The 57,671-nt window shown below is 66.0% G+C and carries 42 protein-coding genes and 1 tRNA gene (2 of these 43 cut by a window edge); 24 read left to right on the top strand and 19 right to left on the bottom strand.

The window, feature by feature from the left end; translation table 11 throughout:
* The 3 genes from KA261_09740 to KA261_09730 all read left to right on the top strand — a co-directional run.
* On the top strand, positions 1 to 1,001 hold the 3' portion of the coding sequence (locus tag KA261_09740) for an SGNH/GDSL hydrolase family protein (protein MBP7698079.1). Its footprint begins 544 nt before the window's first position; the window shows 1,001 of its 1,545 coding nt (coding positions 545–1,545); the start codon falls outside the window, past its left edge; its stop codon occupies positions 999 to 1,001.
* Between the two features lie 289 nt (positions 1,002 to 1,290).
* On the top strand, positions 1,291 to 2,217 hold the full coding sequence (locus tag KA261_09735; protein ID MBP7698078.1) for an SDR family oxidoreductase: 927 nt from the start codon (positions 1,291 to 1,293) through the stop codon (positions 2,215 to 2,217).
* A gap of 185 nt (positions 2,218 to 2,402) precedes the next feature.
* Positions 2,403 to 4,124 (top strand): carboxypeptidase regulatory-like domain-containing protein, encoded by a 1,722-nt coding sequence (locus KA261_09730; protein MBP7698077.1) that lies wholly within the window; start codon positions 2,403 to 2,405, stop codon positions 4,122 to 4,124.
* A 98-nt stretch (positions 4,125 to 4,222) separates the two neighbouring features.
* Here the strand turns inward: KA261_09730 and KA261_09725 are convergent, their stop codons facing one another.
* Positions 4,223 to 4,747, bottom strand: coding sequence for a hypothetical protein (locus KA261_09725; protein ID MBP7698076.1), 525 nt, complete (start codon positions 4,745 to 4,747; stop codon positions 4,223 to 4,225).
* Positions 4,748 to 5,064: 317 nt separating this feature from the next.
* Between KA261_09725 and KA261_09720 the strand changes: the two genes are divergently transcribed.
* Complete coding sequence (locus KA261_09720) at positions 5,065 to 7,932, top strand: S8 family serine peptidase (protein MBP7698075.1); 2,868 nt, start codon at positions 5,065 to 5,067, stop codon at positions 7,930 to 7,932.
* Between the two features lie 8 nt (positions 7,933 to 7,940).
* On the opposite strand, the gene KA261_09715 is transcribed toward KA261_09720, so the two are convergent.
* On the bottom strand, positions 7,941 to 9,047 hold the full coding sequence (locus KA261_09715; GenBank protein ID MBP7698074.1) for a hypothetical protein: 1,107 nt from the start codon (positions 9,045 to 9,047) through the stop codon (positions 7,941 to 7,943).
* 121 nt (positions 9,048 to 9,168) lie between these two features.
* Here KA261_09715 and KA261_09710 point away from each other — a divergent pair, with 121 nt between their 5' ends.
* The 3 genes from KA261_09710 to KA261_09700 all read left to right on the top strand — a co-directional run bounded on the left by KA261_09710 (position 9,169) and on the right by KA261_09700 (position 10,956).
* Positions 9,169 to 10,377 carry a right-handed parallel beta-helix repeat-containing protein gene (locus KA261_09710; protein MBP7698073.1) on the top strand — a complete coding sequence of 403 codons (1,209 nt, stop codon included), beginning with the start codon at positions 9,169 to 9,171 and terminating at the stop codon, positions 10,375 to 10,377.
* A 165-nt stretch (positions 10,378 to 10,542) separates the two neighbouring features.
* A tRNA-Ser gene (locus KA261_09705) sits at positions 10,543 to 10,632 on the top strand.
* Positions 10,588 to 10,956: a tyrosine-type recombinase/integrase gene (locus KA261_09700; protein MBP7698072.1), complete on the top strand. Its 369-nt coding sequence runs from the start codon at positions 10,588 to 10,590 to the stop codon at positions 10,954 to 10,956. The genes KA261_09705 and KA261_09700 overlap by 45 nt, the downstream gene beginning before the upstream one ends.
* 431 nt (positions 10,957 to 11,387) lie before the next feature.
* On the opposite strand, the gene KA261_09695 is transcribed toward KA261_09700, so the two are convergent.
* The 8 genes from KA261_09695 to KA261_09660 all read right to left on the bottom strand — a co-directional run bounded on the left by KA261_09695 (position 11,388) and on the right by KA261_09660 (position 20,896).
* On the bottom strand, positions 11,388 to 12,269 hold the full coding sequence (locus KA261_09695) for a caspase family protein (GenBank protein MBP7698071.1): 882 nt from the start codon (positions 12,267 to 12,269) through the stop codon (positions 11,388 to 11,390).
* A gap of 777 nt (positions 12,270 to 13,046) precedes the next feature.
* A complete protein-coding gene (locus tag KA261_09690; GenBank protein ID MBP7698070.1) occupies positions 13,047 to 14,249 on the bottom strand; it encodes a hypothetical protein in 1,203 nt (400 codons plus the stop codon).
* A gap of 197 nt (positions 14,250 to 14,446) precedes the next feature.
* On the bottom strand, positions 14,447 to 15,853 hold the full coding sequence (locus KA261_09685) for a S8 family serine peptidase (protein MBP7698069.1): 1,407 nt from the start codon (positions 15,851 to 15,853) through the stop codon (positions 14,447 to 14,449).
* The gene (locus KA261_09680; protein ID MBP7698068.1) at positions 15,837 to 18,599 is read right to left on the bottom strand and encodes a CHAT domain-containing protein; all 2,763 of its coding nucleotides are present in this window, start codon (positions 18,597 to 18,599) and stop codon (positions 15,837 to 15,839) included. Before KA261_09680 ends, KA261_09685 begins: the two co-directional genes overlap by 17 nt.
* Positions 18,575 to 19,150 (bottom strand): hypothetical protein, encoded by a 576-nt coding sequence (locus tag KA261_09675; protein MBP7698067.1) that lies wholly within the window; start codon positions 19,148 to 19,150, stop codon positions 18,575 to 18,577. The genes KA261_09680 and KA261_09675 overlap by 25 nt, the downstream gene beginning before the upstream one ends.
* Before the next feature lie 37 nt (positions 19,151 to 19,187).
* Entirely contained in the window at positions 19,188 to 19,757 is a 570-nt protein-coding gene (locus KA261_09670) for a sigma-70 family RNA polymerase sigma factor (protein ID MBP7698066.1), read from the bottom strand.
* Positions 19,758 to 20,122: 365 nt separating this feature from the next.
* Positions 20,123 to 20,404: a hypothetical protein gene (locus KA261_09665; GenBank protein ID MBP7698065.1), complete on the bottom strand. Its 282-nt coding sequence runs from the start codon at positions 20,402 to 20,404 to the stop codon at positions 20,123 to 20,125.
* A 93-nt stretch (positions 20,405 to 20,497) separates the two neighbouring features.
* Positions 20,498 to 20,896 (bottom strand): hypothetical protein, encoded by a 399-nt coding sequence (locus tag KA261_09660; protein ID MBP7698064.1) that lies wholly within the window; start codon positions 20,894 to 20,896, stop codon positions 20,498 to 20,500.
* Positions 20,897 to 21,679: 783 nt separating this feature from the next.
* Here KA261_09660 and KA261_09655 point away from each other — a divergent pair.
* The 9 genes from KA261_09655 (at position 21,680) to KA261_09615 (ending at position 28,237) form a co-directional block, all read left to right on the top strand.
* On the top strand, positions 21,680 to 21,886 hold the full coding sequence (locus KA261_09655) for a DUF378 domain-containing protein (protein ID MBP7698063.1): 207 nt from the start codon (positions 21,680 to 21,682) through the stop codon (positions 21,884 to 21,886).
* A 134-nt stretch (positions 21,887 to 22,020) separates the two neighbouring features.
* Entirely contained in the window at positions 22,021 to 22,575 is a 555-nt protein-coding gene (locus KA261_09650) for a fasciclin domain-containing protein (GenBank protein MBP7698062.1), read from the top strand.
* A gap of 32 nt (positions 22,576 to 22,607) precedes the next feature.
* Positions 22,608 to 22,952 carry a fasciclin domain-containing protein gene (locus KA261_09645; GenBank protein MBP7698061.1) on the top strand — a complete coding sequence of 115 codons (345 nt, stop codon included), beginning with the start codon at positions 22,608 to 22,610 and terminating at the stop codon, positions 22,950 to 22,952.
* A 363-nt stretch (positions 22,953 to 23,315) separates the two neighbouring features.
* Positions 23,316 to 23,570: a DUF4342 domain-containing protein gene (locus tag KA261_09640; GenBank protein ID MBP7698060.1), complete on the top strand. Its 255-nt coding sequence runs from the start codon at positions 23,316 to 23,318 to the stop codon at positions 23,568 to 23,570.
* Positions 23,571 to 23,972: 402 nt separating this feature from the next.
* Positions 23,973 to 24,455, top strand: a complete 483-nt coding sequence (locus tag KA261_09635) for an SET domain-containing protein-lysine N-methyltransferase (GenBank protein MBP7698059.1) — start codon at positions 23,973 to 23,975, stop codon at positions 24,453 to 24,455.
* Between the two features lie 18 nt (positions 24,456 to 24,473).
* Positions 24,474 to 24,983: a GNAT family N-acetyltransferase gene (locus KA261_09630; GenBank protein MBP7698058.1), complete on the top strand. Its 510-nt coding sequence runs from the start codon at positions 24,474 to 24,476 to the stop codon at positions 24,981 to 24,983.
* A gap of 214 nt (positions 24,984 to 25,197) precedes the next feature.
* Positions 25,198 to 25,671, top strand: coding sequence for a peptide-methionine (S)-S-oxide reductase MsrA (gene msrA / locus KA261_09625; GenBank protein ID MBP7698057.1), 474 nt, complete (start codon positions 25,198 to 25,200; stop codon positions 25,669 to 25,671).
* 358 nt (positions 25,672 to 26,029) lie between these two features.
* Positions 26,030 to 26,617 carry a hypothetical protein gene (locus KA261_09620; protein ID MBP7698056.1) on the top strand — a complete coding sequence of 196 codons (588 nt, stop codon included), beginning with the start codon at positions 26,030 to 26,032 and terminating at the stop codon, positions 26,615 to 26,617.
* Between the two features lie 234 nt (positions 26,618 to 26,851).
* Entirely contained in the window at positions 26,852 to 28,237 is a 1,386-nt protein-coding gene (locus KA261_09615; protein ID MBP7698055.1) for an acetyl-CoA hydrolase/transferase family protein, read from the top strand.
* Between the two features lie 106 nt (positions 28,238 to 28,343).
* Here the strand turns inward: KA261_09615 and KA261_09610 are convergent, their stop codons facing one another.
* Both KA261_09610 and aqpZ read right to left on the bottom strand, forming a co-directional pair.
* Complete coding sequence (locus KA261_09610) at positions 28,344 to 29,864, bottom strand: OmpA family protein (protein MBP7698054.1); 1,521 nt, start codon at positions 29,862 to 29,864, stop codon at positions 28,344 to 28,346.
* Between the two features lie 64 nt (positions 29,865 to 29,928).
* A complete protein-coding gene (gene aqpZ / locus KA261_09605; protein MBP7698053.1) occupies positions 29,929 to 30,618 on the bottom strand; it encodes an aquaporin Z in 690 nt (229 codons plus the stop codon).
* Between the two features lie 555 nt (positions 30,619 to 31,173).
* Between aqpZ and KA261_09600 the strand changes: the two genes are divergently transcribed.
* Positions 31,174 to 34,809 carry a hypothetical protein gene (locus tag KA261_09600; GenBank protein MBP7698052.1) on the top strand — a complete coding sequence of 1,212 codons (3,636 nt, stop codon included), beginning with the start codon at positions 31,174 to 31,176 and terminating at the stop codon, positions 34,807 to 34,809.
* Positions 34,810 to 34,981: 172 nt separating this feature from the next.
* On the opposite strand, the gene KA261_09595 is transcribed toward KA261_09600, so the two are convergent.
* From KA261_09595 to KA261_09565, 7 genes are all read right to left on the bottom strand, one after another.
* Positions 34,982 to 36,157: a hypothetical protein gene (locus KA261_09595; GenBank protein MBP7698051.1), complete on the bottom strand. Its 1,176-nt coding sequence runs from the start codon at positions 36,155 to 36,157 to the stop codon at positions 34,982 to 34,984.
* Positions 36,157 to 37,419 (bottom strand): Ni/Fe-hydrogenase cytochrome b subunit, encoded by a 1,263-nt coding sequence (gene hybB / locus KA261_09590; protein ID MBP7698050.1) that lies wholly within the window; start codon positions 37,417 to 37,419, stop codon positions 36,157 to 36,159. Before hybB ends, KA261_09595 begins: the two co-directional genes overlap by 1 nt.
* Complete coding sequence (locus KA261_09585; GenBank protein MBP7698049.1) at positions 37,416 to 38,324, bottom strand: 4Fe-4S dicluster domain-containing protein; 909 nt, start codon at positions 38,322 to 38,324, stop codon at positions 37,416 to 37,418. The genes hybB and KA261_09585 overlap by 4 nt, the downstream gene beginning before the upstream one ends.
* Before the next feature lie 524 nt (positions 38,325 to 38,848).
* Positions 38,849 to 40,303, bottom strand: coding sequence for a T9SS type A sorting domain-containing protein (locus KA261_09580; GenBank protein MBP7698048.1), 1,455 nt, complete (start codon positions 40,301 to 40,303; stop codon positions 38,849 to 38,851).
* Between the two features lie 134 nt (positions 40,304 to 40,437).
* A complete protein-coding gene (gene pbpC / locus KA261_09575) occupies positions 40,438 to 42,756 on the bottom strand; it encodes a penicillin-binding protein 1C (GenBank protein ID MBP7698047.1) in 2,319 nt (772 codons plus the stop codon).
* An 11-nt stretch (positions 42,757 to 42,767) separates the two neighbouring features.
* On the bottom strand, positions 42,768 to 48,251 hold the full coding sequence (locus KA261_09570) for a hypothetical protein (protein MBP7698046.1): 5,484 nt from the start codon (positions 48,249 to 48,251) through the stop codon (positions 42,768 to 42,770).
* 135 nt (positions 48,252 to 48,386) lie between these two features.
* A complete protein-coding gene (locus KA261_09565) occupies positions 48,387 to 49,214 on the bottom strand; it encodes an SRPBCC domain-containing protein (GenBank protein MBP7698045.1) in 828 nt (275 codons plus the stop codon).
* 555 nt (positions 49,215 to 49,769) lie between these two features.
* Between KA261_09565 and KA261_09560 the strand changes: the two genes are divergently transcribed.
* The 7 genes from KA261_09560 to KA261_09530 all read left to right on the top strand — a co-directional run.
* A complete protein-coding gene (locus KA261_09560) occupies positions 49,770 to 52,325 on the top strand; it encodes a thrombospondin type 3 repeat-containing protein (GenBank protein ID MBP7698044.1) in 2,556 nt (851 codons plus the stop codon).
* A gap of 188 nt (positions 52,326 to 52,513) precedes the next feature.
* Positions 52,514 to 53,149, top strand: coding sequence for a hypothetical protein (locus KA261_09555; GenBank protein MBP7698043.1), 636 nt, complete (start codon positions 52,514 to 52,516; stop codon positions 53,147 to 53,149).
* A gap of 391 nt (positions 53,150 to 53,540) precedes the next feature.
* Entirely contained in the window at positions 53,541 to 54,104 is a 564-nt protein-coding gene (locus KA261_09550; protein ID MBP7698042.1) for a sigma-70 family RNA polymerase sigma factor, read from the top strand.
* 26 nt (positions 54,105 to 54,130) lie between these two features.
* Positions 54,131 to 55,042: a DUF4097 family beta strand repeat protein gene (locus KA261_09545; protein MBP7698041.1), complete on the top strand. Its 912-nt coding sequence runs from the start codon at positions 54,131 to 54,133 to the stop codon at positions 55,040 to 55,042.
* A gap of 32 nt (positions 55,043 to 55,074) precedes the next feature.
* On the top strand, positions 55,075 to 56,373 hold the full coding sequence (locus KA261_09540; protein ID MBP7698040.1) for a polymer-forming cytoskeletal protein: 1,299 nt from the start codon (positions 55,075 to 55,077) through the stop codon (positions 56,371 to 56,373).
* A gap of 82 nt (positions 56,374 to 56,455) precedes the next feature.
* Positions 56,456 to 57,307, top strand: a complete 852-nt coding sequence (locus KA261_09535; GenBank protein MBP7698039.1) for a hypothetical protein — start codon at positions 56,456 to 56,458, stop codon at positions 57,305 to 57,307.
* A gap of 260 nt (positions 57,308 to 57,567) precedes the next feature.
* Positions 57,568 to 57,671: the 5' portion of a trypsin-like peptidase domain-containing protein gene (locus tag KA261_09530; GenBank protein ID MBP7698038.1), read on the top strand. Its footprint extends 1,279 nt past the window's final position; only the first 104 of its 1,383 coding nucleotides appear in the window; the start codon lies at positions 57,568 to 57,570; the stop codon falls past the right edge of the window.

Here is a 57,671-nt window from a genome sequence, read left to right as displayed (position 1 = left end):
ACGACGCCTCGGTGTCGGGTTCCTGGTCCGATCTGGATTTGCTCCGGTCACAGCGGGCGGCCGGCCTGCGGCGCCTGCTGGCCCGTTCGGCGGCGTACCGGCTGCTGCGCGATCTCCTGGTGCGGCCCGTGCGCGACCGGGGCGCTCTCGGCGCGCCGCTCGTGCCCCGGGTCTCGCCGGAGCGCTACGCGGCGAATCTCGAGCGTATCATCCGGGCATGCCGGGACGATCGGACACGGGTGGTGCTGGTGGCGCCGCCGCAGCGCTATCTCTGGCCGGCCGGTCTTCAGTTCAAAATCTTCAGCCACGTCACCGGGGAGGACGGGGAATTCGTTTTTCCACCGCAACTGGCGCGTCTGCTCGACCGGCCGATCCTCTATTGTCTCGACGGCAGGCGCTTCAGCGTGACCGACACCGCGGTGGACCACATGACCCGGGCCGTGTACCGGTCGGCGGCTTCGGATCCGCTTGATCCCGCAGCCGCGGCGGCGCATTGGCAGGAGGCCGCGGGGCTGGCGCCGGGGGATCCGGTCGCCGCCAACAACCTGGGTGTGGCCCTGTGGCGAAACCGCGCGTGGAGCGAGGCCGACCGGGCATTCGCCGCGGCCCGCCGGCGCTGGGCCGGCCAGGACGCAGCTTCCGCGGTGGAACGGGACGCCGCCGGGTCGCCCATCCTCTTCAATCGGGCGATCAACCTGCTCGACTCGCTCGCGGATACCTCCATGGTCCTGGCGCTCGGCTCAGTTCCTTTCGTTCTGCTGGACTCGGCGCTTCAGGCAGACTGGATGTCCCTGCGCATCAAGCAGCCGTACCTCGAGGCGCTTTGGGCGCTCCGGGAAAAGCCCGGCGTCACGGTGGTGACAGTCGCGGAGGAGTTTCGGGCCAACGGCGGCGACGGGCTGTTCGTGGACCATTGCCACCCCACCCGCCGGGGGCATGAGATTATCGCCCGGGCCCTTGCGGACGTGATTCTCAGGCAGGAGCGGGGCGGCGGAGAGTAGGATCTTCCAAGCGGCCTCCGCAGTCGGGCCCCGGTGGGAGGGCTGACAGAATGTGGCGGGCGGACGGTCGTTGAGATAATTCCCGCCGGGGCCGGGAAGGAGGCGCCGGAGTCGACCCGGCGCGGGCCGCCGGAGAACCGTGATTTCGCTTTACAGCGGGAAACCGATCCCGTAGCTTGGACTGCTTCTCAGGCAGGCTCTGCCGACTACTGCCTGGTGCGCTAACATCGGGAGCCGAACAGCCGATAGTCATGGGAGAAGGACGGCAACGTCAAGAAGGGACGATGGTATGCGTTTTCTAGTGACCGGGGGAGCGGGTTTTATCGGATCGAATCTCGCCGCGGCGCTGGCGGCGGACGGGAACCAGGTCCGGATCCTGGACAATTTCTCGTCCGGCCGGCAGGAGAATCTCGCCGATCTGCCCGCGAGCGTGGAGGTGGTCGACGGGGACATTCGCGACTACTGGACGGTGGTGCAGGCGGTGGCCGGGGTCGACTACGTGCTCCACCAGGCGGCGCTGCCGTCGGTGCCCCGGTCGGTGAAGAACCCGCTCACGTCCAACGAGGTCAATGTCGGCGGCACGCTGAACGTGCTCGAGGCGGCGAAGAACGCCCGGGTGAAGAAGTTCGTCATGGCGTCATCGTCCTCGGTATACGGCGAGTCGGAGGAACTCCCCAAGCACGAGGGGATGCGGCCGAGCCCGCTGTCTCCCTATGCGATCACGAAACTGACCTGCGAGTACTACTGCAAAGTCTACTGGGAGCTGTATGGGTTTCCGACGGTGGCGCTGCGGTATTTCAACATTTTCGGACCGAAGCAGGATCCGGCGAGCCAGTACGCGGCGGTGGTTCCGCGCTTCATCACGGCGCTGATGCGGAACGAGTCGCCGACCGTGTTCGGCGACGGGGAGCAGTCGCGCGATTTCACCTATATCGACAACTGCGTGCAGGCCAACATCCTCGCCGCGACCAACGACCGGATCAAAGGGGATTATTTCAACGTCGCCTGCGGCGGGCAGTTCACGCTCAACGAGCTGCTGGACCGCCTGCGCCGCATTATCGGGACGAGCACCCAGGCCGCCTACGTCGATCCCCGGCCGGGAGATATCAGACACTCCTTCGCCGCGATCGACAAACTGGGAGCGTTCGGGTACAAGCCGAGCGTGTCGTTCGACGAAGGGTTGCGGCGCACGGTGGCGTTCTTCAAAGCGAAATAAGCGCCGCCTTCTCCGACTTCAAATCAGAGAGCACGAGTCCACGGCCCCGGCGCCCGCCGGGGCCGTCTTCTTTTCTATTGGAGCCTTTGATCCATGAACTATATTGGAGATAGTCCCGGCGCGGCGGGCGGAAGGTCCGAGGACCCGGGCGGGGCGCCGGCGATTCGGTCAAGCGGAGGTGTGCGATGGTTGTTTCGGGTATCGGAAAGCGCGCGCTTTTGTTTTGCGGCGCGGTGCTGGCCGCCGGGGTGCCGGCGGCCGCCGCCGAGGTCGCGGGGCGGGTGTACGACCAGGCGAGCGGCGAGGCCATCCCCGGCGCCGTGGTGCGGGTGGGCAATTCGCTGGTCCAGTTGACGGTCGCGGACACCACCGACGCGGAGGGGGAATACCTCGTGAGCGGGCTGGCGAGCGGCACGGATTACACGGTGATGGCCTCGGCGGCGGGCTACCAATCGGCCGCGCTGACTATGGCCGCAGTGCCCCTCACCCACGACTTCGCCCTGCGATCCTTCGCCGACGGCTACCTGGTCGGGACCATCAATCAGGGGACGGTGCACTACGCGTACGCCGGCGGGGCCTGCTATCGGAGCGGCGGGGAGGTGGAGGCGGAGGAAGGATTCTTCCCGCACATCCGGGTGCCCTCGGCAAGCGTGGATTCGCTCGTGGGGCTGATCGGCGTAGATCCGGCGGCGACGCCGACGAGCGACTCGCTGGTCTGGGAGGCCTGCCGCAGAGTCTGGCACTGGCTGGCGGTCAACGCCCGCGCCGCCGGCAGCCACCCCCAGTGGACCGAGGCCAACAATTTCCTCATGGGTTACGACGACGGGTGGCCCTCGGTGGAGGCGATGGCCGAGACCTATTTCCAGTTCGGATTCCTGCCCTGGGGAACGTGCATGAGCCGGGCGCACATACTCGCCTCGCTGCTCTTCACCGCCGGCCTCCCGGACCGCGACCTGGGGATCGCCGAGACGCGCTGGATGTTCCGGTACAGCCAGCACATGTTCGCGGCGGTGAGGGTGAATCTCCGCTGGCTGTATCTCGACGCGACCCGCATGGTCGGAGAACTCCCCGACTACGCCGCTCTCGCCTCCTGCCCGGTGGATGGATCGGAAGACATCGACTACTGCTACCCCTACTCGCTCAAGGTCATTCCGGGGACGGCGGCGGCCGGGGTGCCGCTGCTGACGCACCGGACGAGCAACTCGCGCCACCTGTGTGTCGCGGCGCCGCCCGACGGGGCGGTGACGCTGTGCCCCGCGATCGCGGTGTGGGTGCTTCAGTCCGATCAGACAGCGCCGGGAGTGAAGGTCAACGGGCAGATGTGTGAGGCGCTCCCGGATGGGCTGTACTGCGAGCTGGCGGCGGCGGAGGGAGCGCTGCCGATCGTGGCCGAGGGCATGGCGGCCGGCGTACCGGTGAGAGATTCCATCCGGGTCGAGCGGGCCGCCTGTCCGCTCGATGCCGACGGCGACGGCTGGTGTTACGGGTGCGACAACTGCGCCGCGGTCGCCAATCCGGACCAGAAGGATGCGGATGGCGACGGAATCGGGGACGCCTGCGACAACTGCCAGGATCACGCCAACGCCGATCAGGTCGATGCGGACAAGGATGGGCGGGGGGATGCCTGCGACAACTGCCCGATGGCGGAGAATCCGGACCAGGCCGATGCGGACGGCGACGGGATCGGCGACGCCTGCTGCTGTACGGCCCGGGGGAATGTCGACATGGCGGGTGGCATCACCGTGGCCGACGTGACTCATCTGGTCGGCTATCTGTTCCGGGGCGGACCGGGGGCGGGGTGTCCGGCCCACGCCGATGTGAACGGGAACGGGGGGACGGAAGTGGCGGACCTGACGCACCTGGTGGCGTATCTTTTCCGGGCGGGACCGCCCCCGGCGGGGTGCTGAAGAACGCCGGGGCGAACTCTTCCGCCATTTGAAGCCCCCCGGTCACACTTGAGGAACGCGCGGAGAGACCGCAGTTCGGCGCCGATCAGGGGCTCGGGCTAAAGCGAGAACCGCCAGGCGCAGTACTGGTCGGCGCCGGCGGCCGCGTCCGGCGGACAGCAGAGGCATTGTGTCCGGATGCGGGGATCGATCGTGCGGGCAAAACCCTCGTACTCGACCAGACCGACCGATTTGCAGGGGAAAAGGGGAAGGCCTTTCCGGCGCCGAGCGGACTGTACGCGGCAGTCGACCATCTGGAACTCGAACGAGACCAGGGAGCCATCGGCCGCCCGCTCCTCTTGGAGAATTTCCTGCTCGTTGATGAAGGCGTAGAGGCGGAACCCAAGGGCGGTCTTGAGAGCCTCCAGGCCGCCGTTTTCGGGAAGGCGATGGAGGGCCATGATCCGGCGGGCCTCGATGGCGGTGAACTGCTCCCAGGCCTCGGCATCGAGGGCGATTGCTGTTTCCAATCCATAGCGGCGCTCGACGGCCTGGAACCAAAGGCCGTCATGAGCCAGCCAGTTTTTCGCAAAATCTGCGAGCATGGCGCGCAGCGTGTCGGGCGAGAGGTGGCCGAGATTCATGGTCTTTCGTGTCCTCGTGAGGCAGTGGTCGCTCTCTTGTTTATCGGAAATATCAGCAAACCGCTTGGCAAAGGCAAGCTTAGGAAGTATCTTGCTCTCAAGCGGTGAGAGACCGGCCGCCGACGCCGCGCCGCCCAGGCTGTTCGGGCCTCGGCCGACGACGGGCGGTCGGCGAGTCCTCATCCGGGCTGTTCAGGCACCCGCCCCACACCGGCGCCGCAAGGGCGCCGCAGCGGTCGGGGGCGCTCGATTCGGTTGCGTCAATCGGGCGCCGGACGCGTCACTAGGGAGTTGATTCTGAAATGAGGACGGGTCGTATGAGTGTCGCCGGTATGCGGATGCTGTCCATAGCACTGAGCCTCTGGATTCTGACGCCGCCGATGCTGTCGGCCGGCCGGCTGGCGCCGGAGCTGGAAGAGCGGCTGCAGGGGAAAGCGGCGGGAGAGAAAATCAGGGTCTGGATCGGGGTGACGGGGGCGGTCGATCCCCGCGCTCTCAAAGCCGCTCTGACTTCATCCTACCCCGATGGGGCGACCCGGCACCGCGAGGGGATGCGGCGGCTCAAAGAGGCCCACGGCGCGCGCCAGGCGAATGTGCTCGGATTTCTCCGGGGGCTTGAAGCCCGCGGCGAGGCCGCCCGGGTCCGCCCGCACTGGCTGGGCAACATCATCGAAGCTGAACTGACGCCGGGACAGATCCGGGCGGCGGCGCGGCGCGGCGACGTGGACTTGGTGGCGGCGCCGCCCGAGCTCACTCTCATCGCACCGGAACCGGCGCCGTCATCGGCGACGGCGGTCGGGGCCAATCTCTCGGTGATCAAGGCAAATCTGGCCTGGCAGGCCGGGTACACCGGCGCCGGGCGGCTCATCTGCTCGTTCGACACGGGGGTCGACGGCGCGCACCCGGCGATCGCCTCCGGATGGAAAGGTCTGGACGGCAACGCCGCGGCCGCCTGGTTTTATCCGCTCGACGAGGAACCGTTTCCGCACACCGTCGGCAACGACGGGCACGGCACGCACGTGATGGGCCTTCTGGTCGGGCACGACGATGCCACGGGCGATACGGTGGGGGTGGCGCTGGACGCCCGGTGGATCTCGGCGGCGGTGATCGATATCCACGGGGCCCCGATCTTTGATGCTTTCGAGTGGGCGGTCGACCCGGACGGCGACCCGACGACCTTCGGCGACGTCCCGGACGTGGTGAACCACAGCTGGGGGATCAGATTCGCCGAGTGCCGCGAGTTGTTCTACACGGTGGTGGAGAACATGGAGGCGCTCGGCATCGTCAACATTTTCGCGGCGGGTAACGAGGGATCGTTGCCGGAGTCGGTCCGCAACCCGGCTGACCGGGCGCTCGACTCGCTCGACTGCTTTGCAGTAGGCAACATCATCCACACGATGAGCCCGCCGGTCATTTACAGCTCCTCGTCCCGCGGACCCTCCCCCTGCACCGGCGGGATCAAGCCGAACGTGTGCGCGCCGGGTTACGCCGTGCGCTCGAGCCTGCCGGGCAACACCTACGGATTTTTGACGGGGACGTCGATGGCTGCGCCCCACGTGAGCGGGTTGGTCGCACTGCTGCGGCAGAAGAATCCGAACGCGACGCCGGACCAGATCAAGGCGGCCATTCTGACGACCGCCCAGGATTACACGTACTCTCTTCCGGACAACACCTACGGCTGGGGGGTGATCGACTGCCAGGCGGCGCTCAACGCGCTGCCCGGGCCCACGGCCGCGCCCAATCTCCGCATCTGGTCGTTCCCGCATCCGCTCGTGCATGCCGGGGACGTCGTCACCGGGCCGGTGATCCTCCAGAACCGCGGAACGGTGGTCGCCAATGTGGCGGGAACGATCACCGGATCCCACCCCGCGCTCAGCGTTCTCGACGGCTCGGTGTCGTTCGGGACCGCCCCGGCGTGGGACACGGTGCGGTCGAGCGATGTCCTCGCCGTGGAAGTGAGCGACACGGTGACGGAGGGCAGCATTCTGTCGATCGACTTCCAGATCGCCGGGAGCGGGTACTCCGTCCCGGCCAAGCTGTACTTCGTGGTCGAGCCGCGCTCGCAGCGGCTGCAGGCGGATCACGATGTCAACAACCTGCACTGCACGATCACGAACTACGGAACCTACGGGCTGGACACCGGCTCGTTCTTCCCGGCCAACGGTATCGGATTCCGGACCGCCCCGCTCTTCGACAATGAGGTCTATGAGTCGGCGTTCCTCCTCGGGCGGAGCATCACTCAGGTCTCGGATGGAGCGCGCAACTCCGCCGGCGAGCCGGACGGGGATTTTCGGGTGGCCCACGGCGGGAACATCGTCCGCTCCACGCCCGGAAAGAAAGCCGATCAGGAAACGTCCGCCCGCTTCGATGACAGCCGGGCGGAGAACCCCATCGGCCTCGCGGTCGTCCAGGAGACGTACGCCTTCACGGAGGCCTCCTTCGACGACTTTATCATCTTCCGCTATATCCTCACCAACTCCGGCGGGGTCGAGATCACCGGGCTGCGCGCCGGCCTCTACCTGGACTGGGACGTCGAGCAGTTCAGCCTCAACGCGGGGGGGTGGGATGCCGCCGACAGCGTGCTGTGGATGGCGTACAACGACGCCGGGACGCTGTCGCTGTTCCGGGGGATCAAACTGCTGGACGGCCCGCTGGCGTCGGCGTTCACCGCCGATGCGTCCCTGACCACGTATTACGGCGGCGGTCTGTCGGATGGGTGGACGGAGGCGGAGAAATACGCGGCTCTCGCCGCGGGTTTCGGGTCGGCGGAGACGTTCAAGACGGCCACGAAAGATCTTATGCAGGTGCTGGCGGCCGGCCCGATCACCATGGCCGCCGGGCAAACCGACACCGTGGCGTTCGCCGTGGTGACCGGTAACACGCTCGGGGAGATCAGGGCCAACGCCGATGCCGCGAGCACGGTCTACGAGGACGTGATCGCCGACTGCTGTCTCGGCCTGCGCGGCAACGTGAACGGCGATCCGGACGAGAATATCACCGTGGTCGACGTGACCTACCTGATCGCCTATGTGTTCCGGGGGGGGCCGCCGCCGCTGTGTCCCGAGGAGGCCAACGCCAACAGCGACGCGGGCGGCGCGATCACGGTCGCCGACGTGACCTATTTGGTCGCTTACGTTTTCCGGGGCGGGCCCGCCCCGGCGGCGTGCGGAACAACGGCGCCCTAAGTCCGGCCTCAACCCGGGGGGCGCGGGTCGCGGGCGAGCAGGGGCAGGCAGCGAACGCCGGAGGTCCGCGCTATATCGCCGGCTTCGGCGGGAAACCGGCAGAAAGCCAGGAGGGCCTCCTCCGGAACCGTCCCCAGGTCGAAATCACCCTCGCAGCGGTACTCCTCCTCCCGCACCCAGTCGCCGACGACGCCGCTTGATTGCAGGCGCCAGTGATCATCGGGCGGCAGCGCGGGCCGGGTTGCGGGATCGCAGTACTCAACCGGGAGAATGCCGTGCTCGCGGGCGACCGAGGCGTCGATAGCGACGCCGTAAGGTTCGAATGACATCTCGCGATACCGGGCGCGCCAGCGTATCAGCGGCAGCACTCGGTGCGGGGACAGGCCGGAGAAAGCGACGGCGCGCACACCCCGGGGCAAATGGCGGTCCGACGCAACGAGACGCCGCGATGTCAGAATCCTCCTCAGCGTGTCCAATGCGGTACGGGGGTAGGCGGGGGAGGCCAGGATGCTCCGATAGTAGTCGATCGGGAGTTCATCCGGCCATGGTCCGCGGGCCGCACGCGTCCAATGGGTGACATAATGACGAGAGAGCTTCTCGAGATCAGGGTTCAGCTCGCGTTCGGAGATCGCATACCGCAACGGCTCTTCCCGAGGGCGGTAGGCGACGGCGAAGCGGTCGACGACCGCGCGGCCCGCCGACCGGTACTCCGCCAGCCGGGTCGCCATGAAACCGCCGGGGCGGATGGAAATGGGGACCAGAAGGTCGGCCAGGCTGAAAACGACCTGGTCCCGGGCGGATGGGAAGGCCTTGCGCGAGTCGACCGGGAGCGGGTGAAAGGAGGCGGTCTCGCCGAGTCCGAAGGCGGCGCAGAGACTGTCAGGCGCCGTGCCGCGAGCCCCACCCGGTCCCGGAACGATCACGACCTGGGGCACACCGCGCAGACCGGCGGCGGCACAAATCAACTCCCAGGTAGGCATCCCCACAGAGCTGATCACAGTCAGTCCCTCGGCGCGGAGCCAGTCGAGGGCGGCCATGGTTTGCCGCACCCACGGAGCGGCGGCGCACGGCCGAAGCGCCTGGCGGGACAGCAGGAGAGCGGCATAGTGGGCCATCAGCGGGAATCTGGGCGGCGCGCGGGGCGCGGGGAATCACATTCTGCGGCCGCGGCGGTGGCCCGGCCTCCCGGCGGCTTTTTGCTTGCCCGCCGCCGCCGCGCAGCGCTTAATACGGCGTATGCGAAAGAGACTGGTGTTCAGTGTGCTCGTGCTTTTCGCGGCTCTGCCGGCGGCGGCGGAGCGCCTCACCGTGGAACGCGGCTCCGACCTGCAGTCGGTGATCAACTACGCCGCGAGCGGCGACACTATTGTAATCGCGGCGAAGACTTTCAGCGCCCGCCCGCGCCTGTTTACCGACTCGCTCTGCGGAAACTGCCTCGATCCGCACACGCCGGTGGAGGCGTCCCACGGGTTCATTATCCGCGGCAAGTCGCTCGAGCTGATCGGAGAAAGCCGCACCGAGAGCCGGCTGGAGACCAACGCCGGCTACGGGCTGTTCATCGTCGACTGCCCGGAGGTGCGCATCGCCAACCTCACGATCACCGGGGGACGGCGGGACAAGGACGGGAACGCGACCGACGCCGGGATCGTGGTGCGCAACTCGCGCGTCGACATCTCCGGCGTCACCATCGCGGGCAACACGCACCGGTTGGATTCAGTCGTGGTCGGCATCGGAGGCGTGTTCGGACGGGAGGGCTCCGAGATCGAGATCCGGGACTGCCGGATTGTCGACAACGGCTGGGACGGCGTGGCGCTCTACCGGGGCGCGGCGGCGACCGTGACCGATTGCGTGATACGGGACGGCCGGGGCGCCGGGATCGGCGTGACCTGGGATGCGACCTGTGCGGCCTACCGGAACGACATCAGCGGCTACTGGAAAGGAATCGGGGCGTTCGGAACCTCCTGGGTGATCGCGCGCAACAACCTCGTGCACGACAATCTCGGGTGGGGAATCATCGCGACCGGCGCCTCGTACATGGATATTGCCAACAATGTCGTGCACCACAACGGCAACTGCGGAGTGGCGCCCTGGTCGAGCGAGGCCCGCGGCCGGATCGCCAACAATATCATCACCGCCAACGGCTGGCGCGAGCAATGGGTGTGTCCGTGCGTGGGAGTCTGGAACTACGGCGACTGGGCCAAGTGGGAGTTCCGGTTCAACATCGTCTACGGCAACCAGGACGGCAACTACGAGGCAATCTGGGATCAGTCCGGCATCAACGGGAATCTCAACGGCGACCCGCTGTTTGCGGGAGAGGCGGATTTCCGTCTCACCAAGGGATCCCCGGGTATAAATGGCGGCGATACGCTGATCTATAACGCCGACGGCAGCCGTTCGCACATTGGCCTTGAGGGCGGCCCGCAGGCAAAACGAGTGCGGCGCTGACTGCGTAAGAGCGCCGGGACACGGCCGCGCCGGGTGCAGCGCAGGAAAGGTGCGGAACCGGGGCGGGCAATCCGCTGAACCGGACGCTTGGACGACGAGGGGGTTCGGAAGACGGACGCAGGGCGGGAAGGGCGGCCGAAGTGGACGAGACAGACATAACGGAACGGAGGAGTGGCTGAGTGGTCGAAAGCGGCGGTCTTGAAAACCGTTGTGCCCGCGAGGGCACCGTGGGTTCGAATCCTACCTCCTCCGCCATATTTCAGTTTTGGGCTCTTCGGCAAGGTAGCTGAAGGGCTTCTCGTAAGTGGGGGAGAGGCCTCAGTCGGTGAGCGTGAAGTTCGAAGGCTCCATACCCTCCGCCACCCCTTCGCCGGCCACCTGGTCATGTCCGGGGTCGACCTGCCCACGGTCAAGAAGCTCATGGGCCACTCGGACATCCCGACGACCGTGATCTACGCCCACCTCGCCGAGGCGGTGGATAAGATCAAGTTCCAACGCGCCACCATCTCGCCCATGCGGTGGCAGGCCGCACCCGAGGCGACGCAACGTACACTCGCTGGTCAAGCAGACAATTCATGAGTGGCGTTTCTGGCTGTTAGTCGTGTCGGGAAGACCGCCGGCGGCTGATCCCCCCCAGGCTGTCATGGCAACGCCGCTCGTGGCAGACCGTCGGGCGGTCGCTCGGGGGGATGAAGCTGAAAGGAAGGCCGGGCGCGGTCCCCGGCCTCTGCTGTGTAGCACCCACAGCCCGGAACCCGCCATACTCGTGCCAGCCGTTGACACAGCCGCTCAGGTTCCTGGTTCCGAGTTCACCTCTTGGCTATCAGAGGGAGCTTGCCTGGAAATCCGTTCGTCCGGATAACAGAAAAAAACAGTCCGCGGTGGTTCTTTTGGGCGGAGCGGTCCGACGAGAGACTTGCACTCACGCGCGCTCCCCCCTGCCCACCCCAAATGACAAGCCCGCCTCCGAGGAAGCGGGCTGTCATTACTCAGGAACAGGCGAAGAGGGGTCAGATATCCAGATCGCCGGTGTACATGTCGGTGTGTTTGGGATCGACTTTGAGTCTGTTCGCGGTCGCCCAGGCTTTCATGTTCACTTCGGCATACGTAGAGATCGCTTCGTTGTACGCCAACCCCTGATTGATGGCGCCGTCCAGGAAGAAATAGGTCCAGGCGCCATTCTGCAGATCGGGGGCGTCGTAGGAGTATTTGGATACGGAGGCGGTGGAGAGCACGGTGCCGGTTTTGCAGTCGGCATGGAAGTCGCCGATGACACAGGCATCGAGATTGATCGTCTTCTTCGTGCAGTTGGCCGCGTTGAGGTAGCCCATGACGTATGCGTGGGTCAGGTAGTACAGGTCCCGCGAGATAATGCTCGAACCACCCGACGGGCGCACTTTGGTGCCGTGGCCGGAATAGAAGAAGGCCACCTCGTCGCCGGGAACCGCCGCGTCGCGCAACCAGATCAGGCCCGCCTGGATGTTGGCCGCCGAGGCGCTGTAGTCAATGTCGCTGCGCACGGTGAAACCCTGGCTGTTCAGGAACGCTATGACATCGCGCGCATCGTCATCGCAGAAATTCAGATCATTGGCCGTGCCGTCGTAATCGGAGATCCCGATGACATACGCATACTTGTGAGCCGGGGTCGGGTTGGGATCGGCGGCGGAAAAGCCGTCGGCGACCACCCGGTCAGACGACTCAATGGGTGTGCCCAGCTTGGTGAATGCAGCTTTCACCGCATCCGGGCGGTTATCGATGAACTCGGGGCGCTGAACCAGGGTACCGGGGGTGTCCTGGCCGACAGCGGGACCGGTCGTCTGCGGGTCGTTCGAGCAACCAAAGAACGCCGTCATCATGCCCAACAGACTCAGAACCAGTAATAGCCTTTTCATGTGAGACCTCTCCTTAGGGTTGATTTGAAAACACTGATGAGGAGGGAGTTCACCCCAGAGCCAAACGCGACGACCTCCTCTCCCGAAGGACACGACGGCTTGGTTGCTTCGACAGCCCGTCCCCCCGTATCGTAGCCGGAGGACGGACGCCGCAGCTGTGGGTGCTGCCCCAATATATGCTCTGTCCAACAAATCTGTCCACGCTTTTTTCGTCGGCCCGGCCGAAATTCGCCTGCCCGGTTCGGCGTCACCAGGCGCAAGAGCACAACGGGGCAAGGAGGTTTCCGGCGACCCCGGCCGCAGGCCCGGCGAGTTCTTGTGAAAGTCAAATTCCAGGCGGGCATCCGGCGTTCGGTTCCCCTTGGCTCCGACCCTGCGCCCGGCCGCGAGGGGAGCGTGATGGATACGCCATGCTGCGTGATGGAGGGCTCCGGATTAGGCTGTGCGCCGGGCAATCCGGTCGTGGGGAAGCAGTGGCCGTGAGCGAGTCCCTCCCCCGAACCGAGAAGATACCTGCGCACCAGCCGGGCGACTTCGTGCGTGAGCTTGCTCCCCCCTCAGCCACGGGATAGCCGGGTCCGGAGGGCGGGCGGGGGAACGCGCCAAAAAGACAAAGAGGAAGGCCGGACCCTGATCCGGCCCTCCATCCTGAGACCGTCCAGCTCAAGACCGGTCTACTCTCTCCATGCCTGCCCGGATAGCGACGAAAGCATCGGCGTCCGGCGGGGAGGGAGTCCGGACGCCGAGGGCGTCTCACCGACTTTGTGGTGGAGACGTCTACGGTTCTGCCGTCAGCGCCATCTGGGAGATCTTCAACGTATCGCCCGCCAGGGGATAGCCCTTGACGGCAACGAAATCGCCGACCGCGAAATCGGCGAGGGTGATCTCCGCTCCGTCACGATCCCGCAATTTCGCCCCCGGGCAGACCCAGCAGATCCGCGTCTCGTTTTCGAAGGTGACGAGCCGAGCGGCGACATCGATCGTCGCGAGGCGGTCGCTGAAGGCGAGGCAGCGGCTCAGACACTCGGGCGTCAGTTTGATCACCGCCGCACGGAGGGTGGTTTCGTTGACGATGTCGGCCCGCAATTCTATCACGTCGCCGACCGCGACGTCGGTGAAGGCCAGAATTGAGTCGTGGTCGGAGCGATAGAAATTGCCGCCGTCCGACAGCGCCATACCCATGCGGTCGCGCCCGTTTTCATCCGGCTGTTCGTGGAGGATCCGGAGGTTGGTCCATATGACGGTCTCGGAGTCCACGGTGATGAGTTCGGTGCGGCCGGCGATCGTGAAGGTGCCGGCGGCGTAGTCGATTGAGGTGATCGTGTCCCGCACGGCGACATCATAGCCGCCTCCGCCGGGGCTGCACACGCCCAGGTGGCGGGCGTAGACATAGCGGTTCTGGTTGCGCTCGCCATAGAGCTGCACGGAATCGCCCGGATTGATCTCGTCGAACGGGACGGGCGCCTCGCTGTTACCGTTGAGGCGGACTACCGCGCAGTTCAGGTTGGCGATGACAGAATCCGGTTTCCCGGCGAAAGTCAGCATGCGGCGGTCCCGGTTGACCGTCTCGACGCGCGCCGCATACCGCACCGCTCCCGGTTCCTCACAGATCCCGATCCGGTAGGCGTTCACGCAGGCGTTCTGGTAGCGGTGACCGGCCACTTCGACCGAGTCGTTCACCCGGATTTCCGTGAAGGGGACGGGAGCTTCCGAGAAGCCGCTGTACCGGACAATCTGGCAGTTCTGCAGGGTCGCCACCGTGTCGGTTTCCCCTTCCAGGGTGAGTCTGAGGCGGTTCTGGTCGACGGTTTGTACGCGGGCGCGGAGCTGCAGCGAGTCGGCGGCGGGCGCCTTCGATTCGACTGCCGTGCCGTCGCTCCCTCCGGTCTGCGGTGCCGTGGGCGATTCGCTGCAGCCGATCATCGCCGTCAACAGCAGGCCCGCTCCCATCAGCGAGAGCCACTTCGTCCGTCCGTTCATGAAACCTCCTTGACAGAGTATTAAACGTTTGTTGTCCTCGCTTGCCTCGTGTCCTGTTAAGCAGAGGGCGGCGGGGAATGTTTCGTGCAGGGAGTTCGGATCGACGCGGCGGAATTGCGGTGCGGCAAATCAAGCAGAAACGCCGGGGGCCGCGGGGGCGTCCCGGCGTCGGAACGAGGACAAGGCGAAGCCGGTCCTCACGCGCCGCAGGGCATGGCGGCGCCGAGGAAGAGGTATTTGACGAGCAGAGTCAGATCGGCGATGTTGACGGCGCTGTCGCAGGAGACGTCGGCGTCGGCGAGCACGTCCAGTGTGGCCCCGCGGAACAGGTAATTCACGAGCGCGGTGAGGTCGTTGATGTCGACCCTGCCGTCGAGCGTGACATCGCCGCGGGTGATCTGCCCGGCCAGCGCCAGCGCCGCCGGCGGGTCAATCAGCCCGGCTCCCAACTGCGCTTCCAGACCCGGGTTGAGCGAATCGACGTTGTGGGATGACCGCGCCAGGATCGTGTCGATCCGCTCGGGTGTCAGACCGGGGTGCCGGCTGCGCAGGCAGGCGATCACGCCCGCCGCCATGGGCGCGGCAAAGCTCGTCCCGTCCCACCAGGCGAACAAGGTGTCGGCGTAGGCCGAATAGACCCGCGTACCGGGGCAGCACACGTCGATGCGCACCCCGTAGTTGGAGAAATCCGCCTTCACGTTGACCGAGTCCAGCGCGGCAACGGCAATGACGTTGGAGCGCGAGGCCGGAAAGGGGAAGAGGCTGGCGAGATTGGTGGAATCGTTGCCGGCGGACGCCACGACGCTCACGCCGGACTGCCGGGCCGTGCGCAGTGCGTCATCGAGACTCTCATCGACCCGGGTCATGCCCAGGCTCAGGTTGATCACGTCGCAGCCGTCGTCGATCGCCTGGAGGATGGCGGCTGCGATGGCGTAGGCGTTGCCCTGGCCGGCCGTATCGAGAACTTTGTAGACGTACACATCGGCGCCGGGTGCGACCAATTGGAGAACGGCGGCCACAAACGTGCCGTGAGCGGCGCAGGAACCGGCCGTGTCGGCCTGCGCCACGGAATCCTCCTCCAGGTAATCCCAGCGACTGACCAGGTCGCCGGGGAACGAGGCGAATACCGGGTGGTTCGCGGCGACGCCGCCGTCGATCAGCGCAATGCGTGCGCCGGCCCCCGTCGACACCAGGGCGGCGGTGGCCAGATCGAGCGTCACAGCCGCCGGCTGGTCTTCAAAAGTACCGATCAGCTCGGCATCGACGAACGGTGAACTCCGCTGAAACCCCTCCGGCGCCGCGAGATAGTAGTTGGGGCGGCAGAAGTCCACCCGCGCATCAGCGTCGATCCGGGCCGCAATCGTGTCGGGGTTCTGGCCCTGAGGGATCATCAGGAGGTACACGTCGGTGACCGGGAGGTGTCCCTTGACGGCGGTACCGTAGGTCTGGTTGATCTCCTCGATTGTCGAACCGGGGAGGACACGGCAGACAACATCGCCGGGCGTGTGGTTCGGCCGCTCCGCGTCGGCCCGGATCATGGCCGGCCTCGGGCCGGTCAACAGCACGATCCCGATCAGGGACAGGATCTTAAGGAGTCTTCGCATGGTCCTCTCCGAGAAAGCCGGCGCCGTGCAGGCCGAAGGCGGCCCAGTGATAGGCGGACGGGTATTTAAGCCGCGTCCGGCGCTCGGCATTGTGCATCGCCTGAACCAGCGATTTGCTGCTCAGTAGTTCGGCATAAAAGTGCTCCATGTACAGGGCGGTCGACTGATCCAGAACGGGCCACCGCCCGGCAAGGACGTTGCGCGCACCCATCTCCAGGAGTGCCCGCACGAAGCCCGTGGATTCTTCGCCGGGCAGCGTGACCTCCTCGCCCGAGCGGCAGGCCGCGAGCGTCGCCAACTCCACGCGGCACGAGCGGATCTGAAAATCGGCGGCAAAGAGCGGACCGTCCTCCAGCCGCAGGTAGGAATAGAAGGGATTTTCGACCACCAGTTGCGCGTGCCCGGCGTAATGCCAGATGAAGAATTCGCCTTCCTGCGGCCACGACGCCCGGGTCGCGGGCGCATGCATGATCGTGCGCCCGGGGGCAAGAGCCGCGAGGCGGGCAAGTTCGCCCTGGGCGGACGCCAGGTCGGATCCGGCGCCGCGGAAGAGGTGTATCGGCAATCCGGCGCCCGGACGGGTGCGGGCGAACCAATGGTGTCGGAGGCTGGGGGCCAGCACAAGCGCGTGGCGTTCGCCCAACAGCCCGCCGTCGCACTCGATCGCCTGCCACGGGAGGTTGGCCAGCGGACCGTCGGGAACGATAATGACCTGTGCCGCCTCGTCCGGGATCTCCAGCGCTGCCCACAGCCAGGCGCCGAACTCGCGCCAAAGCGCCTGCTCCAGCGGCGTTCGGCTCTCCTGCGCGGGCGCGTGGCGAACGACGTTTCGTTCGATGCAGAATCGCCACCGCTCGGCCAGGCGCTCGAGGCGCTCCCGCCCGCCGACAAAGCGGCGGGTGGCGACCTCTCCCCCGACGTGGACAAAGGCGAGGATGTCGCCGCCGGCTACCTGAAACTGCACGATGGGCGCCTGCCGCGACGCGGCCGCAATGCGGGCGCCCAATCGGGAGGTGTCGAGAGCCTCCGCCGTTGGAGCCTGGTCGATCGTCAGCAGGCACTCGCGAATCTCGCGGCGGAGGAAGTTCAGCCGGGCGGCCGAGGGGAGAGCGGCGCCGGCACCTATGGACCGATGCGCGGGGATCATGAGTTCCTGCGCCAGCGTCTGCACCCGTGCCGACAGCGCCCCGAGGCTCTGCTGTACCCGCCGGCGGGCGGCCGCCAGGGCGGGGTGTCGGGCGCCGGCGTTCCAGATTCCGGCCGTCCTGGCCCTTTCCGACCAGGCCGCCGCCTCGCGCGGGGTGTCGCTGAAATACGATTCTACCAGGCGCTCGTGCGGCGACTTCGCCGCGCGCGCATATTGGTTGCGCAATTCCATCGGCGGCAGCGCCGATCGGACCAGATCGAGGCGGTCGGCCGCTTTCCGCCAGGCCGTGAGCGCCGCCGCCCGCCGCCCGGAGACGAGGTGAAGGTCCCCCTCCGCCACCTGCCAGGCGGCGTAGAGATGGGGCACGCACCACGCGGCCGGATTGCGGCGAAGGCGCGCCAGGTAGACCGGCGTGCGTCCGCTCAGTTCGATCGCCTTCAGATCGCACACCGCCTGCCAGAAGAACAGCGCCGCCCGGTCGAAGCATCGGCGCGCCGCGCGCAGCGCGGTCTGCCGCGTCCCCGGCGATCCCTGGTCGAGATCCGTCCGCAGCAGGTGCAGGGTTCCCAGGTACCCGGCATGCCGAAGGGCGGCAAACCCCTGCTCGGCTCTGGCCCACGCCGCCCGGGCCCGGTCCTTTCGGCCGAGGCCGGTCAGCGCATAGGCCGCGAACAGGTGCGCCTTCCCCGACTCATATTCGAGCTTCAGCGTCCGAAACCGTTTCCCCGCCCGGCCGGCCAGGTCGAGGGCGTCTCGATAGAGCCCCAACTGGAGAAACACTTCCGCCCGGTCAAGCAGGCAGAGCGCCACGCCGCGGGGATCGCCCGCGGTCCGATACGTTGCCTCGCATGCAGCGAGGTCGGACAGGGCCTGGTGGAAACGGCCGGTCAGAAGATTCAGCCAGGCCAGAGCGTAGCGGGTATCGCAGGCATCGAGTTCGTACCCCGACTCGGTGTACGCGGCGAGGGCGTCCCGGTAGAGCTTCTCGGCCTCGTCCATTTGGAAGAGCTGCACGAGTACGTTGGCCCGGTTGTAGTTGGTGCGGGCCAGGGCCAGTTTGTTGCCGCTTCGCGCGAAAAACAAGGCGGCCTGCCGGTAGAGCCGGTCGGCCTCGACCGGTTTGTCCCGGCGGTGGTAGAGATTGCCCAGGTTGACGCGCGTCTGCGCCAGATCGGACTCGGCCTCGAGGGCGCTGAAGGCGCGGAGGGCAGCGCGGCCGGCGGCGGCGGCCGCCCGGTCATTGCCCAGGTACATGTTGATGTCGATGAGCGTGCGGTCGATGCGGCCGCGGATCAACAAGTCGTCGCCGCAGAGCGTGCGCGCGGCCCGGTAGCAGTGCCGCGCCTCGGCGTGCCGGCCGGAGAAGTGGTGCATCCGTCCGAGCGAGCGCCAGGCCGTCTGCCCCAGTACCCGTCCGCCGTGCGCCTGCGCCCGGGCGTGAAACCGCTCGGCCAGTCCAAGCGCGCGGCGAATCGACGTGCGAAACGCCTTCTGGATCAGCTTCTCACAGGCGGCGGCCACGGCGCTCTCGCCGTGAACCCCGGTCGATCCCGTGCGCAGGAACCGCCGCGCCGCTATGTCCGTCTCGTTCGCTTCCATTGGAGTCTGGAGACAATGACGCGGGTTGCGGCGGTGTGCACGACAAGGCGGGCGGGCGGGCGCGGCGCCCGCCACTGGCATACCCCGAGGTCATCCGGATAGACCACTTCTGCGTCGGTCTCTATGACAAATCGGTCGGAGGTGCCGACGCACTGCGCGATGCACGACCACCCGGTCTCTTTCTGTTCAACCCGCAGCTCTACCGCGACCCCAGCCGCTTCGAAGTGCAGGCGGCGGTCGTTTTCGACCGCCGGTCCGCGCACGCCGACCGCCGCCGGCGCCGCCCAGGAATCGAATACCAGACGCGCGGCCACCTCGACCAGTCGGGCACCCGACGGCGCACCTTCCCGGGCGATTGACCTGGCCCGCCTCAGGAAGTCGGCCGGTGGTGCGGGAAGGGGAGGGCGGCCGATCAGGGAGTAGTACCGGGACAGCATCTCGTACGCCTCCCGGCACACGTCGCAGGCGGCCAAGTGAGAATCCGACGGGGGAGTGCCCGCGCGCGCAATTTCGATTAGCCGCTTCCGAGTCAGGTGCTTCTCTGGGCTCATGATCACTCCTTCTCCGCTAGAACAGAGGCGGTCTGGGTCATTTCCGTTCCTCCAGATATCCCAGACGGATGAGCACGGCGCGCACCTTATCCAGACAACGGCGCCGCTTGGCGCCCAGCGAGTTCGGGGCAATGTGGAAGGCGGCGGCGATTTGCTCGTACGACTGATCCTCCCCGGCGAAGAAGAACGCCCGCAAGAGATCGCGGCACAGCCGGTCGATCGACCGCAGGGCGAGCTCCAGCCGGGCCTGGAGCTCGAGGCGCCGGAGCTCTTCGTCCGGCAGCGGTCGCTCGTCGGCCCGTTCGGCCAGGCAGTCATCGGACTGCAGCCGCGCCTGTCTCTGCCGGTACCGCAGGGCCTCCCGTTTGGCGGTTGTCAGCAGCCACGAGGCGATGCGGGTCGGGTCCTCGAGACGGAAGCGGTTTTCGTAGAGAGCAATCCAGGAGTGTTGGAATACATCGGCGGCATCGGACTCGCTGATGCCCACCTGGCGGCACACGGCGTAGACGAGCGGCCCGTACCGGCTGACAAGCTCGTCCCAGGCCCGGGCTTTGCCCACGAGCACGCTTTCCCACAGCTGCTGATCGGACAGGTGCGACCGCTTCATGGTTCTCCCTGGGGGCGCAGTTCTGCCGTCAAAGTAACTCAAATGCCGGATAAGGCAAACGAAATCCGCCGGCTGTCGCCCGGCGGAACTTCTGCACGCCGCACTCAGCTCCGCTGTTCCTTGTGATGGCGGGTAACCTCACCCGGTCGATGAGCAGACGTTGCCGACATAACCGGCGTCACCGGTCATGAACCGGTCCGGATGGTCGAGACGCTGATCACACCGTGTGTCAGGAACAGGCTCACCTGCCTCCCGTGGCACTCTGGCAACCGACCCTCTCCGAGCACGCTTCCGCCAACCGAGGAGTGGCGCAATCGGATCTGGAACCTCACGCCGGAATATCCACAATAATAGATGCTCTCCTCCTAATCACAGGCGCCGTTGTAGCAGTACAACCGGCCGCCGAATTTGTAGCAGCCGCTCTCACCGGTCGTCTCGTAGCGTACCGTCTCTTGTTTTCCGTTGGCGTAAGTGATGGTGATCGTCCCGGTTTCGATCGTGCCGGTGATTGACCAGGTGCCGCTCGCGCGGCTTTGGCCCGCCTGCCCCCATTGCCCGGAACCATAGTAGCCCGACTCATAACTTTCGAAATAGCTGCCGTCGGGACAGAAAGCGATCTGACTTTCCGAACCGCCCCCGCCGCCCAATGTCGAGCCTCCGGTGTAGCTGTAGTACTTGCCGGAGAATTGTTTGGCGAGATCGGTGTCCCCCTCCGGCCGGCCGGGGGGAGTCCCCTCGCCTTACTTTTCGGCCGGCTTCGCGGCCTGCGCCGCGGCCCCTGCGGCATAGTTCATGGTCCCGTCATTGGCGCTCAAGTCGACATCGAGACGAATGTCTTTGTCGATCAGATAGACCTCCATGACTTTCTCGGCTACTTTGACGAGATAGTGCCCTGGCGGCAGTTTCTTGAAGGCGTACTTTCCGAAGAAGTTGCTGTTGGTATTAGCCAGCGCCGTGTTGCTGTCGGCATCGAGCAGCGTGACAGTCTTGTTGGGCGCCGCCACCGTCGATGACTCCCCCAGAAACCCGTGAATCTTATAAGTCTTTTCCGCCTTCTGGGAGGTCGAGTCGGCCAGGCCGGGAACAGCCATGGCGAAGACGGCGATAAGAATCGTTGATACAATTATTCGATTGTCCAATGATACTCCTCCTTTACAGTGGTGGTACTGCGGTGAGGTTCATGCATACCGGAAGATACTCATATCCCGGACCTCGTTTCAAACGATACTTTGAAGTCGGTCGAACCTCCCGCGGAGCTCGATGCTCACTCCCTGATGATAGCTCGCACGATAGTCTCGCCAAGAATTGCGGTGTCCCTCACATCGACAAGACTCCGGGCCACGCGGCAGGGCCTGCAACCGGGGCGCGACAAGCCCCCGACTCCCTAATCGGGCATAGACATTCCGTCGCCGACGCCGGGCGTCGGCGGGGACCGGGTGACTCTCCGATCGCCGGCCCTGACATTCTGAGTAAGACAACTCATGATGAGCTGTCGCAGTACTCTCGGATCGACTCCGCGCCCCGCTCTTGTCTTATCTGACACGAGGACACTACTCAGATACCTGGTGATGGCTGTAACGGACGGCGTGCCTAACGGCGGGGCAATCGAATCGCGCACGCGGCGGTGGCCCTCCGCGCAGGCGTTTTTCGGCCCTGCTGCCTTTGGCGATCTCCCCGCAGGCCACCGGCAGTGCTGTCGAGTGATTCACCCGTCTCGTATCTGTTCAATAATATGGACACTTTGGCGATCATCGTGAACCTGACATAGCCCATGAGAATATAACATAACTAGTGTGATTACAATTGGTTATGATATTTTTCGCCATTTTCTCCTTTTTCGTGAACCGATCCGCCAGCTTCGGAGTTACATAAGTCAGAACTTAGACAAATAATGAACAGAATACGCAAAAAGGAGTACTGGAATGAAATCATTCGACGTGATCGCTGTCGCCCTGATGGTAGTCGGGGGACTCAACTGGGGTCTGGTGGGCCTCCTGCATTTCGACCTGGTCGCCACACTGCTCGGCGACGCCACCCTCTTGAGCCGGCTGGTGTATATGGTGGTCGGTTTGGGGGCTCTCTATCAAGTGGTTCAGTGGAAGGCCATTCAGCGCCGGTGGGTGGCCTAGCCGGCCGCAACACCGACAGATGCGGACGAATACCGAAAACAAAAGAAAACGTTCATAGTATAGTAAGGAGCAAAAAGATGTTCACCCGGAAGTTTACACTGATGACGGCCCTTGTGGCTGCCCTGGCGATCGGCATGACTGGCTGCAGCAACGACGACGAGAATCCGATGAACAGCGGTTCTCCGAATCCCACCATGGACATCGTCGAGACGGCCGCGGCGGCCGGCAATTTCACGACTCTTCTGGCCGCGGCTGAAGCCGCTGATCTCGTCGATGCGCTCAAGGGTGCGGGACCGATCACGCTGTTTGCCCCCACAGACGATGCTTTTGCCAAGCTCCCGGCCGGTACGGTCGAAGCATTGCTGGCCGACAAGGATGCTTTGACGGCTATCCTGACCTACCACGTGGTGCCGGGTGCGGTCACCGCGGATCAGGTCGTGAGGCTGTCCAGCGCCGAGACTCTCAACGGCGCCAGCGTCACTATTACTCTCGGCGGCGACGGCACGGTCAGGATCGACAACGCGGTGGTCACGGCGACCGACATCAAGGCCACCAACGGCGTGATCCATGTGATCGATGCCGTCCTCATTCCCGGCGCCTCCTCCTCGGCGCGGATGAACCCGCTTGGGGCCAAGGCGTCGCTCTCGGTTCCGGCTGGATCGCCCAGGCGGTCCGGAGCGGCAAGCTGAACCGGTTCACCAAGTATCTGTCGCTCTACACGGTGTCCCGGCTGGCCGGTCTCAAGAACACCCTGATGTACAACGGTCCGTTCACCCTGTTTGGACCGGCGGAACAGACTTTTGCGGCTCTTCCGGCGGGAACGGTTGAGGCTCTGCTTCAGGATCCGGCGACGTTGAGCAACATCCTCCTGTACCACGTGACTTCCGGAGTGTTCAAGGCCGCCGACGTCGTCACGCTGACAGAGGCCGCGATGGCCAATGGCGGGACGGTCGAGATCGCGGTCGTGGACGGCAACGTGAAGGTCAACAGCGCCACCGTGCTGTTTGTGGATGTCGCCGCGAGGAACGGCGTCCTCCACATCATCGACGGGGTTCTGATTCCGTAGCGGACTGCGAACCGACAACCGGGCACAGGTACGGCGCGCCGGAGATCGGAAACGATCTTCGGCGCTCCATTTTCCCGGATCGCCGGGTGCTCCCCGGACGCCAGGGAGCTTTGTCGAACGGCAGGCCCGATGCGGCCGGCCGCGCGGCATACGGGTGAAGGTCGGCGGGCGGGGCGTTCGGCGCCGGGCCGGGGAGCAGGGAACCTCCGCGGCGCGGTGAGACGGCGTCCGCATCGAGAAAACCCGTTGCCACCGGACGGAGCGCGCTCTACCTTGCCGCCTGGAAGTATCCGGGCCATCCCGCAGCGCACGCCGCGGGGACCGCCGCCCGCCACGGATCACGTCAATCCTGAGAGGTGCCCCATGGTCGAAGAGAAGACGTTCACGGAAGAATTCAAGGTGACCGGTCAACAACTGGTGGAGACGGTCAAGAAGCTGATTCACGAGGGGAACGTCCGCCACGTGATTATCAAGAACGAGGAAGGCAAGTCGCTGATTGAGATTCCGGTCACGGTCGCGACCGTGGGGGCGCTCCTGCTCCCGGTGCTGGCCGCCCTGGGGGCGATCGCCGCACTGGTTGCCGACTGCACAATTGTGGTGGTCAAGACCGAAAAGTGAACCTCGCGTAGGTCTCCCTCGTCTGCCAAGGCGCGATGATTCAAACCCCGCCGGAGAGGGGCGTCCCTGCACTCCGGCGCCGACCGGGCCGTCCCAGGACGGGGAGAAATCAGAGGTTGGGCGGGCGGCAGGGGAGCCGCCGCGGCCGGAGTTTCCAGCCGCAGTCCGGGGGAAACTCAGCCGGGCCGGCGGCGCCTCGATCGACCTCGTAACCACGCCCCTGCGCGCGACAGCGCAGGCGGCTGACGGAGTATCCAGCCCGAGATGGACGTTCGCCGGCCGGGGCCCGGGCGACCGCTGCTCGACAGATTCCGGTGGACGGGAACGGTGGAACCACATTTATTGGGGCGGCGTTAAAGGGTGAGAAGTTCGGGCGGAAAACCATCAAACGTGCATACCGTTATGACCGGTCGCAAACGACGGCGCCACGACCTGATCGAAGTCCGTGAGTCCCGCATCCAGGGGCGCGGAGTGTTCGCCCTGCGCCGGATCCGGAAGGGTCAGCGCATTATCGAGTACGCCGGGGAACGAATAACCCCCGAGGAGGTCGACCGCCGCTACGACGACCTGGCGATGGACCGCCACCATACCTTCCTGTTCGAAGTCGACGAAAATACGATAATCGACGGCGCCGTCGGGGGAAGCGCGGCGAGTTATATCAACCACTCGTGCGATCCCAATTGCGAGGCGGTCGACGTGGACGGAAGGATATTCATTTATGCGGCCCGCAATATCCAGCCCGGGGTGGAGCTGACCTATGACTACCAGTACGATCTGGATGAGGCGCTTACTGAAGAACTCAAACGGCGGTATCCCTGCCATTGCCGGGCCCGACGGTGTCGCGGGACTATCCTCGTGGACAAGCGACGGCGGCGGGCGGGATAACCGAACCGGGGCGGGACGATGACGGAGGAACACAAGAAACCTTCGGCCGAGGAGATCCTGATTGAAGACTACCGGCCGAAATACCGCGAGCATTTTCGCGCATTGAACTACGAATGGCTCGAGCGCTATTTCTCGGTCGAGCCGTACGACCGTATCGTGCTCGCCGATCCCCAGCGGGAGGTAATCGGGCGGGGGGGGTGCGTGCTGTTCGCCCTGATCGGCGAGGACGTCGCGGGAACCTGCGCCCTCATCAAGCACACGGAGCGCAAGTTCGAGCTGGCCAAGATGGGGGTGTCGCCGAAATTCCAGGGCCGGGGGGTGGGCCGGCGGCTGTGCCGGGCGGCGATCGCCCGCGCCGCTCAACTGGGGGCCGAGACGCTGATCCTGGCGACCAGCCCGCGCCTGGAGGCGGCCAACCACCTCTATCGATCGCTCGGTTTCATGCCCGTGGATACGTCGGAGTTTGGACCGCTTCCCTACAGCCGGCATTCGATCGTGATGGCGCTCGACCTGACCGAGCCGGAGTGATTGTGGGGGGGGAAGAAAGCGGGGCCGCGGAAATGGCGCCCCGAAAGCAGAGGCAACCGTCGTGAAGACTCATAGGACCGTATTCATTGGTGTACTCCTGACCGCCGCACTGTCGGCCGGGTCCGTCTCGTGGGCGGCACAAGAGCCACCGACAGGGGATGCGAGCGGCTCGACGGCTGCAGCGAAATCGACGGATTCCACGGAGAAAGGCGATATGGCGAAAGCAACATTCGGTGCGGGTTGTTTCTGGGGCGTGGAGGCAGCCTTTCGGCAGCTCAAGGGGGTCAGAGCGACGGCCGTCGGATACGCCGGCGGGCATACCGTCTACCCGACCTACAAGCAGGTCTGCTCGGACACGACCGGGCACGCCGAGGTGGTTCAGGTCGAGTATGATCCGACCGAAGTAACATATGAGGACTTGCTGAGGGTGTTCTGGGACTGCCACGATCCGACTCAGGTGAACCGACAGGGTCCGGATATCGGCAGTCAGTACCGCTCAGTGATTTTCTACGAGACGCCGGAGCAGGAGACGGCGGCCCGCAAGTCCAGGGAGGAATTGGAGAAAAGCGGCCGGTTTGAGCGGCCTATTGCGACTTCCATTGAACCGATTTCATCGTTTTGGAAGGCTGAGGATTACCACCAGCAGTATCTGGAGAAGCGCGGGCTGTCGACATGCCGCATGAAGTGAAGCCGGGTGGGCGCGGTCGGCCCAAAGGATCGCCCGGCGGCTGCACCCAAGACATACGAGGGATTTGAGACAAGAAGACTCGGGATTCATCCGAGGACGCCGGCGGAATGCGCGCGACGGGTTGCCGCGCGACTGAGGTTATCGACGGCGGCAAGATTTCGGTTGCCCTTTTCCGGAAAGTGCGCATATTGTCAAGGAGTTCCCGATTCGGAAGACCCTCGGTACGGCAGCCCGTTCGGGAAAGACGCAGGACGATCGGCTGACATGACATACCGACACGGAATCGAGCTTCCGGTCCTGCTCAATGATCACTTGGATTACTTGCGAACGTGACAGATCGCTGATAGAGGAGTGCGCAATGAGAATGGTCGCTCGTCAAACGGTGGTGAGGGTTGCGGTTGCGGCGCTGGTCGGCATTCTGGCCTACGCCGGCATCGCGGGGGCCGCGGTGCGGAAACCGGCGAAGACCAGTGTGCCGGTGCCTCAGGTTGTCACGACGCCGAGTCAGAGCGCTCCGGTGCCGAGTGCGGCGGCGGAGCCGACCTTGCGGCAGGAGCCCGCGGAGGCTCAGGTCAACTGGCAGGTGATGGCAGGCGGGGGCGGCAGCGGCACGGCCGGAGCGCTGCAGTTCTCGGCCACGATCGGCCAGCCGATCGTAGGCTGGACCAGCGCCACCGGGGTTAATGTCCACGCCGGGTTCTGGCAGGATTTCAGTTCCGGTCAGTGCTGTGAGAACCGGGGGAATGTCGACCACAAATTCAGCGGTATGAATCCGGTCTCGGTGGCGGACATCACTTACCTGATCGCCTACGTCTTCCGCGGCGGACCGGTGCCGCCGTGCCCGGAGGAAGCGGATTTGACGGCCGACGGCGACATCACGGTGGTTGACATCACGTATCTGATTGCGTACGTCTTCCGCGGCGGACCGGCGCCGCCGGCCTGCTGAGCGGCGCAGGGCGGGCGGGTTCGACTGCGACAGGGTGGCCACGGTCGGGACAAAGCAGCCCGGCGGCGACCCATCGAGCGAGAGCGCGCTCTCGTTCCGACCTTATTTTCGCCGACAGATAGAAAAGGGTGGCGGCCCGGGCAGGCTTGTGTTATTTTTCACAAGCCCGCCGCCGGTATGCCCCGGGGCCGGGATTAAGTATGAACGTGCAGAAGAAGGTGTTGGCAGGTCTGTATGCGAATCGTGAAAGTTGAAGAAGTCATCAACTCCAGTTTTCTCAAACCCGGAAGCGTGATCTACTCAGCCGGCAACGCGGCCACGCCGCAGGTTATCCTCGGGCAGTTGGCCCGCGATCCGGCGATCCGGGATATCGATCTCTACTGCGTGCTTCCCCTGGGCGACCGGATCGCGGCGCTCTACACGGAGGAACGATGCCAGGGGTTGACGCACCGGGTGATTTTCAACAGCCGGCTGACCAAGGAGGCGGTCAATAACGGCTGGGCGAAGTATCATCCGATGCACCTGCGGGAGATTCCGCGCACCATGATGAACGTCGTGAAGCCGAACATCGTGCTCTGCTCGGTGGCGGGGCCGGACAACGGCGGCTACTACAGTCTGGGGACAACCGTGGAGGGGACGCTGGGGGCGATTCGGTCGGCTCAGCGCCAGGGCGGGCTGATCATCGCCGAGCGCAACCGCAAGTTGCCGTTTGTGGTGGGGACAACGCTGCCGGAAGCGGATATCGATTTCCTCGTCGATTCGGATTACGAGCTGCCGCGCAGCCCGTTCCGCGAGCCCGATGACCGGGCGCGGCGGATCGGCGAGATCATCGCCGCGCTCTATATTCACGACGGCTCCGGGACGGAACCGGGGTCGACGCTCCAGTACGGCATCGGCGAAGTGCCGGAGGCCGTGACCGACGCCGTGCTGCGCAAAGGCGTCCGGAACCTGGGGATCCACACGGAGCTGCTCGCGGGAGCGATGATCCGGCTGATCCAGTCGGGAGCGGTGAGCAACCGCTGGAAGCCGCGGATCAATTTCGCGGTGTCGTCGATCTTCCTCGCCGAGAGCCAGGCGCAGTATGACTGGCTCCACTACAACAGTTCGGTGCAGATCCGGCCGAGCGATTACACCAACAGCGTCTTCCAGATCGCCGAGCAGCCGCGGATGGTGTCGGTCAACAGCGCGATCGGCGTCGACCTCCACGGGAACATCTGGGCGGACTCGCTGGACGCGCGCAAGATTTACAGCGGGGTCGGCGGGCAGGCCGACTTTATCCGCGGGGCTCAGTACTCAGACGGAGGGGTGGCGATCATAGCGCTGAAGTCGACGACGCGGGCGGGCATCTCCAAGATCGTCGACCGCTCCCCTTCGGGGATCACCACGACGGCGATCCCGGCGGACCAGGTGGTGCTGGTCACCGAGTACGGGGCGTTCGATCCGCGCGGGCTGTCGCTCGGGGAGCGGGCGGTCGGGATCGCCCACCTGGCGGCGCCGGAGGAGCGGGACAAGCTGCTCAAGGTGATTCACGACAACCCGGCCTTTCACAAGCCCGATCTCACGCTGCACAAGGGCATTCCCGGGTTCACGCCGTACGAGCGGGCGGTGCGGTCGCTCTAGGCCGCCTGGGTAAGCGGCGGGCGGCGTCGTCCCCCGCGATGGGGCCAAGAAATACGGAGGCGGCCGTTCGGCCGCCTCCGCGCATTCCAAAACCGACCGGTCGTGCTCACTCGACTGATTCGAGTTCCACCCGCCGGTTGAGGGCTTTCCCTTCCTCGGTGGCGTTGTCGCCGACGAAGTACTTGGGATCCTCGCCGAAACCCTTCGCTGACATCCGATCCGCCGGTACCCCCTTGCTCTCGAGGTAGGCGGTGACCGCCTTGGCGCGGTTCTCCGACAGCCGCTGGTTGTGCCCGGTGCTGCCGGTGTTGTCGGTGAAGCCGCCCGCGCGGATCTTGATATCCGGGAACGAGAGCATCGTCTGCGCCACCCCGTCGAGAGTCCTCTTCGACGCCTCGTCGATCTCGAACGAGTTGGTGGGGAAGTTGATGTGGAGAGTGATCTTCTCTCCCTTCTTGATCAGCTTCGGACACCCCGTTTCATCGACCGGAATCGCCTCGGGCGTGCCCGGGCACTTGTCGAGGTAGTCGAACACGCCGTCCTTGTCGGAATCGAGCGGACAGCCCGCGGCGTCCACGGGAGCGCCCTCAGGGGTGTCGGGGCACTTGTCGTTCTCGTCGACCACCCCGTCGCCGTCGGCATCCAGCGGACAGCCGTCAGCGTCGACCTTGAAGCCGGCGGGAGTGTCGGCGCACTTGTCGAGGTAGTCCGCCACGCCGTCGCCGTCGGTGTCGCGCGGGCACCCCTTGTCGTCGACCGCCACGCCGGCGGGCGTGTCGGGGCACTGGTCGAGGTAGTCGGGCACGCCGTCCGCGTCGCCGTCGAGCGGACAGCCCGCCTTGTCGATCACCACGCCGAGCGGAGTGCCGGGGCAGAGATCCTTCGAGTCCTTCACCCCGTCGCCGTCGGTGTCGGGTTCGCCGCCGAACAGGCAGGCGAGTCCGACCGTGAGCTCCAGGTAGCTGCGGAACGGCCGGTCATCGTAGCTTCCCCAGGTGTCCTGACCGTAGAACCCGATCGGGAAGTCCTCGGAGACGACGACGACGTTGTGGGAGTACCTGGCCTGGAGGTCGACGGCGAACTGGTCGTTGAGCGGGACCATGAGGCCGGCGCCGATCTTGAGGTTGAGATCCGTCGAATTGTGCGACGAGTCCTCGTTGACGGTGGATGTGAGGGTCCAGTGGTCGATGCCGGCGCCGCCGAGGAGGTACGGCTGGAGCCGGGCCTCGGGGAGGAAGTACCAGTAGGCGTTGAGCCCGAAGGCCAGCGCGCTCAGCTTGGCCCGGGCGCGCTCGCTGGTGTGGAACTGGTTGCCCGCGTCGCTCTCGGTCGTCGAATCGTCGTGGGTATAGAAGTAGTTGCCGGTGAGTCCGAGCATGACGCGGTTGGAGACACCGTACTTCAGTTCGAGCCCGAAATTCCAGCCCAACAGGAACGGCTGGATGTTTCTCGGCCGCTGGCCGGGGTACTCATAGTACTGGAAGTTCTTCCCCTCGAACAGCGGGATGACGAACGGGAGCCTGACTCCTAGGCTGGTTTTGCCCGCGAGGTCGGCGGCTCGCCCGGGGGCGGCCGCGGCGAGCGCCAGCAGGAGGAAGATCCCCATTCGTGAGACTTTCTTCATCATGTGTTCCATCCTTTGTTTGGTGAGTGCTGCCTCGTGTGTGTGTGCGGCCCGGCCGGGCCGGCCGCTAGGTATGACTCCTGTCGATGAGACGGTAGCAGACGGCTCCGACCAGGGCGCCGGCGATCGGGGCTACCCAGAAGAGCCAGAGCTGTTGCACGGCCCAGCCGCCGACATAGAGGGCCACGCCCGTGCTGCGGGCGGGGTTGACCGAGGTGTTGGTGACAGGAATGCTGATCAGGTGAATCAGGGTGAGGGCCAGGCCGATCGCGATCGGAGCGAACCCCTGGGGGGCGCGTTTGTCGGTGGCGCCGAGGATGACGACGAGGAACATGGCGGTCATGACAACTTCGCTCACCAGCGCCGCCGGCAACGCATAGCCGCCCGGCGAGTGCTCCCCGTAGCCGTTGGCGGCGAACCCGGCCGCCACGTCGAAACCGGCTTTGCCGCTGGCGATGAGATAGAGGATGCCGCCGGCGAGGAGCCCGCCCAGGAGCTGGGCCACGATATACGGCAAGAGCTTGCCGGCGGGGAATCGTCCGCCGGCCCAAAGGCCGATCGAGACAGCCGGGTTGAGGTGGCAGCCCGAAATGTGGCCGATTGCGAACGCCATCGTCAGCACTGTCAGTCCGAAGGCCAGGGCGACGCCGAGAAGGCCGATACCCAGGCCGGGAAAGGCGGCCGCCAGCACGGCGCTACCGCATCCCCCGAGAACCAGCCAGAACGTTCCGATGAACTCCGCACCATACTGCTTCATGAGCCATCTCCTTTCAGAAGACACGGGGTTACGAGGGTCGCGCCGCTCGCGCCGGTTCGCCGCGCCGCAGCATCCCGACGAAGCTCAGAGGATCATTTGCATACACCGCCATACGCTGCTCCCGCTCGTCGTGGATCGGCCCATCATTCTTTCCCGGTTTCACGATAGGGGTTGGGGTAGGCCGACGCAAACATAAAATCAGCGCCCGGAATGCGGGGGCCGGCGGCGCCGGGGGCGGAAGATGATAGTCAACATGGACTCGCACGGCGGGTTACGCGCACCGCGGACAGTGCGCCCGGTCCCCGGAGGCGACCTCCGGCCGGGTGAAGGATCCATCTCCTGTCCCGGCGAGCGAATTAGACCTTGACAGGTGCTGTCAGAACCCGTTAATTAAAGCGGATACGCATGGCTGTTGCTTAAAGTGACATCGTCGAACGACGCCGTCGAGCAGAACTTCCACGCGCGGCTTGGCATCGTATCCGCTGAGGTCGGTCAGCAGGAATCGCTATATCGGCAAAACTGAATCGTACAGTCACGAATGTCAGTGGAGGAAGCATGAAGCATTCGCACTTGCTCCGTCTGGCGGGTTTCACTCTTTTGGTGGCGGTCTTGATCGGGCCGGCCGCCGCCGATTGGGTGCCGGCCGACGGGCACAAGATGCACTATCCCCAGCTTCCGGATGAGGCGGGATGGGATGTGAACGCCACACAGCCGCTCGTTCTGGCCGATGACTGGCAGTGCAGCGAGACGGGCTGGGTGAAGGACATCCACTTCTGGGGCTCATGGAAGCACGGGATCGAGGGGCAAATTGTATCGTTCGTCCTGAGCATCCACGCGGATATTCCGGCGAGCCAGAGTCCGACCGGGTACAGCATGCCGGGAGAGACCCTGTGGGAACGGGAGGTGACGCAGTGGGATGCCCAGCCGTTAGACCCGCCGTCGATGGAGGGATGGTACGATCCCTTGACCGGCGAGGTGCTCTACAACGACCACCAGGCCTACTTCCAGTACAACGTGTTTCTGCCCGAGGCGGACTGGTTCTGGCAGGAGGCGGGGACGATTTACTGGCTGAACGTGTCGGCCATCGTCGCCGATCCGACCGGCACGACCTGGGGGTGGAAGTCGACGCAGGATCACTGGAATGACGACGCCGTGTGGGCGACCTGGGGGAACCTGAACTGGATTGACATGTGGGAGCCGGCCATGCCGAAGATGAACCAGTTCTGGATCACGGTGGATCCGGCGGGGCAACTGGTGACCGGCGGCGGCGTCGGGGCCTACGGCCAGGGGTGGTACTACTACCCGCAGACCAACTGGTACAACATCTGGTTCTACGATGATCCGTTCGACTCGACGCGGAAGAAAGACATTCACATCGAGTTCACGGTCGGGAAGTATATGCCGGCGATGCCGAGCCTGGTGACGGTGGCGGTGAACTGGTCGACGCCGGCCTGGTCGGCGACGGGCGAGACCACCCCGCCGTTGCCGGGGGTGGACGAAGGGCAGTTCATTCAGCGGCAGATCGTCATCAGCCAGCCGGATCTGCAGGGCCACTACATCTTCGACCTGGTAGTACCGGACTACAACCCCGAGTGGGTCTCGGTGGATGTGCAGGGGTTCAATTTCCAGATGCTCGAGATGGAGCCGAACTTCATCATCCACACCTGCAAGGGATCGCTCGACCTGTCGTTTGTTATCACCGGCGGGGCGGCGTCGGCGGACACCTGCGACTACTACAAGCCGCGGCAGCTCGACTACGCGCCGGAGGGGATGCCGGACTTCGACATGAAGCAGGCGGGCTGGACCGATCAGCTCGGGAGGTGGTCGCATGACGGCCCGGCGGCGCTGGCCAACTGCCTGTGGTGGTTCGATTCGAAGTTCGAGCCCAACCCGGTGGATCCCCGGCCGTTCGGCATGGTGCCGCCCAACGACGGGTATCCCCTGGTGACGGCCTACCTTCCGACCGACGACCACGATCCGACCAACGTCCAGCCGTTCATCACCGACCTGGCGGCCAACTACGTGCAGACGAATGTCGGCGGGACCGGGACACAGCCCGGATACCTGCAGACCGGATTCAAGAACTATCTGGCCGTGCGCGGCCTCGCGGGTCAGTACCGGGACACCGCGGTGCTGGCGCCGACTTTCGAATATATCCAGCGGCAGGTTCTCGACTGCCAGGATGTCATTCTGCTGCTGAGTTTCTGGGAGGACCGCGGCGCCGCCGCCGCCAGCTATATAGGCAGCCACTATGTGACGGTGGCCGGGGTGTGCACCGATTTGGCCCAGCGGCAGATGTGTATTTCGGATCCGTGGCTGGATGCGCTCGAAGGCGAGCCGCCGGCGGGCAGCGCGCACATCGGGACCGTGCACAACGACGCCGACAATATCAGCGGGCCGCACAGCCAGATTCAGCACGACCCGTACCAATGTATGAGCGCGACCCCGCCCGGGTTCACGGGGCCGGTCGAGGTGGTGAACTACCCGGCCGATGCCATGACGCTGAACAATTTCTACGGCATGAACCTGAATATCGACCCGACGCCCTACGGCGGGGGCCAGGTGTATACGGTCATCACCGAGGCGCTCGTAATCTGTCCGCATACGGTGCAGCCGATCGACACCTGCGAGTACTACAAGCTCCCCTACGAGGACTATGCGCCCTATGGAATGCCGGACTTCGATCAGAAGCAGGACAACTGGCGGTATCCGCCGTCGGGAGCCTGGAGCCACTGCGGACCGGTCGCGCTGGCCAATTGCTTCTGGTGGTTCGACTCGAAATTCGAGCCGAGCCCGGTCGATCCGCGGCCGTTTGCGCCAAGCCCGATCTCGCCGCCGTGGAACGACAACTACCCGCTGGTGGGCATTTACCCGGTGGCGGGTGCATGGGACGACCACGACACGAACAACGTGAAGCCGTTCGTTGATTCGCTGGCGCTGTATGCGCAGACGAACGTCGGCAGCAGCGGGACCAGCGTGCTCAACCTGGCGACCGGGGCGCAGAACTGGTTGGCGAGTGTCGGGTTGGGTACGCGCTATACCATGGTGGTGATGCCGCTCGATCCCGCGGTGCCCTATGAATTCATCCGCGACCAGGTGCTCGAGAGCCAGGACGTGATCCTGCTCATCGGGTTCTGGCAGGAGATGCAGACGGGGTACTGCGAGCGCATCGGCGGGCACTATGTGACGGTGGCGGGGACGTGCCCGGATCCGCTTGACTCGGCGTTCTGCATTTCGGATCCGTACTTCGACAACAACGAGGGCGAACCGCCGGCCGGGTCGGCGCACAGCGCCGGCGCGCACAACGACGCGGCCAACGTCTCCGGTCCGCACGGGACGATCCACCACGACCGCTACGACGTCATGCCGGCGGCCTGTCAGCAGTTTGTCGGGGCGCCTCTGTTCACGATGGAGTTGGCGGGTTATCCGACGGCGACGGCCGACATCGCCCCGTTCTACGGGCAGAATCCGTTCGATCCCTCGCTGCCGCCGGTGCCGCCGCAGCCGGGGCTGCCCGTCCACGCGATCCTCGAGTGGGCGATCATTATTTGCCCGCAGCCGCCCTCCGGGGCCGACACCGTGAAGTGCGAGCCGCAGGGCGGGACCAACCCGAACCATCCCAACTCGTACTGGTACGACGTGAAGCCGGGGAATCCGACCGGGCTGTTCGACTTCCACGTGAAGGTCCTGGACACGATCCCGCGCTACTACCTGAACTGGCTCGAGCCGGCCGGGTGGCTGCACCAGCTCCACAAGGTCGGCGCCGACTGGTGGGTCTCGTGGTGGGATCCGACGGGCGGCAACCCGATCACGGCCACATTCCGGTTCGGCTTCGACAACTGGAATCCCTCCGCCTGGAACGACTGGGTGACAACGACGAGCGCTTCGAACAACCCGGCCGCGGGCGTGAGCGACAACTCCGGCAACCACGTGGGCGATCCGGACGGCTACGGGTACCGGGTCCATGTCCCGTACCAGTGCTGTGCGCTGCGGGGCGACGTGACGCACGACGGATCGTTGGCGGTCAGCGATCTGACTTACCTCACCGCCTACCTGTTCCGGGGCGGCCCGGCGCCGCTCTGTCCGCCGGAGGCCGATCTGGTGGTTGACGGCGCGATCAAGGTGAGCGATTTGACCTTCCTGGTCAGCTACCTCTTCCGGGGCGGTCCGGCGCCGACGCCGTGCCCGTAACGCCTTCGACCGACGAGCCACTACGGTCTGTTATTAAGAAGCGCCTGCTCCCTGACGGGAGCGGGCGCTTCGCTCAGGCGGGACGCGGACGGACATCCGCGCAGGGGCAAAAGAACACGGCCCTCCCGATCGGGAGGGCCGTCGTCTATCCGTCGCGCTCTGCTCAACGGCCTTACGGCTTCTGCACCCGGGCCGGCTTGACATAGACGCCCGGCGGCGCCTCCCGGTGCGTCCGGTTGTCGTCGTGGCAGGTGGAGCAGTCCGGCTTTTCGTCGTAGGCGAAATCAAGGTGGCACGCCTCGCAGTCGAAGTCGGCGTGGGTTGCATCGAGCTGCAGCCCGGTGATCGTGTGGCTGAAGGTCCCCGCTTTCCAGCCGGCGTGGCAGGCGATGCACTCGCGGCTGATGCGGCTGATGCGTTTCCCGGTCGGGTGGCAGGCGCGGCAGTTCAGGTCGCGGTGGTGGCCGCTGAGCGTGAAACCGGTAGCCTGGTGGCTGAAACCGGGGCGTTCGGAGGTGTCGTGGCAGCGCCGGCAGGGGTCGTCCCGGTGGCAGTCGTTGCAGATCCCGTGAACCTCCTCCTGCGATTTCGCGAAGCGCGCGGGCTGCTCCAGATCGTGGCAGTACGAGCAGTTTTCCTTTTTGTGGCAGTTGGCGCAGGCGAGGTCGAACAGATCAATATGCTCGTCGTGGTAGAACGTGACCACGGGGCCCTCGCTGTAAGGCGTCTGGTAGACGCGCTTCTCGGGCACGGTGATGATAGGGTGGGGGACGCCCATGATGTCGGTGGAGTCGACGCGGTCGGCGGGTACCCCCGCCAGGTCCGCGGGCAGGTGGCAAACGACGCACTTGGTGTCGTGGCTCCATTCGCGGTGACAGGAGAGGCACTGGCGGTGGTAAGCTCCCTTGAGGCTGGGCTGGCGGAGGTTGGCGGCGGTACTCTCCTCGCCGTGGCATTCCGCGCAGGGGGGGATGCGCCCGGGCGGGCTGAAGTGGTGGCAGGTGGCGCAGTCGTTCCCCATCTCCGCCATGGACGCATGGCGCTTGTGGTTGAACGTGACCGGGCGATACTGCGCGGCCAGCCGGTCCAGCAGCAGCGTCTCAGGGGCTTCGGACAACTGGTGCTTGGCCGTCATGTGAGTCATGGTGTGCGAGGGGCAGGGCTTCAGGCAGGAGCTGCCCGGGCGCGGCTCGGCGCAATCATGGCACTGGGTGCAGTCGAGGTTGGTGGCATCGGCAATGTTGTCGTGGATGTTCTGCGGCTTTCGCGCCTGACCGGCAGCCGGGTCGGCCGCAAGCCCGATCGCGAGCACGACCGCCGCACCGACGAAGCGCACGAGAGGTCTCATCACTTCGCTCCCTTCAGGTTGGGTCGGGCGCCCTCGGCGGCGCGCGCGTGCTCCGGCACGGCGTGGAGCGGAACGGAGATGACGGGGAAGGTGATGACGATCCAGCGGTAGACGAGCACGAGCGCGGAGATGAGGCCGACGGTGACCATGATTTCGAAAATCGACGGGAAGTACGTCCCCTGCGGGTAGAGCGGCTCGTAGCCGACGAGGAAGACGTTCAGGCGGTTGAGGACGACGCCGCCGACGACCAGCGAGGCCCCGAGGAAGAGCCAGCGGACCGAGGCCCGGCGCTTCTCGCCGGCGAGAATGGCGATCGGGGCGACCACGCCGAAGAGGATCTCGGCGAGCCAGAAGAACGATTCGTTGGAAAACGCCCAGACGTACGGCCAGGCGTCGCGCAGCGTGATGTCGCCGATCTTCAGGGCGAGGTACACGCCGAGGATGATCGGGGTATAGCGGGCGATCGACGACAGGACTTGCGTCTCGGGCGGGAGCTTGAACGAGCGGCTGGCGAGGATCGACTCGAAAATGACCATGGGGAACCCGACCGAGATGGCCGAGAGCAAAAACAGCAGCGGCGAAATCGGGGTGTACCACAGCGGGTGAAGCTTGGTCGGCGCGATTACCATGAGGGTGCCGAGCGACGACTGGTGGAGGCAGGAGAGGACGACCCCGGCGATGATGAAGAAGAAGATGAAGCGGGGGAGGTATTTCTCGGCCAGTTCAAGCCAGGATTCGGTGACCCGGTTGAGCACGCGGAACGGGCCCGGCAGGCGCACGCGCCCCTTGAAGCGTTCGACGACGATGGGGAGGAATTCGATGTAGAGGACGCTCAGGTAGATCATCACGCACATGCCGACCTCGAACAGAACCGAATTCCCCTGCCACATCTCGGGGAGCATGGGGTGCCAGACGTTGTAGTAGCGGCCGAGGTCGGCGAGCAGCCCGATGACGACGAAGGTGTAGCCGAGCATGGCGGTCAGCAGGGCCGGGCGGGTGATGACGTGGTACTCCTCGCGGTGGAAGATGTCGGCCAGGGCGGCGGTGGTGAAGCCGCCGGCGGCCAGCGCCACCCCGGAGGCGACGTCGATGGCGATCCAGATGCCCCAGGGATACTGGTCGTTGAGGTTGGTGGCCGCGCCGATGCCGGCGATCAGACGGTAGGCGTAGGCGGCCAGACCCGCGACCATCAGCCCGAAGAGGACTTTGGTGCCGGGGGTGAAGAACCGGGTCCGGATCGGGACGGGAAAGGCGGCGGTCATGACTTCACCTCCCGGTCGGCCTGGCTGCTCCGGCCATTGCGTAGCGAGTGCATGATGAGCCCGAGCAGGCCGTAGAGCGCGAGCGGCGGGACGAACGACTTGAAGATGCCGTGCTGGATCTTCTCGGTGCGCTCCGGGATCGGGTCATGGGACAGCCGGGGAAGCTCGGTGGAGGCGAAGTCGGTCGGCGACAGGTAGAGCCAGGAGGTGCCGCCGGCCTCGAACTCGCCGTAGACGTGGTTGACATAGCGGTCGGGATAGGCCTTGATCCGGGTACGGGCGAGGGCGATCAGCTCGTCGCGCCGGCCGTAGGTGAGGGCCTCGTTCGGGCAGATCTCCACGCAAGCCGGCAGCTTCCCCTCGGCCGTGATGCGCTCGTAGCAGAACGTGCACTTGCGAACCTGAGGATCGAGAGCCTTCTCATACTCGTAGGCAGGGATCTGGAAGGGGCAGGCCACCATGCAGTAGCGGCAGCCGATGCATTTCCAGGCGTCGTAAATGACCGGGCCTTCCGGCGTCTTCCGGAGAGCGCCGACTATGCAGGCCGAGACGCAGGCGGGACGATTGCAGTGCATGCACTGCACTTTCATCGTGTACGGTTCGGCCGGCCGGGCAGGATCGGAGAAGCGGTTGATGACGGTGAAGGCGCGGGCGTCGGGACGGCGGTGCTGTTCGAGCACCGTTTTATCTTCAAATGTCTCCGCGCTCCGCGAGGTCAGCCGGTTCGCCTCATTGCACGCGGCCTCGCACTTGCGGCAGCCGATGCAGGCGACCGTATCGACGAGCACGCCGCGGCTGTTGGAGAAATCGGCGGATTCGATCGTGTCGGCGGAGGCAGGTTGTCGGCCGAGGAGCAGGGCGGCCGAGCCGGTGGCGGCGACGCCGAGAAAGGCGCGTCTGTTCATGGACATGATGTCATCCTTCGGTTGTCGGCAGCCTCCAGGCCGCGGGACCGGTTATGTGAAATATTTCACATCGTCTTGGGCACGTTAACATTGTGGAGAAATACTACCATCATATCTCTCTTTTGTCAAGAAGTATCGGTAGGAATGCTGAAGAAAATAACAGGGAGAAAGATTCAATCAGCAGAGAGATTTATTAAGTATCTCACACATAATGAAATACGGCTACACGCCGGTGAAGATGCATCAGCTGCGCCTTCGGACTTAATCTACCTCGTCAACCTTTAATATCCTGTTGGAGGCTCCTCCCCCGCCGACGGACCCCACTTGTCGGGAATTCCGGGGTACTCAAGGAAAATCGGCCAAAACTCCAATTGCCCCGGTCGACGTCGTTGTCAAAGCGGGTCAGGCCCGGAGGCTGCGGCACAATGCGGCAGGCACGGTCCAGGGTCGGGAGCGAAGCGGCCGGCGGCCAGACCGCAGGGGGAAGGGCCGGGTCAACGGCAGGGAGAGGGCAGACCGTCAGGCTATCTCAGGAGGAGCATCTTCTTCGATGCCGACAGTGGCCCGGCGGTGAACCGGTAGACGTAGACACCGCTGGCGGCCGGTGCGCCGGAGGACGTCAGACCGTCCCACTCCGCCGTGTGGGCGCCGGCCGGCCGGTGGGCATCGACGAGCACCCGAACCACCCGCCCGAGGACGTCATAAACGACGAGCCGCACGTGCGAGGACTGGGGAAGGGTGTAGCCGATGGCGGTCGACGGATTGAACGGATTCGGCCAGTTCTGATCGAGGCGGAATGCGGCGGCGAGAGGGGGATCGGGATCGCTGCCCACGTCGGTGGCGGAGCAGCCGGTCGGGGCCGCGCCCATGTTGCCGCCGTCGGAGGCGGCCCCGACGCACGGGGATCCCGCCTCGAGCCGGTAGTCATCGGGAGTGAGGTAGCAGAACATCGGGTCGGCGATGAGGTTGTTCGGCATGGTGAAGAAGGACACCGCGCACCCGGGGAGATCCAGGCCCGAATCCGAAACGCAGCAGTAACTGAGGAAGGGGTCGCTCGTGCGGCCGGGCATCGGGTCGAAACAAACAACCGGTTTCCCGGCGTTGTCGGCCAGGATGCAGTCGGTCAGGATCGGAGCGGCGGCGGTGAGCGCCAGGCCCCCGTCGTTCTCGGCGAAAGTGCAGTGGGAGAGGTCGGCCGCGCCGTAGGCGATGAAAACAGCGGCGTCGCCGCGGTTGCGGCTGAAGGTGGTTCCCGAGGCCGCGAACGAGACGCTGTCGGCCGGCAGGGGCCGCAGGGCGGCGCCGTAGCGGGCCTCATTCTGCTGGAACACACAGTCGAGGAAAGTAAGGTCGCGGAAATCGGCGAGCGCGCCGCCGGTCTCGGCGCGGTTGAGATCAAACCGACAGCCGCTGATGACGCCCCCGCCCACGCCGTACAGCGCGCCCCCGCCGCGCTCGGCGAGGTTGTAGCGGAAGCGCGAGGTGCGGATATCGACCCGGCAGGAGTCGCAAGAGACGGCGCCGCCGTCGACGGCGCGGTTGCTTTCGAAAATGCAGTATTCGATGTCGAGGCGCCAGCGGTCGCCGACGAGCGCGCCGCCGCCGCCGGCCGCGACCCCGTTGCGGATCGTGAACCCGCGCAGCGCGAACGTGTTGTCGCGCCCCGCGCCGAGCCCGCCGCTCCCGAGATCGAACGCGCGGTGGTCGAGAAAGTCGGCTCCCGCGCAATCGATGATCGTGACCGCCGGGCCGTGGACCGATGCGATGACAATCGTGGTGCCGGGGACGACCAGATCGTAATTGCCGGGACCGGTCCAGACGCCGTCGGATACCAGCACCGTATCCTCGCCGTCGGCGGCGTCGATAGCGCCCTGGATGGTGTGGTAGTCGGCGGGGACGCGGAAAGTGGCGGCCTCGGATGCCGGGCCACCGCCCAGCACCATTCCGAAAATCAGCGCCGTTATAAGCCGGGCTCTCATAGCGAACCTTACTGCCTCACCTCTCGTCGGCGGATAACTCATCCTGCTGTCCGTAATATATGTCGGAATCGGAACATGCCAAGTTCTTCGTTTGTTCGCCGGCCCCGGCGCAGGATCTGTCAGGGGCCGGCAACTTACTGGACAACAAAGGAGACGGTGCTGGAGCGGCCGAAGTCGTCGACCACCATCAGGGTGTGCGGGCCCGGCTCAGGGTCATAAAAGACGTCGTCGCCCGGCGCGCTGGTGGCGAACAACTCGTGATCGAGGAACCAGTGGATACGGCGGCCGGTGTGGGCGATGGAGGCGCGGAACGGGATTTTCTGGTACTGCCTTGGGACGTGCGGCCGAAGTTCATACACCCGGTCGGACTCCGGAGAAGCGATGACCGGGTGGTCGGTCTGGATGAGGCCGGTGCACTGCGGGTTGTGATCGGGGATGGGCCGGGCGGCGCTGGTGGTCAAAAGCCAGCCGGTCACCCGCGCGGGCCATTCCTCGAAAGTCACGGTGTCGACCGCGCGGCCGACCGCGCAGGCGCGGCAGAGGGCGTGCCCCGTGGCGTGGTCCACGAGCACCCGGCGGTGCAGCGTGCACGTCCGCACCGGCGAGCGGTCACGGATGGCGAAATCGGTTACGGTCGCCGGACAGTCGGCCGATGCCGGCATCCCGGAGACGGCGCAGACCTCGCGCAGTTCGATCCCGGCCGGCCGGGCGAACCAGGTCGGTTCCCGGCCGCGCATGAGGGCGTCGAAAATCTCGAACATGAGCGGCGCGGCGGTCTCGGCCCCGACCAGGTAGGGCGACCCCGCGCCGGAGAAATTGCCGGTCCAGACGCCCACCGTGTAGCACGGGTTATAACCGATCGCCCAGGCGTCCTTCCGCCCGTACGACGTGCCGGTTTTCCAGGCGACAGCGGGGCGGTCGCGGGTGAATTCCCACGAGGCGGGGAAGTCGGGCCGCTGGAGGTCGGCGAGGACGGTCGTCGTGAGCCACGCCGCCTCGGGAGAGACCAGCGGTTTCCCGGCTGCGGCTGAATCGGCCGCAAGCAGGGAAGGCGGAAGCAGCCGCCCGCCCCGCGCGAACGACGAGTAGAGGGCGGCCAGGTCCAGCAGCGACACCTCGCAGGCGCCGAGAACGAGCGGCAGGCCGTACTCATAGTACTTCCGGTTCAAACCGAGGCCGCCGTCGTTGAGAAGGGCGTGGACGCGCCGGAGGCCCACCTGGTAGGCGAGGTTGACCGCCGGCACATTGAACGAATTGACGAGCGCGTTGCTCGCCGAGACCACGCCGTGATACTGCTCGTCATAGCTCTCGGGGGAGTAGCCGGCGTAGGCGACCGGGATGTCGTCGAGCAGAGACCGGGGCGTGATCAGGCCGTCGTCGAAGCCGAGCGCGTAGACGAACGGTTTGAGGGCGGAGCCGGGGGAGCGGCGGGCGACGGCGCCGTTGACCTGGCCGTGGTGGGCCCGGTCGGTGAAATCGGGCGAACCGACCAGGGCCAGGACGCTGCCGTCGGTGTTGTCGAGCACCACAATCGCGAGATTGTGGATGCCGCGGGGAGCGAGGAAACCGTGGAAGCGGGCGGCGAGCCGCTCGCACAGCAGCTGGGTGTCGAAATCGAGCGTGCTGCGCAGCACGGCCGAGTCCGGGCAGGCGGTGGCGAGCATCTGACAGAAGTGCGGGGCGACGAAAGGCCGCTCCTGCCGCCCGGGGGGGATTTCTTCGGTCAGCACCCGGGCAAGTTCGGCCGCGTCGATCACCCCCCGCGCGTGCAGCCGGCGGAGAATCAAATCCCGCCGCGCCCGGCACTGCTCGGGGTGGAGGTCGGGACGGTAGGTGTTGGGCGAGGCCGGAATGGCCGTCAGGATCGCCGCCTCCGACCAGGTGAGGCGGTCGGCCGGTTTGTCGAAGTAGAAGTGGGCCGCGGCGCCGACTCCCTCGATGTTGCCCCCGTACGGTACGAGATTGAAGTAGATCTCGAGGAGTTCGTCTTTGCAGTAGTGCTCCTCGAGCTGGACGGCGCGGAGCATCTCGATGACCTTCCCGCCAACCGTCCGCTCTTTCGGCTCCATCATGCGGGCGATCTGCATGGTGATGGTGGAGCCGCCGCGGACAACCCGCCCGGCGCGCAGGTTGTCCCACGCCGCCCCCAGCAGGGCGACCGGGTTGACCCCCGGGTGCCGGCGAAACCAGCGGTCCTCGACCGCCAAAACGCTCTCGATCAGGCGCGGCGAGAGGCCGTTGTACGGGACCGGCGCGCGCCAGAACGAATCGCGCGAGGTGAAGCTCGCCAGGAGAACACGGTCGCGGCTGTAAACGAACCGGGCGTGCGGCCGGGACAGGCGCTCGACCGGGAGGGGAAAGACGAACCGGTCGAGCGCGGCCAGCAGGGCGAGGGCGAGCGCGAGACTCGCCGCCGCCAGCTTCACCTTTCGGCGCGGCGCACGGAAGGGCATCGGGTCCTCCGCTACCTCCCGTCTCCGCCCGGGCGGCGCACGGTGAGCACGCCGCTGCCGGAGGCGCCTGCGATCACCGGGTTGTACATGCACTCGGCGGCGATGGGGGGAACCTGGAATTCGCCGGCGGCGACAGCGCGGAGCGAGTAATGATAGACAACCGCGGTCTTCGGGTTGAGGTCGACAAACAGCAGGACGCGGTCATCGCGAATGTCGGAGTTGCCGATGGCGGCGCTCTCGCGGGGGATCCAGGCGAGGCGCGGGGTCGTCTTCAGACGCGGGTTCTCGACGGCGAATCCGGCGGGGAGGAGATCGTTGATCGCGACGTGGGAGAGATTGTCCCGCTCGGCGATCGCTTCGATGCGGCAGATGACCTGGTCGCCGAGGCGGACGCTGTCGAGTTCGAGCGGGTTGCCGTCGGCATCGAGATACTCGCGGGCCACCCGGATCCCGCGGGCGAATTCTTCGACCGCGGGAGAAGTCGACACGCCGGAAAGCTGCCAGTAGTAGTAGCACGGACCGGCGCCGTCGATGCTGATCGTGACCTCGCGGCCGAGGAAATTCTCGCGCGTGAGGCTCAGGCCGGTTTCATCGAAGGTGTAGGCGGAGTCGCCGGCCAGGGCGACGCGGCCGGTGAAATCAGCGGCCGGGCGCGACCCGAGGTAGCGGCCGAGCGCCATGAGCGCAAAGGCGCTCTCTTGGGTCGTGTACCACCGTCCGACTCGGGCGCTCTCGGTCAGATCGCGGGCGAGCACAGCCGCCGAGGGGTTGTCCGGGTCGAGGCGCGCGAGGACATCGAGCATGACCGCGCTCGTCCGCGTGCCGGAGGCAAGGGTGCCCCCGGTTTCGGGGGGAAAAACGGCCGGCTGGATCTCGATCGGGTCGATGATGGCGAAGGCGGCGGTGCGGTCGCCGGCGAGGGCGAGCGCGCCGGCCAGGTGGAACTTCGCCTGCAGCGACAGCGGCGCGATCGGAATCTGGCGCAGTTCGTTGAGAATCTTGCGGTCGAGCTGGTCGGTGGAGGCGAGCGCGTAGGCCGCGTAGACGCGGATCTCGGCATCGGCGTCGGTCAGGTCGCGGCCGCGCGCCCACGCCAGGAGGCGCTTGCGCACCGCCTCGTAGAGATCGTCCTCGACCACGAACCCCGCCTGTCGGGCCTCCAGCAGGAAGTGTCCGGCGTACACGCTCGTCCAGGGCGAAGGCGGGCCGCCGCCGGGCCAGAAGCTGAACGTGCCGTCCGCCCGCATCATCGCCCCCAGCCGCCGAATCCCCTCCTGCACGAAGTAGTCGGGGGCGTTCCCGCCGAGCAGTTCGGGACTGACGAAACGCGCCAGAGACTCGAAATACAGGAGCGGGAACACCCGCGAGGTAGTCTGTTCAACGCACCCATACGGGTAGGAGAGGAGGTACTCGATCTGGCGGCGGAACTGAAGGGCGTTCAGCGACGACGTCTGGAGGGTGAACCGGGCGGTGCGCGGGATCACATCGGCCGGCGGTACGATGCGGGCGGCGGCGGTGTCGGTGACGACGCCCGCGCCATAGCGGGTGGAGAGCGGGCGGGCGGGACGGTTGGGCAACTGGAAGGCTGCCTCCGTCTGGTCGGCGCCGGCGGTTGCGCGGATGCGGACAGCGATGGGACCAGGCACGACGCCGGCCTTGAACGTGAAGGCCACCGAACCCTCGGCGCCGTCGGCCAGCGCGATCGTCCGGGCTTTGTCGCCGACCGCTTCGGCCGGACCGTCCAGTTCAAGCTCCACGGTCACCTCGCCCGAGTCGCCGGTGTGATTGAACACGGTGACGAGACCGGTGACCACGTCGTTCGGGCTGACGAAGCGCGGGAAGCTCTCCTGCACGATGAGGTTTTCGCGGACAGTGACTTCGCGCACGGCGGAGCCGAAACGGTTGCCCTGTGCGGCCACGGCCATGAGCACGAGCCGGCCGTTGAAGGCGGGGAGGCGGAAATCGATCGAGGCGCGGCCGGAAGCGTCGGTCGTCACCAGCCCCGACCAGAGTGCGACCGGTTGGACGCGGCCGGCGGCGAACGGGTTGAGGTGGCGGCGGCGGGCGGCCTCGAAGAAACGGTCGCCCCCGGGCGCCAGGTGGCTCTCCGCGGCCTGTATGTTGGGGTAGAGGAAGGAGTAGATGTCGTAAGGCCGCAGCGACGGGGCGCGCTGGCCGTAGAAGAATTCCAGCGGGTCGGGGGCGGCGAAACCGGTCAACTGGAGAATGCCGGCATCGACGACCGCGAGCGTGAGCTGAGTCGGGCCGGGGACGCCGACACGGACGCCGACGGTCATGGTGCGGTGGGGCTGCATGACCTCGGGGGCCTCGAGAGCGATGTTAAGATCGCGCTCGGATTTCTGCAGGAAGAGCGGGGCGATGCCGAAAGCGCGGGCCGGTGCCGAGCGGTCAACCTCGGCGGCCTTCTTCAACACCGTGGCCGTGACGTAGGCGTTCGGAAAATACCCGTCCTTGACCCGGAGGCGGACCTCGGCCGTGTTGTCCGGCATGGCCATGACAAACGACTCGTGCACCGTCTCCTTCTCCACCGTGACCAGGAGCGTGCCGCCGAAGGGGGCGCGGATCTGTACGACCGCGTCCTCGCCGGGCCGGTAGACCGTCTTGTCCAGACCGATCTCGATGCGCTCCGGTTCCTCCATCGACCACGGGGCGTACCCCCAGCCTGACGCGTAGAGGGAGACGTCAGCCGAATGGCCGCCCGACGGGTCGGCGATCACGAGGCGGAATTCGCCGTGGGTGTCGGGGGTGAAGGAGACGACAGCCCCGGAATCCGCCAGGGCGACCGTCTGCGTCTGAAGGAGCGTCTCATCGCGCTCAGACTTGTAGCGGTAGCGTCCCTGCGAATCGCGGGTGAGCACGGTGTTCCAGGTGACGCGGTACAGGCGGGCCTCGGCGGCCGCGAGCGGCACGGGCCGGCCCTCGGGGTTGAGGGCGATGACGCGCGCGGCGAACGGCTCGCCCGGCGTTGCGTACCCTTCAAGATCCAGCCGCACCCCCACGTAGCGCGGGTACGGGTTGATGATCACCTCGCGGTACCCACTGACGGCGCGGCCGCCCTGCTCGGAGACGAAGGCGCCGATGAGCGCCCGGAGAGCGGACGGGGGCGTGAGGTCGCGCGGCACGGTGTAGCTGTACGTGTGCCGGCCGTCGCCGTCCAGCGCCGCGTCGGGAAGATTGTCCGTGCGCGGCATGAATTTCCGCTGCGAGTCGGCGAAACTGTACTTGCTGTAACCCGAGGGGACGAAAGTGTGCGGCTCGATCTGCACGCGGCCGGCCACGGCGTGGTTGGCGGCGGGGGAGCCGAAGAGGAACTCGGCGGCGACGTTGATCGGGATGTTCTCGCCGACCGTGTAGGCCGCCCGGGCCGTTTCGACCGACACCTTGATCCGGTCGGGCACGAATTCCTCGACCTGGAAATCGGTGCGGCCGATCTCGAGGTCGTCGCCGATGCGTGCGATGGCGGTGTACTTGCCGGTGCGGGCGTATTCGGGGAGAGCCAGATCGGTGGCGGCGAACGCGCTGCGGCCGGTGGTGAGGCGGACAGTCTGAAAATCGCGGCCGGTCGGGTCTTTGATGTTCAGGAAATAGGGAAAGTCGGCGGGGACCGCGCCCCCGGGGGCGCGCACGAGGACCGCCACGTGCGTTGTCTCCCCCGGACGGTAAACGCCCCGGTCGGTGTAGACGAACGCCTCGTAACCCCGGGTGAGCAGGGGCCGGCCCTTGACCTCGAAGTCGGTCAGGTCAAGGCCGGTTTCGGCGAAGCGAAGATAGGAGAGGTCACCCTCGTATTCGACGGTGATGACGTACGGTTCAAACCCGGCCGTCTGCTCGACGATCTTCTCGAAAACCGCCGCGCCCCGGGAATCCGTCCGGCCCTGGAGCAGGAGCTGGTTGTTCCGGCTGTACAGGCGGACTTCGGCCCCCCGAACCGGCTCGACCGTCGAGAGGCGGTTGACCCAGACCACGAGGTAATCCTCCGAGAGGCGGGCGATGAGGCCGAGGTCGGTGAGCAGGGCGAGGCGGGAGTCGCGGACCCACCGCGAGGTCGGGCTGTACGCGCTGATCTTGTAGATGCCGCGCGCGGTGTCGCCGACGATGCCGGCGACGTCGACAGTCGTGGGGACCTTCTCGTTCTTCCGCTCCGGCACGGCGTGCCGAGCGGTGAAGAAGGTGCGGCCGACAGCGCGGATGTCGGCCGCGCCCCGCTCAAACGGATCGGCCTGACCCCCGGCCAGGGCATAGACGAGATTGTTCGCAAAGATGTGCTCGATCTCGACCGCGAGGGAATCAACGTTGATCGTCTCGATTTCCAGAAGTCCGGAATTCTCTCTCGGAAGGTAGATGCCCTCCGAGCGGAACAGCACGGTGGGGGGGATGTCCTGGATGGTGACGCGGCCGGAGAAGTCGTCGGCCAGAACGGCGCCCGCCTGCGACCGGAGGCCGGAGGCGACGCTGACGGTGTAGGTTTCGCCGGGCGTGAAAGCGCCGGTCAGGAGGATCTGGTTGAAGCGGGTCTCGGCGCGGAAGTCGACCGCGGGCTCGACCGCGACAAAATCCTCGACCCGGTCGGTCGCAATCATGGTTGAGAAGGAAAGGTAGACCAGCGGCCGGATCCCTTCCGTGTACGTCCCCACCTCGTGCACGACCAGGCGCTCCCGGGGCGGCACGACGAGGTCGCCCGTGTGGTCGCGCTCCAGGGGACGGCCGCAGTTCGGGCAGTCGACGCCGGCTCTGATCGTGACCAGGTAGACCTGCTCGGAGTCGGAGGCGGGCACGGGATCGGTGGCGAGCGAGATGATGTCGGCGGTGGCCGGACCGCCGGATTCGTCGCCCGCACCGCTCCGCCCGGCGGTCTGGGTATTGATGACATCAAGCAGGCTGAACGAGAGCCGGCCCGCCTCGGCGTTCTTCTTCCCTTCGATCGTCAGCCGTTCGGTGAGATCCTCAATGAAGATTGGGTAGTTGAAACGCAGGTCGACGTGAACGCGGACATGGCCGGGCCGATCCTCGGCCGGCATGGTGTAGGAGGAGACCCCCATGATGCTGAGGGGGTCGGTGCGGAACGAGAACGTGCGCTTCTCGGCGATCCGGCGGCCGTCGCGCCAGGCGAGGTCGGAGGCGACGGTCGCGGTGTACGCGGTGGCCGGGGCCAGGGGAGACTCCGGAAAGAATCGCAGCACCGCCGGTTCAATCCACCGGGCGGCGCCGGCCAGGGGCGGCTCGAAACTCACCGGCGGCGCGGCGACCGGCCGGTTCAGGCTGTCCGGGGAAACGAGGTCGGCGGAAAACGTGATTGTGACATTCGTGCGCCGATCGGTCGTCTCCTGGGGGCGGAAATCTTTGACCCGAACGTTCCGGTCATCGGTCTGCAACTGGGCCCACAGGGTCAGGGTGGTGGCAAGGGCGATGACGGCGACGAGCGACAACAGCACCAGCGGCACCCGGCCGCTCAGACGGTTCCACAGAGCGCGCATACAATCCTCCTCAATCAACTCCGGACCGGCCGGCGTCGGCCCGGGTCGAATTAATGTATTGCGCTCCTCTGTCGGGGACAAGTCTCGTTATTCGTTATACACGCGCCGGGGCGCCGCGCGCCGGCGCCGCCACCCTCACTCGGCCGTACCCGCCAGGTACTCCCGCAGAGCATCGAGAACCAGCCCCCAGGCGCGGTCAAAGTACGCATAGAGACTGTCCCAGTCTTCCCCCTCCCCCCAACCGAGGTGGGTGAGGGTGATGCGGGTTTGCGCCGCAGCCGGCGCGGCCGGGGTCACACCCGAGTCGGCGGCCGGCCGGTCGGGAGCCAGCGGTTCAAATTCGACGACCACCCAGGTGCGCTCGCCGTCGCGGCGGGACGGGAACGAGGGGGGAGCGTTCCACTCGAACGAGAGCATCCGTCCGGGAAGGAAGCTCAGGATCGCGCAGTCCTCGCTCCCGCGCTGGCCGACCGGGGAGGCCATCGAGAAATACAGCTCGAACGAGCCGCCGAGGCGCAGGTCGACGTTGGCTTTCTCGACCAGGAAGGCCTCCAGGCCGGCATTGGTCGTCCAGAGGGTCCAGGCCGAGTCGGCGGAGACGGGGACGACAATCTCTTTGCGCAGCGAGCGCGCGCTCGGACGGGAGACATAGCGCAGCGGCGAGCGGTGGTCGGCGAGGAGGGAGAGCGTCATCGGCTGCAGTTCGTAGGTGTGCACGCCGGCCGCGACCGAAGGCTCGCTGTCCATGAGGGCGCGCGCCTCGGCCTCGGACCCGGTGCGCAGGATGATCAGGCCGAAAGTGGGGTTGAAGACCGGCCCGGCCGCCACCACGATTCCTTTCCGCGTCAGGTCCTTGAGGTAGGCGAAATGGTTGGCCATGACCTGCTCCTCGCGCGGGGTCATGTCGTCGGGCCACCCGGCGCGGGTGCCCAACAGGCGGACGAAGTGATAGACGGGTTTCATATCGGGATTGTCTCCTTGAGCGGCAGGGGCGCCGGCGGACAGAATGAGAAGCAGGCTGACGACGCCGGCCGCGACGGCGCGGCGCCTGGGGTGAGGATCACAGCGGCACAGCATAGACTAAAGAATCCTCCTGTCGGTTGTTGCGGACCGCAAACGGCAGCGACAACATAGGCGTTGGCGACGGTCGGCGCAAGCGCGAGAGGGGCGCGGGCCACGCGGGAAAAGCACTTGACAGACTACCAGATCCACGCTATGTTGAATTAGAAATCAGCCGAATCACGGATCATTTTCCGCCGTCCGGATCGGCGACCGCCGCTTCTCCTGCCCGCGATCGAGGGGGCGCGCCTCGGCATATCGATCGACGGTTTCCCGGCCGGGCGTCCACCGAGAAGGATCACAATGAGAACATTCATTAGATCTTGGGAGTCCTTGTCACCGCTAAGCGTTTGCGGGAGGTATGGTATGCGGACACGATTTTTCGGATGCGTGCTTCTGGGATGTCTGCTCCTGGGCGGGGCCGCCCTGGCCCAGGAGGATCCGGGTATTCCGGATACGATGAAGCTGGTGGCGACGGTGTGCCCGGAAGCGGCGACCGGGCAGCTGAAAGTGGTGGTCGAACTGTGGGGGTGGACGGATCATCTGGTGATGGGCAACGGGGCGGGGTTCACCTGGGATCATCCCAGCCTCGTGATGGACAGCGCGAAGCCGTCGGCCGCTTTGGACGATGCCTACGACGTCGGGCCGTTCTTCTACGAAAACGACAATCTCGCGCTGACCAACGCCAATCGCCGCTTCCTGACCAGCGGGGCCGTGATGTTCTCGTCCGGCCTGCCGGGCAGCACCCAGTGGCGGCACTGGGCGACCTACTACTTCACCCTGACCGGGTGGTCGCCGAGCGACGTGATCACGCTCGACACGCTGTCGTTCAGCCCCGGGTCGGCGTGGGACATGACGGCGGTCAACGACGTCGGCCAGGATGTCTACTTTGAGCCGCGCTGGAAAGGCGCGCTCCACATCGGCGACAACTGCGAGTACTGCGTCGACGTGGACAACGACGGATTCGGCGATCCGACCGTACCCGGCCAAACCTGCCTGCCGGACAACTGCCCCACCGTCAGTAATCCGACGCAGGCGGATGCGGACGGCGACGGTCTCGGCGATGCCTGCGACAACTGCCCGACGATGGCCAACCAGAACCAGGCGGACGGGGACGGCGACGGCAAAGGGGACGTGTGCGATAACTGCCCGGCGATCGCCAATCCGGACCAGCTTGACAGCGACGGCGACGGGAAAGGGAACGTCTGCGACAACTGCCCGACGGTCGCCAATCCCACGCAGGCGGACGGGGACGGGGACGGTTTCGGCGACGCCTGCGACAACTGCCCGTCGCTGGCCAATCCGGACCAGGCGGATGCCGACGGGGACGGCGACGGCGATGTGTGTGACAACTGCCTGTTGGTGGCCAACCCGACGCAGGCGGATGCGGACGGCGACGGTCTCGGCGATGCCTGCGACAACTGCCCGGCCGTCAACAACCCCGGACAGGAGGACGGTGACGGGGACGGGGACGGCGATGCGTGCGACAACTGTCTGGAAATCGCCAACCCGGACCAGGCGGACAGCGACCTGGACGGCCGGGGGAACGCCTGTGACAACTGCCCGACGGTGGCCAACGCCGACCAGGCGGACGGTGACGGCGACGGACGGGGCGACGTCTGCGATAACTGCCCTACGATCGCCAACGCCGACCAGATGGACAGCGACGGCGACGGTCTCGGCGATGCCTGCGACGTGTGTCCCAACGATCCCGACAACGACGTTGACGGGGACAACGTCTGCGGCGATGTCGACAACTGCCCGGCGGTGGCCAACGCCGACCAGGCGGACGGCGACGGAGACTCGATCGGCGACGTCTGCGACAACTGCCCGACCGACAGCAATACCGACCAGGCCGACGGCGATGCCGACGCGATCGGCGACGTCTGCGACAACTGCCCGGCTGAGGCGAACGTCGACCAGGCGGACGGCGACGAGGATACGGTCGGCGACGCCTGCGACAACTGCCCGGCGGTGGTCAATGGCGACCAGGCCGACGGCGATGCCGACGCGATCGGCGACGTGTGCGACAACTGCCCGGCGGAAGCCAACACCGACCAGGCGGATCTCGACGACGACGGGCTCGGCGATGCGTGCGACAACTGCCCGGCGATCGCGAACGCCGACCAGGCGGATGGTGACGGCGACAATGTCGGCGACGTGTGCGACAACTGCCCGGCGGAAGCCAACACCAACCAGGCGGATCTCGACGACGACGGGCTCGGCGATGCCTGCGACAACTGCCCGGCGGTCGCGAACGCCGACCAGGCGGACGGCGACTCGGACGGCGTCGGGGACGCCTGCGACAACTGCCCCGCAATCGCCAACGCCGACCAGCTTGACAGCGACGGCGACGGGATCGGCGACGCCTGCGACGAGTGCCCGTTCGACGCCGAGAACGACATCGACGGCGACAATGTCTGCGGCGATGTGGACAACTGCCCGGCGGTCGCGAACGCTGACCAGGCGGATGCGGACGGCGACAATGTCGGCGACGTGTGCGATAACTGCCCGGCCGCGGCCAACCCGGACCAGGACAACGCGGACGGCGATCTCTACGGCGACGCCTGCGACAACTGCGCGGCGGAGCCGAACGACGATCAGGCGGATGCGGACGGCGACAATGTCGGCGACGTGTGCGACAACTGCCCGGCGACGGCCAATGTCGACCAGACGGACGGCGACGGCGACGGGGTCGGCGACGCGTGCGACAACTGCCCCGAGAAATACAACCCCGACCAGGCCGACACCGACCAGGACGGGATCGGGGATGTCTGCGACGGCTGCTGCGTCGGGATGCGGGGAGATGTGAACGGCGACGGCGAACCGGTGGCCAATATCTCCGACGTTACCTACCTGGTCAACTACCTGTTCCGTCACGGTCCGGAGCCGCCGTGTCTCGCGGAGGCCAACATCAACGGCGACGGACTTGAGAAGGTGGATGTGGCCGATCTGACCCATCTGATCGCGTACCTCTACCGGATGGGTCCGGCGCCGGCCAACTGCCCGTGGTGAGACGGCCGGCTGTTGTGGAATTCGGGAAGCACCCCCGCCCGCGCGGGGGTGTTTCTTTGTGGAACGGCCGGGCCTCCGGAAATCGGAGGTTGCCAGGGGCCGCGATATTGCCTACCATGTGCCGCAAAAATCGAGAAATTGACCGAGACCGTCCCCAATTGACGGGACGGGCGAGGAAAGGACCAAGCATGGGTGTACGAGCGGGAGTCGCCGCGGCGCTGGCCGCGCTGGTGATCGGGTGTTCATCGGGAGACAAGCAGGCCGGGACCGCGGGCGGGCCAAGCGGGATGGCGGACCGGATCGCCCGGGTGGATCCGGCGCAGTTCGACCTGACCGGCCGGCCGGTCGCGCTCGCGGGAATGACGTTTCAGCCGCCCGCCGCCTGGGTCGACCTGGGACCGTCGGGCATGCGCCAGGCAAGCTACTACCTCCGCCCGGTCAGCGGAGATGCCGATTCGGCGACGGTCACCGTGTTCTACTTCGGGCCGGGCGGAGGGGGATCGGTGGCGGCCAATATCGACCGGTGGATCGGCCAGATGGCGACCGGGGAGAAGGACAATCCCTCGGAACGCGCCGAGCGCTCATCGTTGCAGGCGGACAGCCTCCCGGTCCACGTGATCTCGGTCGGAGGGACCTACAGCGGGGCCATGGGCGGGCCGATGGGCGGCGGCGGCGAAGCCCACGCCGACTACCGGATGGTGGCCGCCGTGATCGAGGCCCCCGAAGGAAATGTCTTCTTCAAACTGACCGGACCGGAAAAGACGGCGGTGGAAATGCAGAGTGGATTTTTCGCCATGCTCAAATCGGTGAAAAGGGCCGGCTGAGACGATCGGTCGGGCGGGAACCCGGGTGAAAACATGCGGCCGCCCCGAGCGGCCGGCGATCGTGTTCCCGGAGCGGGCGGACGTGAGGTAAGTGGAACCGGCCCAGGCGGCGATGCGGACAACGCCCGCCGGCAGAGCGCCGATTCACGAGGGGCGCCGCCAAAGATGGATCTCCATCTCGGCCCACCTGACAGGGCCCCCCGAGCACGGTGAGCGCCCGAGAAGTCGCGACTCGAAAAGGAGTTATCATCCAGGTTGCATCGGCGGCCGGTCCGACCGGCGGTGCGCCGGTCCCCTACTTTTCCCTTGTAAGTCGTTGATCGGTTGTATATTCTTGACCGTCGAGGCGAAACAGCGCTTCACCTGAATCGTACAGCAGAAAGAGATATCGGTGCAGGACAACGACGCCCAGGTTATCGAGCAGGCCCTCGCAGGCAACCAGCAGGCGTACCGTATCCTCACCGAGCGGCACCGGCCCTCGGTCTTTCATATCGTCTACAAGATTGTCCGGGACCGGGAAACCGCCAACGACCTGGTTCAGGAAACGTTTATGAAGGCTTTTTCCTCGCTGGCCTCGTACCGGTCGGAGTACCGGTTCTCGACCTGGCTGTACAAAATTGCGGCCAACTGCGCGATCGACCACCTGCGCAAAAGGCGCATTCAGGTCCTGTCGCTGGAGGGGCAGATGGACCGCGATTCCAGCGGGCGGACGATTGAAGTCCCCGACTACTCCTACCACCCGGAACACGACCTCGTGCGCAAAGAGCAGCGCTTCAATATCGAAGAAGCGATCGACTCGCTGCCGAAGAAGTACCGGGAGGTGATCGTCTACCGGCACAAGGAAGATAAATCCTATGAGGAAATAGCCGATCTACTAGGCATACCGATCGGAACCGTCAAGGCCCGGATTTTCCGGGCCCGGGAGCTTCTGAAAAAGAAGCTCAAGTCGATCTGAACCCGGAAAGGTAAAGGGTGCGCAAGATGCCTCGGCTTTCCCGCACAGTTGCCCGCCTTCTGATTCTCCTGGCGGCCACCGCGCCGCCGGCAGCGGGGGAAGAATTCACGTTCGATTACCAGAAAATCGTCGAGGCCCCCGAGCCGGTCCGTCTCGATCTCCGGCTCGTGCGGGGATCGGTCGAGATCACGGGCGCTGAGGACAACCGGGTCGTCATCGAGGCGGTCAAGCGGGTTCGGGCGGGCAGCCGCGACGAGGCCGAGGAACTGGCCGACCACATCGAAATCAAGACCCGCCTTAATGGGACGGCGGTGGAAGTACAGACGAATTACCTGGGCATCACGAGCCGCGGGCGTTCGTTCTGGCAGAAAGTGTTCGGGAAGGGAGAGGATGCGCCCGGAGAGGTGGCCTACAAAGTCTCGGTGCCGGTCCGCAGCGACGTGACCGTCCAGGGACTCGCGGCCACGATCACCCTCGCCTCGATCGAGGGCGCAGTCAGGGTGGAAAACGAGTCCGGCGCGACGCGGGCCGAATATATCTTCGGCCCGGTGACCGTCAGCCAGCCCCAGGGAGATATCGACCTCCTGTGGATCGAGGGGGACATTCGCGTGAAGGCGACGACCGGGACGGTGACGGTAAACCAGGTGCGGGGGGCGCTCGATATCGCCACCCACACGGGAGAGGTGCATGTCCGGACGGAGCTGGACAGCCCGAGGGACTTCTTTGTCGCGACCACCAGCGGCAAGATTACGTTTGCGATTCCGCCGGCGGCCTCCGGCCGCTTCCTCGTAGAGACGGCGAGCGGAGGAATACAGAGCCAAGTGCCGCTCGTGATCGAGTCAGTGACGCGGCAGCAGTTGATCGGGAGTTTCGGCCGCGGCGGGCCGAGGATCAACCTGACGACGTCATCGGGCGACGTCACGGTGGCCCAGTACTGATCGTTCGCGGCGTTGGAACATAGGACGTGGCCATGCGCACCGCAGTGCGAAAGTTCGGTTTGTCCCTTCTTCTCGCGGGCCTCCTCGCGGGCCCCCGCCAGTTCCCGGCCGTCCTGGCCCAGGAGGCGCCGGATGAGCGTGCGGCGGAATCGTCGCTCGCCGCCGATTTGCCTGCCGACGTGGCCGGTCCGGCCACCGCCCCCCCCGGCATCGTTTTTTTCGAAATCCGTCTCTCCGAAGATCGCGCCGTGGCCACCGACACCTCGGGTCGCGAATGGGTGTACGACTTCAACGCCGATGTCTGGGTGGAAGGGACGCCGGGGCAGGAGGGGGGAAGGCTCACCGACCGGCTGCAGCCGCGCACCACCCTGCCGATCGATCTCCGCGCCATCCGCCTGGTGGCGGTGAAGCCGTTCGAGCGCTCGGTGACGATCGGGTATGATGAGTATGTCGACGGCGACATCATCGCCACCGGCCGGGTTACGGTCAAGGGGTGGGTGAAGGGGGATGTCCGGTCGATTGACAAACGGGTACTGGTGACCGAGACCGGACAGGTGGACGGCAGCGTCGAGGCGCCCAGCGTGATCATTCGGCCGGGCGGAGTGGTGAGCGGGACGGTGCGGGAGACGGGCGGCCCGCTCGACGTGGAGAGCCTGACCCGGGCCGTCTCGGTCGATGCCCTCGTTTTGGCGACCGCCCTGGCCTGCGGGCTGCTCTTTTTCGGCTTTCTCGTTCTGGCGGTGGCTCCGCGGCAGGCGGGACGGATCGACGCCTGCATCACCGGCCACCGCGTCCGCACCTGCGCCCTGGGGTTCCTGTTTTCCCTCCTGCTCCCCGTCATCATCGCGCTCTTCATCATCACCCTCGTGGGTATCCTCGTCGTGCCGTTCGTGCCGCTGGTGTATGCGGGCGCGATCGGAATGGGGTTTGTGTCGTTCGGCGGGACTATCGGCGGGTGGGTGCTGAGGCGGCTCACCGGGGCCCGCCAGGGGACGCAGTTGCGCACCGCGCTGGGAACGCTTCTGCTGGCGCTGCTCTGGCTCCTCGTCATTGTCCTGCTCGGCGGGGGTAACGCCTTCCTGCTCGGGCTCGGCTACGCCCTCCTGGCGGCCGCCATTCCGGTCACAAGCTTCCCGGTGTTCGCCGGGATTGGGGGGGCGATCCTGACTCGGTTCGGTTTCCGCGACTATGTGAGCTGGAAGGAGCGCAAGCCGGCCGACACCGGGCCGCCGGCGCCGGCGCCGCCGCCGCTGCACGAACCGCCGCCGATCATCACCCCTTGGCCGCCGGCGCCCGAGCCCCCCGAACGCCGCGAACCTCCGCAGGAGTGAGCGGGGCAACATTCGCTGCCCCCGTCCGTACCATCCCTCAGCAGGTGTCGTGATTGATCGGTCTTGGACCGGAAGGGAGATTATGCGCGGCGTTTTCAGATTCTGGCTCCTAGCGGCCCTCGCGGCGTTGCCGGCGGCGGCCCTCCAGGCGCGGGAGCGGAAAAATACCCCGGTGGCGGCGGAAGGGGCGGAACGGATCAACGTGCAAATTGACTTCGCGGCCGGCAAGCTCCGGATCGATCCGGGGGAGATCGCCGAGGCGGCCGTGTTCGACTTCGCCTACGACGAGGACAAGGTCGACTGCGCCGTCGACTATGAAGTGCGCGGCGGCGTCGGAATGCTTCAGGCCGAGAGCGAGCGGCTCTCGGGGAGCGGGGGCGACACGGGCGACAATGAATGGGAGGTCGTGTTCTCGCGCGCCTATCCGATGAACCTGAGCCTCGACATCGGGGCCTGCGATGCCGAGATCGAGCTGGGCGGGCTGCGGCTGGAGGAAGTCGCTGTCGAATTCGGCGCCGCCTCGGCCGAAATCGGGTTCCGAGAACCCAACCCGGCCCGCATGAGAGAACTGCGGTTCGAGGCCGGCGCGAGCTCGGTGACGGCGACCGACCTGGGCAACGCCAATTTCGAATCCTGTGAGTTCGAGGGCGGTGTCGGCTCCTTCGATCTCGACTTCCGCGGAGAGTACCACGGGGAGTCGGAGATCCGGGTGAAGGTGGGGCTGGGCTCGGCCGAGATCACTCTGCCCGTGGACATCCCCTGCCGCATCGAAGGACCGGGGGGCGGCCTGCTGTCGTCGGTCGAGATTCACGGCGGCGGCCTGCGGGAGATTGCCGACGACGTCTGGGAGTCGGACGACTACGCCGGAGCTTCGACCCGTCTCCGACTGATTCTCGAGCTCGGGCTCGGCGCGGTGGATGTGCGCTTCCGCTGACGCGGGCGAACGGAGGACGGCATGCGCGGCCGGGCGGTTTGAGCCGCCCGGCCGTTTCTTGTTGCGCCGGGGGCGTTAAAACTTGCCGGGGGCGGGCGCGGGTTCTATACTCTCCGCGGACCGGAGCGACCGGCCGAGCGGAGCCGCCGATGCCGATGAGCAGGCGGCGGCCGCGCGGCCGGGGACCCTTGGGGCTCACCGAACATTCCGCGCACAGGCGTGTTATAAGGGCACGAGAAAAAACGATGCAAGGAGCCAGGATGCACCTCAGGCAAGTCGGGGTTGTGCTGCTGTTCTTATTCATGTGTGCGGCCGTGACACGGGCGGCGGCGCCAACCGATCTTCAGGAACGCATCTACTATGC

The organism is Candidatus Zixiibacteriota bacterium, assembly GCA_017999435.1.
Taxonomy (GTDB): domain Bacteria; phylum Zixibacteria; class MSB-5A5; order GN15; family FEB-12; genus JAGNLV01.
This window is presented reverse-complemented; position numbering and strand designations above follow the sequence as displayed.

Bases quoted from the DNA above. Each gene is read 5' to 3' on its own strand.
- KA261_09565 (MBP7698045.1), bottom strand. From the start codon at position 49,214: ATGAAACCCGTCTATCACTTCGTCCGCCTGTTGGGCACCCGCGCCGGG.
- KA261_09685 (MBP7698069.1), bottom strand. From the start codon at position 15,853: ATGCGAAGACTCCTTAAGATCCTGTCCCTGATCGGGATCGTGCTGTTG.
- KA261_09675 (MBP7698067.1), bottom strand. From the start codon at position 19,150: ATGAGCCCAGAGAAGCACCTGACTCGGAAGCGGCTAATCGAAATTGCG.
- KA261_09615 (MBP7698055.1), top strand. From the start codon at position 26,852: ATGCGAATCGTGAAAGTTGAAGAAGTCATCAACTCCAGTTTTCTCAAA.
- KA261_09735 (MBP7698078.1), top strand. From the start codon at position 1,291: ATGCGTTTTCTAGTGACCGGGGGAGCGGGTTTTATCGGATCGAATCTC.
- KA261_09585 (MBP7698049.1), bottom strand. From the start codon at position 38,324: ATGAACAGACGCGCCTTTCTCGGCGTCGCCGCCACCGGCTCGGCCGCC.
- KA261_09710 (MBP7698073.1), top strand. From the start codon at position 9,169: ATGCGAAAGAGACTGGTGTTCAGTGTGCTCGTGCTTTTCGCGGCTCTG.
- pbpC (MBP7698047.1), bottom strand. From the start codon at position 42,756: ATGCCCTTCCGTGCGCCGCGCCGAAAGGTGAAGCTGGCGGCGGCGAGT.
- KA261_09715 (MBP7698074.1), bottom strand. From the start codon at position 9,047: ATGGCCCACTATGCCGCTCTCCTGCTGTCCCGCCAGGCGCTTCGGCCG.
- KA261_09725 (MBP7698076.1), bottom strand. From the start codon at position 4,747: ATGAATCTCGGCCACCTCTCGCCCGACACGCTGCGCGCCATGCTCGCA.
- KA261_09600 (MBP7698052.1), top strand. From the start codon at position 31,174: ATGAAGCATTCGCACTTGCTCCGTCTGGCGGGTTTCACTCTTTTGGTG.
- KA261_09595 (MBP7698051.1), bottom strand. From the start codon at position 36,157: ATGAGACCTCTCGTGCGCTTCGTCGGTGCGGCGGTCGTGCTCGCGATC.
- KA261_09610 (MBP7698054.1), bottom strand. From the start codon at position 29,864: ATGATGAAGAAAGTCTCACGAATGGGGATCTTCCTCCTGCTGGCGCTC.
- KA261_09620 (MBP7698056.1), top strand. From the start codon at position 26,030: ATGAGAATGGTCGCTCGTCAAACGGTGGTGAGGGTTGCGGTTGCGGCG.
- KA261_09640 (MBP7698060.1), top strand. From the start codon at position 23,316: ATGGTCGAAGAGAAGACGTTCACGGAAGAATTCAAGGTGACCGGTCAA.
- KA261_09650 (MBP7698062.1), top strand. From the start codon at position 22,021: ATGACTGGCTGCAGCAACGACGACGAGAATCCGATGAACAGCGGTTCT.
- KA261_09680 (MBP7698068.1), bottom strand. From the start codon at position 18,599: ATGGAAGCGAACGAGACGGACATAGCGGCGCGGCGGTTCCTGCGCACG.
- msrA (MBP7698057.1), top strand. From the start codon at position 25,198: ATGGCGAAAGCAACATTCGGTGCGGGTTGTTTCTGGGGCGTGGAGGCA.
- KA261_09540 (MBP7698040.1), top strand. From the start codon at position 55,075: ATGCGCACCGCAGTGCGAAAGTTCGGTTTGTCCCTTCTTCTCGCGGGC.
- KA261_09630 (MBP7698058.1), top strand. From the start codon at position 24,474: ATGACGGAGGAACACAAGAAACCTTCGGCCGAGGAGATCCTGATTGAA.
- KA261_09560 (MBP7698044.1), top strand. From the start codon at position 49,770: ATGAAGCTGGTGGCGACGGTGTGCCCGGAAGCGGCGACCGGGCAGCTG.
- KA261_09555 (MBP7698043.1), top strand. From the start codon at position 52,514: ATGGGTGTACGAGCGGGAGTCGCCGCGGCGCTGGCCGCGCTGGTGATC.
- KA261_09570 (MBP7698046.1), bottom strand. From the start codon at position 48,251: ATGCGCGCTCTGTGGAACCGTCTGAGCGGCCGGGTGCCGCTGGTGCTG.
- KA261_09730 (MBP7698077.1), top strand. From the start codon at position 2,403: ATGGTTGTTTCGGGTATCGGAAAGCGCGCGCTTTTGTTTTGCGGCGCG.
- KA261_09580 (MBP7698048.1), bottom strand. From the start codon at position 40,303: ATGAGAGCCCGGCTTATAACGGCGCTGATTTTCGGAATGGTGCTGGGC.
- KA261_09635 (MBP7698059.1), top strand. From the start codon at position 23,973: ATGACCGGTCGCAAACGACGGCGCCACGACCTGATCGAAGTCCGTGAG.
- KA261_09695 (MBP7698071.1), bottom strand. From the start codon at position 12,269: ATGAAAAGGCTATTACTGGTTCTGAGTCTGTTGGGCATGATGACGGCG.
- KA261_09535 (MBP7698039.1), top strand. From the start codon at position 56,456: ATGCGCGGCGTTTTCAGATTCTGGCTCCTAGCGGCCCTCGCGGCGTTG.
- KA261_09670 (MBP7698066.1), bottom strand. From the start codon at position 19,757: ATGAAGCGGTCGCACCTGTCCGATCAGCAGCTGTGGGAAAGCGTGCTC.
- KA261_09720 (MBP7698075.1), top strand. From the start codon at position 5,065: ATGAGTGTCGCCGGTATGCGGATGCTGTCCATAGCACTGAGCCTCTGG.
- hybB (MBP7698050.1), bottom strand. From the start codon at position 37,419: ATGACCGCCGCCTTTCCCGTCCCGATCCGGACCCGGTTCTTCACCCCC.
- aqpZ (MBP7698053.1), bottom strand. From the start codon at position 30,618: ATGAAGCAGTATGGTGCGGAGTTCATCGGAACGTTCTGGCTGGTTCTC.
- KA261_09545 (MBP7698041.1), top strand. From the start codon at position 54,131: ATGCCTCGGCTTTCCCGCACAGTTGCCCGCCTTCTGATTCTCCTGGCG.
- KA261_09655 (MBP7698063.1), top strand. From the start codon at position 21,680: ATGAAATCATTCGACGTGATCGCTGTCGCCCTGATGGTAGTCGGGGGA.
- KA261_09690 (MBP7698070.1), bottom strand. From the start codon at position 14,249: ATGAACGGACGGACGAAGTGGCTCTCGCTGATGGGAGCGGGCCTGCTG.